The organism is Chrysiogenes arsenatis DSM 11915 (assembly GCF_000469585.1).
Taxonomy (GTDB): Bacteria; Chrysiogenota; Chrysiogenetes; order Chrysiogenales; family Chrysiogenaceae; genus Chrysiogenes; species Chrysiogenes arsenatis.
Genome location: NZ_KI273144.1, coordinates 219766 through 277436 on the forward strand (window position 1 = coordinate 219766; position 57671 = coordinate 277436).

56 protein-coding genes (2 of these 56 only partly in view) are annotated in these 57671 nt (G+C 50.2%); 49 read left to right on the forward strand and 7 right to left on the reverse strand.

Annotation, left to right across the window (positions count from 1 at the left end):
• The 13 genes from gltB to nspC form a co-directional block, all read left to right on the forward strand.
• A protein-coding gene (gene gltB, locus P304_RS0112185; RefSeq protein ID WP_027390757.1) for a glutamate synthase large subunit crosses the window boundary here: on the forward strand, window positions 1-3399 show its 3' portion. Its footprint begins 1029 nt before the window's first position; only the last 3399 of its 4428 coding nucleotides appear in the window; its start codon lies off the left edge, out of view; the stop codon is at window positions 3397-3399.
• Window positions 3400-3411: 12 nt separating this feature from the next.
• Entirely contained in the window at window positions 3412-4806 is a 1395-nt protein-coding gene (locus P304_RS0112190) for a glutamate synthase subunit beta (RefSeq protein ID WP_027390758.1), read from the forward strand.
• Between the two features lie 72 nt (window positions 4807-4878).
• Window positions 4879-6144, forward strand: coding sequence for a GGDEF domain-containing response regulator (locus P304_RS0112195; protein ID WP_027390759.1), 1266 nt, complete (start codon window positions 4879-4881; stop codon window positions 6142-6144).
• Complete coding sequence (locus tag P304_RS0112200; protein ID WP_027390760.1) at window positions 6141-8282, forward strand: PAS domain-containing sensor histidine kinase; 2142 nt, start codon at window positions 6141-6143, stop codon at window positions 8280-8282. The genes P304_RS0112195 and P304_RS0112200 overlap by 4 nt, the downstream gene beginning before the upstream one ends.
• A 58-nt stretch (window positions 8283-8340) precedes the next feature.
• On the forward strand, window positions 8341-8859 hold the full coding sequence (locus P304_RS0112205) for an RNA polymerase sigma factor (RefSeq protein WP_152514548.1): 519 nt from the start codon (window positions 8341-8343) through the stop codon (window positions 8857-8859).
• Window positions 8849-9511 carry a glycogen-binding domain-containing protein gene (locus P304_RS16385; protein WP_051321667.1) on the forward strand — a complete coding sequence of 221 codons (663 nt, stop codon included), beginning with the start codon at window positions 8849-8851 and terminating at the stop codon, window positions 9509-9511. The genes P304_RS0112205 and P304_RS16385 overlap by 11 nt, the downstream gene beginning before the upstream one ends.
• The gene (locus P304_RS0112215) at window positions 9508-9876 is read left to right on the forward strand and encodes a hypothetical protein (RefSeq protein ID WP_027390762.1); all 369 of its coding nucleotides are present in this window, start codon (window positions 9508-9510) and stop codon (window positions 9874-9876) included. The genes P304_RS16385 and P304_RS0112215 overlap by 4 nt, the downstream gene beginning before the upstream one ends.
• Window positions 9873-10655 carry a hypothetical protein gene (locus P304_RS0112220; RefSeq protein WP_027390763.1) on the forward strand — a complete coding sequence of 261 codons (783 nt, stop codon included), beginning with the start codon at window positions 9873-9875 and terminating at the stop codon, window positions 10653-10655. The genes P304_RS0112215 and P304_RS0112220 overlap by 4 nt, the downstream gene beginning before the upstream one ends.
• A gap of 103 nt (window positions 10656-10758) precedes the next feature.
• Window positions 10759-11979, forward strand: coding sequence for a DUF2202 domain-containing protein (locus P304_RS16390; RefSeq protein WP_051321668.1), 1221 nt, complete (start codon window positions 10759-10761; stop codon window positions 11977-11979).
• A gap of 169 nt (window positions 11980-12148) precedes the next feature.
• Window positions 12149-13336, forward strand: a complete 1188-nt coding sequence (locus P304_RS0112230; protein WP_027390764.1) for a saccharopine dehydrogenase family protein — start codon at window positions 12149-12151, stop codon at window positions 13334-13336.
• Window positions 13337-13490: 154 nt separating this feature from the next.
• Window positions 13491-13766, forward strand: a complete 276-nt coding sequence (locus P304_RS0112235; protein ID WP_027390765.1) for a type II toxin-antitoxin system Phd/YefM family antitoxin — start codon at window positions 13491-13493, stop codon at window positions 13764-13766.
• Window positions 13763-14089: a type II toxin-antitoxin system RelE/ParE family toxin gene (locus P304_RS0112240; protein WP_027390766.1), complete on the forward strand. Its 327-nt coding sequence runs from the start codon at window positions 13763-13765 to the stop codon at window positions 14087-14089. Before P304_RS0112235 ends, P304_RS0112240 begins: the two co-directional genes overlap by 4 nt.
• 157 nt (window positions 14090-14246) lie before the next feature.
• Window positions 14247-15383 (forward strand): carboxynorspermidine decarboxylase, encoded by a 1137-nt coding sequence (gene nspC, locus P304_RS0112245; RefSeq protein ID WP_027390767.1) that lies wholly within the window; start codon window positions 14247-14249, stop codon window positions 15381-15383.
• Window positions 15384-15408: 25 nt separating this feature from the next.
• On the opposite strand, the gene P304_RS15550 is transcribed toward nspC, so the two are convergent.
• The 5 genes from P304_RS15550 to nifH all read right to left on the reverse strand — a co-directional run bounded on the left by P304_RS15550 (window position 15409) and on the right by nifH (window position 20490).
• Window positions 15409-16143 (reverse strand): HesA/MoeB/ThiF family protein, encoded by a 735-nt coding sequence (locus P304_RS15550; RefSeq protein WP_051321669.1) that lies wholly within the window; start codon window positions 16141-16143, stop codon window positions 15409-15411.
• Window positions 16144-16224: 81 nt separating this feature from the next.
• Window positions 16225-16437, reverse strand: coding sequence for a putative nitrogen fixation protein NifT (gene nifT, locus P304_RS0112255; RefSeq protein ID WP_027390768.1), 213 nt, complete (start codon window positions 16435-16437; stop codon window positions 16225-16227).
• A 9-nt stretch (window positions 16438-16446) separates the two neighbouring features.
• The gene (gene nifK, locus P304_RS0112260; protein ID WP_027390769.1) at window positions 16447-17961 is read right to left on the reverse strand and encodes a nitrogenase molybdenum-iron protein subunit beta; all 1515 of its coding nucleotides are present in this window, start codon (window positions 17959-17961) and stop codon (window positions 16447-16449) included.
• Window positions 17962-17990: 29 nt separating this feature from the next.
• Entirely contained in the window at window positions 17991-19448 is a 1458-nt protein-coding gene (gene nifD / locus P304_RS0112265) for a nitrogenase molybdenum-iron protein alpha chain (RefSeq protein WP_027390770.1), read from the reverse strand.
• Between the two features lie 166 nt (window positions 19449-19614).
• On the reverse strand, window positions 19615-20490 hold the full coding sequence (gene nifH, locus P304_RS0112270) for a nitrogenase iron protein (protein WP_027390771.1): 876 nt from the start codon (window positions 20488-20490) through the stop codon (window positions 19615-19617).
• A gap of 205 nt (window positions 20491-20695) precedes the next feature.
• On the opposite strand from nifH, the gene P304_RS0112275 reads away from it, so the two are divergent.
• Window positions 20696-21163 (forward strand): acyl-CoA thioesterase, encoded by a 468-nt coding sequence (locus P304_RS0112275; protein ID WP_027390772.1) that lies wholly within the window; start codon window positions 20696-20698, stop codon window positions 21161-21163.
• On the opposite strand, the gene P304_RS15555 is transcribed toward P304_RS0112275, so the two are convergent.
• Window positions 21105-21794 (reverse strand): metal-dependent hydrolase, encoded by a 690-nt coding sequence (locus tag P304_RS15555; protein ID WP_051321670.1) that lies wholly within the window; start codon window positions 21792-21794, stop codon window positions 21105-21107. The two genes, P304_RS0112275 and P304_RS15555, sit on opposite strands and share 59 nt — an antisense overlap.
• A 39-nt stretch (window positions 21795-21833) precedes the next feature.
• Here P304_RS15555 and aat point away from each other — a divergent pair, with 39 nt between their 5' ends.
• Entirely contained in the window at window positions 21834-22589 is a 756-nt protein-coding gene (gene aat, locus P304_RS0112285) for a leucyl/phenylalanyl-tRNA--protein transferase (RefSeq protein WP_027390773.1), read from the forward strand.
• Here the strand turns inward: aat and P304_RS0112290 are convergent.
• Entirely contained in the window at window positions 22578-23732 is a 1155-nt protein-coding gene (locus P304_RS0112290) for a class I SAM-dependent RNA methyltransferase (protein ID WP_027390774.1), read from the reverse strand. The two genes, aat and P304_RS0112290, sit on opposite strands and share 12 nt — an antisense overlap.
• Window positions 23733-23842: 110 nt before the next feature.
• Between P304_RS0112290 and P304_RS0112295 the strand changes: the two genes are divergently transcribed.
• The 34 genes from P304_RS0112295 to groL form a co-directional block, all read left to right on the forward strand.
• Window positions 23843-24877 (forward strand): agmatine deiminase family protein, encoded by a 1035-nt coding sequence (locus tag P304_RS0112295; protein ID WP_027390775.1) that lies wholly within the window; start codon window positions 23843-23845, stop codon window positions 24875-24877.
• Window positions 24874-25758 carry a carbon-nitrogen hydrolase gene (locus P304_RS0112300; RefSeq protein ID WP_027390776.1) on the forward strand — a complete coding sequence of 295 codons (885 nt, stop codon included), beginning with the start codon at window positions 24874-24876 and terminating at the stop codon, window positions 25756-25758. Before P304_RS0112295 ends, P304_RS0112300 begins: the two co-directional genes overlap by 4 nt.
• Before the next feature lie 338 nt (window positions 25759-26096).
• Entirely contained in the window at window positions 26097-26438 is a 342-nt protein-coding gene (locus P304_RS0112305) for a MarR family EPS-associated transcriptional regulator (protein ID WP_027390777.1), read from the forward strand.
• Window positions 26435-27256 carry a DNA ligase gene (locus tag P304_RS0112310; protein WP_027390778.1) on the forward strand — a complete coding sequence of 274 codons (822 nt, stop codon included), beginning with the start codon at window positions 26435-26437 and terminating at the stop codon, window positions 27254-27256. Before P304_RS0112305 ends, P304_RS0112310 begins: the two co-directional genes overlap by 4 nt.
• A 13-nt stretch (window positions 27257-27269) precedes the next feature.
• Window positions 27270-28658, forward strand: a complete 1389-nt coding sequence (locus P304_RS0112315; protein ID WP_027390779.1) for a mannose-1-phosphate guanylyltransferase/mannose-6-phosphate isomerase — start codon at window positions 27270-27272, stop codon at window positions 28656-28658.
• 16 nt (window positions 28659-28674) lie between these two features.
• Window positions 28675-28965, forward strand: coding sequence for a nucleotidyltransferase family protein (locus tag P304_RS0112320; RefSeq protein WP_027390780.1), 291 nt, complete (start codon window positions 28675-28677; stop codon window positions 28963-28965).
• Window positions 28958-30643 carry a HepT-like ribonuclease domain-containing protein gene (locus tag P304_RS0112325; RefSeq protein WP_084417713.1) on the forward strand — a complete coding sequence of 562 codons (1686 nt, stop codon included), beginning with the start codon at window positions 28958-28960 and terminating at the stop codon, window positions 30641-30643. Before P304_RS0112320 ends, P304_RS0112325 begins: the two co-directional genes overlap by 8 nt.
• A 177-nt stretch (window positions 30644-30820) precedes the next feature.
• Window positions 30821-31975: a GDP-mannose 4,6-dehydratase gene (gmd, locus tag P304_RS0112330; RefSeq protein ID WP_027390782.1), complete on the forward strand. Its 1155-nt coding sequence runs from the start codon at window positions 30821-30823 to the stop codon at window positions 31973-31975.
• Between the two features lie 3 nt (window positions 31976-31978).
• Window positions 31979-32272, forward strand: a complete 294-nt coding sequence (gene mntA / locus P304_RS0112335; RefSeq protein WP_027390783.1) for a type VII toxin-antitoxin system MntA family adenylyltransferase antitoxin — start codon at window positions 31979-31981, stop codon at window positions 32270-32272.
• Window positions 32262-32696: a HepT-like ribonuclease domain-containing protein gene (locus P304_RS0112340; protein WP_027390784.1), complete on the forward strand. Its 435-nt coding sequence runs from the start codon at window positions 32262-32264 to the stop codon at window positions 32694-32696. Before mntA ends, P304_RS0112340 begins: the two co-directional genes overlap by 11 nt.
• Window positions 32686-33636, forward strand: coding sequence for a GDP-L-fucose synthase (gene fcl, locus P304_RS0112345; protein WP_027390785.1), 951 nt, complete (start codon window positions 32686-32688; stop codon window positions 33634-33636). The genes P304_RS0112340 and fcl overlap by 11 nt, the downstream gene beginning before the upstream one ends.
• Before the next feature lie 13 nt (window positions 33637-33649).
• Window positions 33650-34807, forward strand: a complete 1158-nt coding sequence (metK, locus tag P304_RS0112350; protein ID WP_027390786.1) for a methionine adenosyltransferase — start codon at window positions 33650-33652, stop codon at window positions 34805-34807.
• 113 nt (window positions 34808-34920) lie between these two features.
• Window positions 34921-36321: an adenosylhomocysteinase gene (gene ahcY, locus P304_RS0112355; protein WP_027390787.1), complete on the forward strand. Its 1401-nt coding sequence runs from the start codon at window positions 34921-34923 to the stop codon at window positions 36319-36321.
• Between the two features lie 10 nt (window positions 36322-36331).
• The gene (gene rfbF, locus P304_RS0112360; RefSeq protein WP_027390788.1) at window positions 36332-37111 is read left to right on the forward strand and encodes a glucose-1-phosphate cytidylyltransferase; all 780 of its coding nucleotides are present in this window, start codon (window positions 36332-36334) and stop codon (window positions 37109-37111) included.
• On the forward strand, window positions 37108-38160 hold the full coding sequence (gene rfbG, locus P304_RS0112365; protein WP_027390789.1) for a CDP-glucose 4,6-dehydratase: 1053 nt from the start codon (window positions 37108-37110) through the stop codon (window positions 38158-38160). Before rfbF ends, rfbG begins: the two co-directional genes overlap by 4 nt.
• On the forward strand, window positions 38157-38720 hold the full coding sequence (locus P304_RS0112370) for a dTDP-4-dehydrorhamnose 3,5-epimerase family protein (RefSeq protein WP_027390790.1): 564 nt from the start codon (window positions 38157-38159) through the stop codon (window positions 38718-38720). Before rfbG ends, P304_RS0112370 begins: the two co-directional genes overlap by 4 nt.
• Window positions 38717-39940, forward strand: coding sequence for a class I SAM-dependent methyltransferase (locus P304_RS0112375; protein WP_027390791.1), 1224 nt, complete (start codon window positions 38717-38719; stop codon window positions 39938-39940). Before P304_RS0112370 ends, P304_RS0112375 begins: the two co-directional genes overlap by 4 nt.
• Entirely contained in the window at window positions 39937-40791 is an 855-nt protein-coding gene (locus P304_RS0112380) for an NAD-dependent epimerase/dehydratase family protein (protein WP_027390792.1), read from the forward strand. The genes P304_RS0112375 and P304_RS0112380 overlap by 4 nt, the downstream gene beginning before the upstream one ends.
• Window positions 40788-41843: a class I SAM-dependent methyltransferase gene (locus P304_RS0112385; protein ID WP_027390793.1), complete on the forward strand. Its 1056-nt coding sequence runs from the start codon at window positions 40788-40790 to the stop codon at window positions 41841-41843. The genes P304_RS0112380 and P304_RS0112385 overlap by 4 nt, the downstream gene beginning before the upstream one ends.
• The gene (locus P304_RS0112390) at window positions 41840-42610 is read left to right on the forward strand and encodes a cephalosporin hydroxylase family protein (RefSeq protein ID WP_027390794.1); all 771 of its coding nucleotides are present in this window, start codon (window positions 41840-41842) and stop codon (window positions 42608-42610) included. Before P304_RS0112385 ends, P304_RS0112390 begins: the two co-directional genes overlap by 4 nt.
• An 8-nt stretch (window positions 42611-42618) precedes the next feature.
• Entirely contained in the window at window positions 42619-44124 is a 1506-nt protein-coding gene (locus P304_RS0112395) for a lipopolysaccharide biosynthesis protein (RefSeq protein ID WP_027390795.1), read from the forward strand.
• A 17-nt stretch (window positions 44125-44141) separates the two neighbouring features.
• On the forward strand, window positions 44142-45005 hold the full coding sequence (locus P304_RS16395; protein ID WP_201766973.1) for a glycosyltransferase family 2 protein: 864 nt from the start codon (window positions 44142-44144) through the stop codon (window positions 45003-45005).
• Window positions 45002-46117, forward strand: coding sequence for a glycosyltransferase family 4 protein (locus P304_RS0112405; RefSeq protein ID WP_027390796.1), 1116 nt, complete (start codon window positions 45002-45004; stop codon window positions 46115-46117). Before P304_RS16395 ends, P304_RS0112405 begins: the two co-directional genes overlap by 4 nt.
• 2 nt (window positions 46118-46119) lie before the next feature.
• Window positions 46120-47085 carry a GDP-mannose 4,6-dehydratase gene (locus P304_RS0112410; RefSeq protein ID WP_034765461.1) on the forward strand — a complete coding sequence of 322 codons (966 nt, stop codon included), beginning with the start codon at window positions 46120-46122 and terminating at the stop codon, window positions 47083-47085.
• 83 nt (window positions 47086-47168) lie between these two features.
• Entirely contained in the window at window positions 47169-47972 is an 804-nt protein-coding gene (locus tag P304_RS16400) for a glycosyltransferase (RefSeq protein ID WP_027390798.1), read from the forward strand.
• 92 nt (window positions 47973-48064) lie between these two features.
• A complete protein-coding gene (locus P304_RS0112420; protein ID WP_027390799.1) occupies window positions 48065-49171 on the forward strand; it encodes a glycosyltransferase family 4 protein in 1107 nt (368 codons plus the stop codon).
• 43 nt (window positions 49172-49214) lie between these two features.
• The gene (galE, locus tag P304_RS0112425) at window positions 49215-50252 is read left to right on the forward strand and encodes a UDP-glucose 4-epimerase GalE (RefSeq protein ID WP_027390800.1); all 1038 of its coding nucleotides are present in this window, start codon (window positions 49215-49217) and stop codon (window positions 50250-50252) included.
• A complete protein-coding gene (locus tag P304_RS0112430) occupies window positions 50249-51397 on the forward strand; it encodes a glycosyltransferase family 4 protein (RefSeq protein ID WP_027390801.1) in 1149 nt (382 codons plus the stop codon). Before galE ends, P304_RS0112430 begins: the two co-directional genes overlap by 4 nt.
• Window positions 51394-52026, forward strand: coding sequence for an acetyltransferase (locus P304_RS0112435; protein WP_027390802.1), 633 nt, complete (start codon window positions 51394-51396; stop codon window positions 52024-52026). The genes P304_RS0112430 and P304_RS0112435 overlap by 4 nt, the downstream gene beginning before the upstream one ends.
• A gap of 3 nt (window positions 52027-52029) precedes the next feature.
• On the forward strand, window positions 52030-53175 hold the full coding sequence (locus P304_RS0112440) for an aminotransferase class I/II-fold pyridoxal phosphate-dependent enzyme (protein ID WP_027390803.1): 1146 nt from the start codon (window positions 52030-52032) through the stop codon (window positions 53173-53175).
• A gap of 2 nt (window positions 53176-53177) precedes the next feature.
• Window positions 53178-53813: a sugar transferase gene (locus P304_RS0112445; protein WP_027390804.1), complete on the forward strand. Its 636-nt coding sequence runs from the start codon at window positions 53178-53180 to the stop codon at window positions 53811-53813.
• Entirely contained in the window at window positions 53797-55800 is a 2004-nt protein-coding gene (locus P304_RS0112450; protein ID WP_027390805.1) for an O-antigen ligase family protein, read from the forward strand. The genes P304_RS0112445 and P304_RS0112450 overlap by 17 nt, the downstream gene beginning before the upstream one ends.
• A 193-nt stretch (window positions 55801-55993) precedes the next feature.
• Window positions 55994-56287, forward strand: coding sequence for a co-chaperone GroES (groES, locus tag P304_RS0112455; protein ID WP_027390806.1), 294 nt, complete (start codon window positions 55994-55996; stop codon window positions 56285-56287).
• 50 nt (window positions 56288-56337) lie between these two features.
• A protein-coding gene (groL, locus tag P304_RS0112460; RefSeq protein ID WP_027390807.1) for a chaperonin GroEL crosses the window boundary here: on the forward strand, window positions 56338-57671 show its 5' portion. The gene runs 319 nt beyond the window's last position; 1334 of the gene's 1653 nt are visible here — the first part of the coding sequence; the start codon lies at window positions 56338-56340; its stop codon lies beyond the right edge, outside the window.

A 57671-nucleotide genomic window follows, 5' to 3' on the forward strand; every position in this document is an offset into this window, starting at 1 on the left:
GTGGGCTGCATCCTTGACCGCAACGGTCTGCGCCCCGCGAAGTATATCGTTACCAATGACGACCGACTCATTATCGCCAGCGAATATGGCGTGCTCGATGTTGACCCGAAAAACGTCCGTGAGCGCGGACGACTGCAAAGCGGCCAGATGATCGCTGCCGACCTCTTGCACGGTAAAATCTTCACCTCCGCCGATATCGACAAATACCTGATGCGCTCACAACCCTACAGCCAGTGGCTGACTGACCACACCTATTTCCTACAAGAGTTTATCGAACGCCAGTTCGAAGATATTTCCGATTACACCTACCCGAACCTGATTGAACTGCAGCGTTACCACAACTACACCAACGAAGTGGTTGACCTCATCATCAACCCCATGTGGAAAGGGGGCAAAGAGGCTACCGGTTCCATGGGTGACGACACGCCGATTGCTGCCTTCAGCGATATCCAGCGCAACTTTACCGACTTTTTCCGGCAGAAGTTCGCTCAGGTGACCAACCCGCCGATCGACCCGATCCGCGAAAAAACCGTTATGTCGACCACCATCGGTTTTGGCGAAGTTGGCAATATCCTGACGGAAACAGCGGAACGAGCCAAACGCCTGAAAACTATCTCGCCGATATTATCGCGCGATATTTTTGACGCCCTGCTTTCCTTTGGCGATACGAACCGTCCACGCTTTGAGCCATGCTACAAGCACGCTATTTTCTCGACCGCGTATCAAGGGAATACGCTGCACGAATCACTCGATGCGCTTGGCCTCAAAGTCATGCGAGCGGTTATCGAACAAGGGGTACGCCTCATCATTCTTGATGACCGCGACCTCGACGCTCACCACAAAATCATTCCGATGGCGATGGCAACCGGGTTCATCCATCAGGCACTCCTGCGCTCGCAAGTGCGTTACCAATGTTCGATTATTGTCACTACTGGCGAAGTCATGGATTCCCATTCCGCTGCTGTTATGCTGGGCTACGGTGCCACCGCGATTTATCCGTACTTACTCTACGCCACCGCGCTCGATATGTGCCAAAGTGCCGGAGGCGGGCGCAAAGAGTTTCGCCAAGCGCTGAAACACACCTTTGACGCCATGAGCAAAGGGATTTTGAAAATCATGTCGAAAATGGGGATTTCCACTGTTTCAAGTTACCGCAACTCAGCGCTGTTCGACATCATTGGACTCAGTCGCAACGTCGTAGAATCATGCTTTCAAGGCTCATCGCTCTTGCTGCCCGGGCTTGACTTTGCCGATATTGATGAACGGATTGAAAAAATTCACCGTCAGGTCTTCCACCAGAATTACCTGAAAAAACTCTATCCGCTCGAAATCGGCGGCTTTTACAAACATAATAACGGTTGGGAATACCACGACTTCGGCCCAAAGGTGATTACGCAAATCCACCGTTTTGCCGAAGTACGCACCCGCGAAGAATATATTAAGTTTCGCGATATGATTGCAGGGCGCGGCCTGAAAATGGTGCGCGACTGCCTTGAGTACCAATCACCCAATGCTCCGATTCCCGTGGATGAAGTGGAATCGATTGCCTCCATCTGCCGCCGCTTCGACTCCGCCGCTATGTCACTTGGCGCCCTTTCCCCCGAAGCGCATGAAGCCCTTGCCGAAGCGATGAACATCATCGGCGGCATGTCAAACTCCGGCGAAGGGGGCGAAGCTACCACCCGCTACGGCACGATAAAAAACAGCAAAATTAAGCAAATTGCCTCCGGTCGATTTGGTGTGACACCGGCTTACTTACGCAGTGCAGAAGAGATTCAGATCAAAGTAGCCCAAGGGGCAAAACCGGGCGAAGGGGGACAACTTCCAGGCGAAAAGGTGACGCCACTGATCGCATCACTCCGTTTCACCATTCCCGGTGTCACCCTCATTTCGCCACCACCACACCACGATATTTATTCGATTGAAGACCTCGCGCAGCTCATTTTTGATATGAAGCAGATCAACCCCGAAGCACGCGTCAGCGTCAAGCTGGTTTCGACCGATGGCGTTGGGACGATTGCAGCAGGCGTTGCCAAAGCCTACGCCGACAAAATTATCATCTCCGGTTCCGACGGCGGCACGGGCGCGGCGCAATTCGCTTCGATTAAATTTGCCGGCAATCCATGGGAATTTGGACTGTCGCAAGCGCATAAAGCGCTGAAAGGGAACCATTTGCGCGGTCTCGTAGAAGTGCAAACCGATGGCGGACTGAAAATCGGCAACGATGTTGTCAAGGCTGCGCTGCTCGGTGCCGAAAGCTACGGCTTTGGCACACCGCTGCTTGCCATCCTCGGCTGTAAACTCCTGCGCGTTTGTCACCTGAACCGCTGCACCGTCGGCATTGCCACGCAGGATGAAAACCTGCGTGCCCACTACGTTGGCACCGTGGAAAAAGTGGTCAGCTATCTCGAAAACGTGGCGCAGGACGTGCGTGAAATCCTTGCCTCGCTCGGTTTCCGCACCCTTGAAGACATTATCGGTCACACAGAATTGTTACGACCAAAAGATGACCCCCTCGCGCAAAAATTTGACTTTTCTGCGCTGCTTACTCCGGTAGCTGGTGTCAACACCCGCCAAGCCGCAAGCAATAAACCATTTGACGACAATGCTTTTGAAAAAGACGTGTTGCGCGAAGCAACGCCCGTCATCCGCAACCCAAAGGAAACCATTGTTATCGAGCGGGAGATTCAAAACGTCCACCGCAGCTTTGGTACTCTTCTCAGCGGAGAAATCGCCCGATACTATGGCGACGAAGGACTTCCCAAAGATGCCATTTCCATCAAACTGCGTGGCGTCGCAGGCCAATCGCTCGGTGCCTTCCTGGTGCAAGGGGTGAGCATTACCCTGAGCGGTATCGGTAACGACTACGTCGGCAAAGGGATGAACGGCGGACGGATCGTGGTAATGCCGCAAATCTACCGCGACAACTACTCCGTTATTGGCAATACCTGCTTGTATGGTGCAACCGGCGGTAAGTTATTTGCTTCGGGAACTGCCGGTGAACGTTTTGCGGTGCGCAACTCCGGCGCATTGGCAGTCGTCGAAGGAACCGGCGACCACGCCTGTGAATACATGACCGGCGGCACCGTGGTTATTCTCGGCCAGACTGGTATTAACTTTGGTGCGGGGATGACGGGTGGGGTCGCCTTTATCTACGATAACAACAAAAGCTTTATCGATCGGATGAACTCTGAGTTGGTGGAAGCTAAACGGATTGACGTCGATGATGATAACGAAGGAAAACTTTACCTGAAAAAAATCCTCATCAGCTACCATAACTACACTCGCAGCCCCAAAGCACGGATGATACTGGATAACTTCCGCGAAGAACTTGCGGCCTTCTGGATGGTGACGCCAAAAGATATGAAAGCGCCACTGAACCCGAAAGACGGGGATTAAAAGGAGCACACCATGCAGTCATTCATCAATATAAACCGTAGCGAGCCAAAGAAAACCGAAGTCAAAGAGCGGGTCAAGCATTTCGACGAAATCTACACCCTCTATAACCGTTCCAAGCTTGCGCAACAGGCTGATCGGTGCGTGCAGTGCGGCGATCCGTTCTGCTCCGCTAACGGCTGTCCCCTGAGTAACGCTATCCCTCAGTGGTTATTAGCGATTGCGGGCAACGATCTGAAAAAGGCGTTCCTGCTTTCCAACGAAACTTCGCCATTCCCCGAAATCCTCGGGCGTGTCTGCCCGCAAGCCAATCTGTGCGAGGGTGCGTGCACGCTGGCTGACGGCTACGGCGCTATCACCATTGGCTCCATTGAAGCCACAATTACCGACTTAGCCTTTCAACAGGGGTTGTCGATTGAATTTCCGCCGCTCCGCCCAAATCTAAAAGTGGCCGTTGTCGGCTCCGGCCCAGCGAGTATGTCGGCGGCACATTTTCTGTTGCGCGCTGGGATTAAGGTGGAAATGTTTGAGCGTGCCGACCGTGCTGGCGGTTTGTTAACCTACGGTATTCCTGGCTTTAAACTGAGCAAGGATATTGTCGACTCGCGGATTGAACTCCTCAAAAAAGCTGGCATGGTGCTACATCTTGGCACGACAATTGGTGTCGATCTGTCACTCAAACATTTGCATGATTCCTTCGACGCCGTCTTTCTCGGTGTTGGCGCGACGGGCGGCAAGCGTTCCGGCCTTACCAACGAAGATCACCCCAGCGTTTTTATCGCGATGGAGTACCTGACGCACATTCAGAAAAAGCTTTTTGGCATGGACTCTGATCCTCGCTTTAGCGTCAAAGGGAAGAAGGTCGTCGTCATCGGCGGTGGTGATACTGCCATGGATTGCCTGCGCACCGCCGTGCGTGAAGGTGCCGAGAGTGTCAAATGTCTCTATCGGCGCGACGAAGTGAACATGCCAGGCAGCCCGAAAGAATATATCAATGCCCGCGAAGAAGGGGTTGGCTTCCTGTTTAACGCTAGCCCGCGGAAAATAGAGCTGGGCAAGCAAGGCGATATTGCAGGGGTAGAACTCGTACGTACCCGACTGGGCAAACCGGGCGAAGATGGTCGCGCCCAAATTGAAGAGATCCCCCGCAGTGAATTCTGTGCCCCTGCCGATGTTGTCATTCTCGCACTCGGCTTTGATATTGAGTCGGTCAGCTATTTGAGCGAAGTTGGTGTCGAAGTCAACCGCTGGGGACAAGTGGTGGTTGACGCGCAGACTGGCAAAACCAGCAATCCAAAAATCTATGCCGGTGGCGATTGTCAGCGTGGCGCCGACTTAGTCGTTACCGCCGCTCGCGATGGACGACAGGCGGCATTGGCCATAACACTCGAACTGCTTGGCAACAACTAAGGTATCCAATAACGCGAGGTGATGGCTCGCCGAAAACCATCAGCGAGACATCAATATAATCAGGGTGAAAGCATGCAGCCAACGCGAATTTTGGTAGTTGAAGATGAAGGTGTTGTGGCACTGGACATTGAAAGAACGTTACGGAGACTGGGGTATGAGGTATGCGGCTCATGCCCCTCTGCCGAAGAAGCACTGGAAAGCATCACCCCTCTTATGCCTGACATTATCCTGATGGATATCATGTTGCGGGGCGAAATGGACGGCATTAATGCCGCCGACATCATCCGCCATCGCCATGGACTCCCTGTTGTTTTTCTCACGTCGCATGCCGACCGCCCAACGCTTGAGCGCGCTAAGGTGACCAAACCATTCGGCTATATCCTGAAACCATTTGATGATCGCGAACTGCATTCCAATATCGAAATGGCACTTCACAGTCACCGTATCGAAAAAAAACTGGAAGAGAGTGCCGAACTCTTTCGCGCCGTATCAGAAAATGCTGTGGCTGCCGTATTTATCATCTGTGAAGATCAGATTATCTATGCCAACGACGCCTTCCTGAAAATTATCGACTACGATGCCGCAGAGCTCGCCACACTCCGTTTTTCGGAACTGTTGCCAGCAGAATCCCGCGACATTGCCGAGCTGATTCAATGTTGCCAACTCGCGCCGAATCGCTACCAAAGAACCATTCAACTGATTGCAAAATCAGGCACTCCCCGTTGGGTAGAACTTGCCACCAATAGCATTATGCTGCAAAATCGATGTTCCGCTATTGCCACCGCGCTTGACGTCAGTCTCCTCAAAGAGCTTCAGGAAAAACTCGAGATTTCTGCCAGCACCGATATGCTTACGGGAAGCTTTAACCGCCGCAAATTAGACGAAAGTTTCGCACAGGAAAAACACCGTTCCTTCCGCTATCAAGTCCCATTCTGTCTGGCCATTTTCGACATCGACCACTTTAAACAGGTCAACGATACCCATGGACACTCAGTTGGCGACGATGTACTCCGCACACTCGCAGCGCTTGTTGCTAAATCACTGCGTCCCAATGATTCCCTTTTCCGCTGGGGCGGCGAAGAGTTTGCGATTCTGACATCCGGCATTGAAGGGGATTCGGCGTATCACATGGCAGAACGGCTCCGGCAGATCATCGCCAACTTTACATTTGAGAGTATTGGCCGCCTGACTGTCAGTTTTGGCATTGCTGAGTCGTGCGAAGCAGATACCCTTGATTCACTCTTCTTGCGGGCGGACGCGGCGCTGTATCAGTCAAAAGTTCAAGGACGCAATCGGGTTACCTTGGCGCCAAAACCCACGCCGCATGAACCGTCATGAGAAAAGTTCCGGTTCCGATCGACTCGCTCCCCGATATTGTTTTCTGTAAAGATCGTGAAGGCCTGTATGTTGAGTGCAACAAAGCGTTTGAAGCGCTTTTCGGGCGCACACGCGAAGAAATTCTTGGTTTACGTGATAACGACTTTATCCCACAAACGCATGCCGATCTCTTCTACACCGAAGATCAATCCATCATTCATGAAGGCTGTACCATCCGCTCGGATTCATGGATAAAAACTCCCGACGGAAATTTTGTACTCTTCGATGTGGTCAAGATCCCGCTGCGTGATGCTTCCGGTGCGATTATCGGCGTATTTGGTACAGGGCGGGACATTACCGACCGCGAATCACTGCGGATAAAACTGGAACAAAGCGAACAACGACTGCGCCAGGCGCACGCCCTTGCAGGGATGGGACACTGGGAGTGGAATCTTGTCACAAACACCTGTTATTGGTCAGAAGAGTATTATGAAGTCATCGGGCATGATACCAACAAACTTGTGGCCAGTTGCCACTCAATGACCGACATTACCCACCCTGATGACCGAAAAATTTTAGATGATTTCATGTCAGCGGTTTTTTCCGCAAACCCCGATCCAATCTTCCGGCTTGAATACCGCATTATCACTGCCACCGGCGCGGTACGAACGATTAGCACTCAAGGAGAAGTGATTTTTGATTCCTATGGCACCCCCAGTAAAATCTGCGGCGTCACGCGTGATATCAGCCAAGTGAAAGCTTCGCGCAAAACCATCGAGCAGTTAAAATCAGCGCTCGATAACAGTTCGGAAGCCGTATTAATCCACACCGGCAGAGGAAAATTTTTGTACGTCAACCAAGCGGTGGCAGATATTTACAGGTACAGCGTTCAGGATTTCCTGCACCGTGTCCGGCTCTGGGATCTTGATCCAGCTATCACCGCCGAGAATATTGATCGCGTCATGCAAACCGTTCGCGAACAAAAAGCCGTACATCTTGAGCTCAACAATCGTCGCAGTAATGGCGAAGTATTCCCCGCCCATATCCGCGTCGAACAACACTTTCATGATGGCGAAGAGTTCTTTCTGGTGATTGTCCGTGACCTGACCGAAGAACGGCAGAAGCAACGGGCATGGGAAGCATTGATCGCCAAAAATACCGTATTAGAGAATATGAATGATGCCATTTTTATCCACGAAGTTGATGGACGTCTTTTAGAAGTCAACCAGAAAACACTTGAAATGTACCGCATTGAGTTCGGCGACGAAAGCTATCAGCGTGCAATTACCTACGATATCGCCAAAGATCTTTCAGGACCCGACAACGACCTTGCTGGGCTGACTGCGCTCTGGCAACGGGTAATCAATGGCGAAATCGCCCGCTTTGAGTGGCAGGCACGGCGTCCACTTGATGGATCGCTGTTCTATGTCGAAGTCATTCTGCGGAAAATATCGCTCTATAACCGCGAAGTTATCCTTGCCAACGTACGCGATATCACCGAACAAAGAGAATTACGCGAGCAGATCATTTCATCATTACGCGAAAAAGAGCTGATGCTGAAAGAGATCCACCACCGCGTCAAAAATAACATGCAAGTCGTCTCCAGCCTGCTGAATCTGCAATCCTACCATGCACGCGACAACCATGAAATCGTTACTATTCTGGCCGAGTGCCAAGAGCGTGTTCGTTCCATGTCGCTGATTCACGAACGACTATACCGCTCGGAAAACCTCTCGCATATCGATTTTTCCGAATACATTCAGTCACTCGCGCACGGATTATTCCGTAGCTATGTCGCTGCGCCACGACAAATACACTTTCATACCGACGTTGACGCCGTGCCGCTGGATATCAACACCGCAATACCGCTCGGACTCATCCTGAATGAGCTTATTTCCAATGCGTTAAAGCATGCCTTTACCTTACACCAGACCGGTAATTTGACCGTGACACTAAGAAGTAGCGCCGAGCAGATGGCGTTATGCGTCATTGACGATGGTGTCGGATTACCCGAAGGGTTCGATGCCACCTCCGGCGGCAGTCTCGGTCTGGAACTGGTACGCACACTTGCATTACAGTTAAGCGGCACATTCAGCTTGACACACCATGCCGGTGGCGGCTCATGCGCAATGGTAGAGTTTCCTTTTCGGAAGGGGTAGGTGAGCATCATCCCAAAAATATTTTGTAACCTTGGGCAACCATTTCCGTTCCCCTTGTATGCAATCAACCTTCGCTGAATTTTATCATCGCTACCAGCGTGAGCTGTATTACTACCTACTGAAAGTTACCGGATGCGTGGATGATGCGGCGGAGCTTATGCAGGAAAGTTTTGCCCGCTATTTCGAACACTATCACCACGAACAACCTTCGCGCTCACTCCTGTATACGGTTGCCAGAAACGCATCCATTGATCGCTTTCGACAACATCATGAACATGTTGCGTTTGATCCAGAATGCCATGCGCAAAGTAGCGAGTCACTTGAAACAGAGGCCTGCCAACGCGAACAATTTAAGAACGTGTTGTGTGCGATGCAGCATCTACCGCTCGATGAGCGTGAAGTATTGGCGCTGGCAACCATAGAGGATCTTTCCTACCGAGAAATTGCGAGCATCCTCGGCTGGAGCGAAGGAAATGTAAAAGTTCGCGTGCACCGCGCACGGCAAGCACTTCGTCAAGTTTTGTCACATTCGCGAAAGCAAGCGCGTGTTTCAACGGGAGGACACCATGAAGAATGAAGAGCTTATTAGTCTCTATATCGATGATGAACTATCGCTGACTCAAAAAAAAGCATTTGTGGGGTGCGTACACGAAAATCCATCGTATGTGGCTGAAGTGCATGAATTTATCGACCAGGAACTCATGCTTCATGCAGGCGATACACTCCCGCTTCCGAAAAACTTCGAAGTGCCGCAGCAGACGCACTCAATACCTTCTGTGGCGTCCGTACAGAAAAAGAAACTACTCGATCATCCTTTTGTGCGGTACGGAAGTGGTTGGGTAGCGGCAGCGGGAATCTTCCTCTTTCTGTTTGCCCACTACCGACCAATGCCACTACAAACCACGCCAACACTCGCATCAGATATTGCAACAATACGCTATCAGCCAGATGCGCCAGCACCCCTACGGGAATACCGTTTTCTGCTGTATGAACCACAGGCGCAAGAGGTTTCTGTCGTCGGTAGTTTTAATAATTGGCAGCCAATTCCGTTAAGCGCGTTGGGCACATCAGGCTACTGGGAACTGCACTTACCACTTCCTGCAGGGGAGTACGCCTATACTTTTCAAATTGATGGCGTTCTGTCGTTGCCAGATCCCACTGTCCCCTATGTACAGCCCGATGGCTTTGGGGGTGTCAACTCAATTTTAGTGGTGGGGGACATGCTGTGAGCCGTTTAAAACAGTTCTTTGTAGCGTTTATCCCCGTAACGATGCTCTCCGCAAGTGGATGCGCTACGCATACAATAAAACAAAATGGGCCGATGCTTGAGTTCGTCATGCAGATACCAGAAGCAAAATCTGTAGTGTTAGCAACATCATACGACGACTTTGTCCATCACCCCGTACAACGCAACAAGGATAATATATGGAGCATCACCCTGCATATGCCACTGGCAACTCAACCCATTCGATACTTTACTGTGATTGATGGCATTCCCATATTGCCAGAATGCCCTTTGCGAGAACCTGATGGCTTTGGTGGCTATAATTGCCTGTATGAATTGAAATATACCATAGCGGAGAACGGCTCATGAAAACGCACCCTTTCCTTTGGCTGTTGAAGGCCATTTGTTTTATTCTTCTCCTCGCACTTGCGGTACATGCAGAGGAAGCTTTCTACCAAGCATTGGAGAACTCGGGATGGAATGAGACAGAAAAAAACCAGCTGACAATGATAGTGCAACAAGCCGAGCAGGATGGGCTTCCCACCTCTCCCTTGCATGCCAAAGTGTACGAGGGAATGGCAAAAAATATCCCTGCAGAAAGAATTATTCGTGCGGTATCACTGGCGAATGAGCAGCATAAAGCTGCCCGAACTCTGAGCACAAAACTTTCGCAAGCGCCCCTTGAACAGAACGCTCTCTTCGAGCATGCCGTCGAAGCAATGACGGCTGGTATTCCAGCACAATCCATTATGGCAGTCATGTCGCACCAGCATTTTTCTCACCCAGGGGTTGCGCAAGAAACTTTAGCTCTCATGCGCGATCTTGCGCGTCGAGGCTCTTCAGCAGAAGAAGTAGAAAATCTCGCACAAACTATCGCCAAATCACGCCTGAGCAAACGAGAAATTGGAGAGTTGCGCACAGAAATTACTCGGCACGGCAGATGGGGAAAATCAGACACATTTACGCGTGATATTACGCGCCGTGTTTCTCGTGGCGAGCGCGGATCTGCCGCCGTTCGCGGAAGCTCTTCCGGGGGGAGTAGTAGCCAAAAGAGCACAAACAGCAGCAATCCATCGCGTAAAGGGAGCGGTTCTTCCGGTGGAAGTCACGGCTCATCCAAAGGTGGTGGGTCTGGAAGCGGGAGATAAAAAAACTTTGTAACCTTTTGGGCATTACACCGTTTACTCATACAGATGGGCAACAACGCCATCCACAATATTTCCGGCCTAGCCGGATAAAGAGGTGATACGTATGAGAACACGAACCGTAGTAATTTCTCTGGCAATTGGTGCGCTCTTGCTTCATGGATGCGGGAGCAGTAGCAGCGATAGTGCACCAGCACCTCAAGCAATTTTTACTGACATTACTGTTGAGCGAGGCCCCGTACTCGGTGCTGTTGTAACAGACAGCATGGGAAATCGTGCTCGTCAACTTGAAGTCGGAAAATCCGTCTACCGCTTTGATGGCCAAATCCACTATCCCATCGCCGCTCAAGGTGGGTATATTGACGTCAATCGCAACGGAAACATTGACACGAATGACGCTCCCCTTTTGGGTTCCCTTCGATCATCTCAGGGCAATGTTGTTACCGTATTGACCACTGTACTACAAAATAACCCTGAGCTTTTGGAAACTGTAGTCAATACGTTTGGCTTGGATCCCGACGAGCTGTATGGACAAACTCCAGGCAAGAACAGCCGCATTGCTGCACTCTCCGATGGCATTTATGAACAATGCTTATTGAGCAATATTCCCGTTGACAGTTTGGATGCCACGGATGTGAATGCGCTTGTAGGTGCCCTGCAAATGCGGATAGATTCGTACGAATCACTGGAAGCGACCGAAGGGATGAATGCGGTTCAAATGCGCGAAGCGCATATCGTAAACCAATGGGTAGCGGCTCTTACAGGAAACCAATTACTTGATGCCATAGACGCCGAAGAGGAATCGATGGCGATGAAAAGTTATCGCATGATGTCGCATACCCCCGAATCTTTGGTCACTACATTCCCCTTAGCAACCCTAAACGATTCTCAAGAAAACTTTCTGGCCACCCTCTGGGAAGAAGAAAAATTGGCGCGCGACGTATATCTTGCTCTGTATCAACAACATAACCTGAGACTTCTGAGAAATATTGCCGCCTCGGAGCAAGAACATATGGACGCTACCGCTGCGCTGCTGACACGGTACAGCATTGAATACCCACTAACGCTGGCCAGCGGCACGTTTGCGAATGAAACATTTCAAACCCTGTATAACACGTTGGTAGCACAAGGAAGCGCTTCGCTAGGAGCGGCACTGCAAGTCGGCGCCTCTATTGAACAGCTTGATATTGATGACATTGATCACGGCTTAACGCTCAATATGCCCACCGACGTACGCACAATTCTCCAAAACCTCCGCCAAGGAAGTGTGAATCATCTTTCGTCGTTTCACCGCCTTGCCGAGCGCGTTGCAATACTCCCAAATTAACGTACCCGAACATTCAGAACAAAAAAACAATCGCCATGTTGCATCGATTGCAGCATGGCGATTGTTTTATGATCGCACTACCATTTCACACCTTTTTTACTTTTCAGTCAGATGAGTGTGATATATATTCCACGGCTTTGAACGACATGCTTTACCGAAAGGATTGCCCATGAGTACGGTACTGATTATCGGCGCTGGCGGCGTAGGCCGCGTGGTCGCACATAAGTGCGCGATGAATTCTGACGTGTTTACCCGCATAGTTCTTGCGAGCCGCACCCTGTCGAAATGCGAGCAAATCCGCGACGAAATCACCGCTGCGAAGCTAGAAGTCGCTGCTGTCGACGCTGATAATGTCCCAGAACTGGTCGCGCTGATCCGTAACGTTCAACCGAAACTCGTCATCAACGTGGCACTTCCCTATCAGGATCTCACCATCATGGATGCCTGCCTAGAAACCGGCGTGGACTACCTTGACACCGCCAACTACGAGCCCATCGACGAAGCCAAGTTCGAATACAAGTGGCAATGGGACTATCAGGATCGCTTCAAAGAAAAAGGACTGATGGCGCTGCTCGGCTCCGGTTTTGACCCCGGCGTGACCAACGTTTTCTGCGCCTACGCCCAGCAATACCTATTCGACGAAATTCACTACGTCGACATTCTGGATGCTAACGGCGGCGACCACGGCTACCCATTCGCCACAAACTTCAACCCTGAAATCAACATCCGCGAAGTGACCGCCAAAGGGCGCTATTGGGAAGAAGGGGAATGGAAAGAAACCGAACCCCTTTCCGAACATTTCGAATTCAACTTTCAACAAATCGGCCCGAAAGAGTGCTACCTGATGTACCACGAAGAGCTAGAATCGCTCGCCAAAAACATCAAAGGACTCAAGCGGATCCGCTTCTATATGACGTTCTCGCAAAACTACCTCACCCACCTGCGCGTACTGGAAAACGTCGGCATGACTCGCATTGACCCCGTGCTCTACAACGGCGTGGAAATCGTGCCGCTACAATTCCTGAAAGCCGTATTGCCCAATCCCGGCGACCTCGGCATCCGCACCAAAGGGAAAACCAACATCGGCTGCATCATCACCGGCATTGGCAAAGACGGCAAACCAAAGAAAATCCACATCTACAACGTCTGCGACCACGAAGAGTGCTACCGCGAAGTGATGTCACAGGCCATTTCGTACACCACCGGCGTTCCCGCTATGATCGGCGCAATGTGCATCCTGAAAAAAGAGTGGCACCGCCCCGGCGTGTGGAATATGGAAGAGTTCGACGCCATGCCGTTTATGAACTACCTCAATCAACACGGCCTGCCGTGGCAGGTGGAAGAGCTGGAAGTATAGGCTCAATAAAATTTTGCGTATCTGAAACCGAACGTTCGTAACAGAGCGTTCGGTTTTTTACGTATAGAGTCTTCAGCAATAACAGTTCACATCTCAGTTTCCAATCTTGACATCCAGTCCGTATTTGGTACCTTTTGGCAACTGGGGGTGAAATATGAATATAACAAACGACATAAAGCCGGTGAGCTATTTTAAGTCCCACACCGCCGATATGCTAAAACAGATCAATGAGACACATCGCCCAGTAATTATTACACAAAACGGTGAAGTAAAGGGCGTTCTCCAAGATCCCAGAAGCTACGAAAATATGAAAAACGCTTTCGGAATCATTAAGTTAATCTCTATGGGAGAAGAAGATATAAGAAAAGGAGATACCATCCCACAGGATGAAATTTTTGATACTCTTGAAAAAATGTTATCAAATAAATGAACAATCAATACCAAGTAGAGTGGACGCGCACCGCAAACAATGACTTAATTCGTATCATTGAATTTATTGCGACGGATAGTCCTACCAACGCAAGACGGGTTCTGAAAAAAATTAAATCAGAAGTGGCGTCCTTGCACCAGACACCGAAAAGAGGAAGAGTTATTCCCGAGCTAAAAGAGCAAGGTATAACGCAGTACAATGAAATTGTCATAGCGCCATGGAGATTGATGTATAGGGTTTCAGAAAAAACAGTTTATGTCGTTTCCGTTATAGACTCCAGAAGAAATGTCGAGGATATCTTGCTGGAAAGGTTCACGATGTAAAGCTCATCGTGGATGAAAAGCATGACTCACGCCGAGGTGCGGAGGCCACGGAGGGAACGATGAGAAGTTATATCTCTGTGTTCTCTGCGGCTCAGCGTGAATACAAATGCAAGACGTGACTCACGTAATAGTAATTGATTAACACAGAGGAATTCCCATGCCCCTTAATATTTCTAGCATCCCCACCCCCTGCTACGTTTTGGAAGAGTCCAAACTGCAACACAATCTCGATATTCTGGACGATGTCCAGCGCCGTTCCGGTGGCAAAATTCTGCTTGCGCTCAAAGGGTTTGCCATGTGGAGCACGTTTGATATGGTCGGCAAGGTTTTGCACGGCACCGCCGCCAGCGGCCTGCACGAAGCGCGGCTCGGGCACGAAAAAATGGGCAAAGAGGTGCACACTTTTTCGCCCGCCTTTACCGAAGAGAGCCTGCGCGAAATCCTCCGCTATTCCGATCATCTCGTATTTAACTCCTTTAGTCAGTGGGAGCGACTGCGTCCCCTGGTTCAGGCGTGGCCAACGCCGGTATCGTGCGGCATCCGCATCAATCCTGAATATTCCGAAGTGCATCCACCGATTTACAATCCCTGCATCCCTTTTTCGCGCTTCGGCGTCACCCGTTCGCAATTCCGCGAAGATCTGCTGGACGGCATCGACGGTATCCATTTTCACACCCACTGCGAACAAGATTCCGACGCGCTAGAGCGGACACTGGAAGTGGTTGAAGCAAAATTCGGCACATTCCTGCACCGCATGAAATGGATCAACTTTGGCGGCGGTCACCACATCACCCGCAGGGATTATGATATTGAACGGCTGATCCGCCTCATTCGCCATGTGCGCGAAACATATAACGTCGATGTGTATCTGGAGCCGGGCGAAGCGGTCGGCTGGCAGACTGGCCCGCTGGTCGCCAGCGTGGTTGACATTCTGCACAACGGCATGGATATCGCCATTCTCGATACTTCGGTGGCCTGCCACATGCCTGACTGTCTGGAAATGCCGTACCGCCCCGCCATTCGCTTTTCTGGCGAAGCGGGCGAACTGGCGCACACCTACCGCTTGGGTGGCAACACGTGCCTGGCGGGTGACGTGATTGGCGACTATTCCTTTGCCGAGCCGCTAAAGCCGGGGGATAAACTGATTTTTGAAGATATGATTCACTACACGATTGTCAAAAACAACACGTTTAACGGCGTACCGCTTCCATCCATCGCCATCTGGACGAAGGATGATCAACTGAAAATGGTGAAAACATTCGGCTACGAGGATTACCGCGACCGGCTGTCATGAACTTGGCATGGCAACGATGGATGTGCTAGTGAGCACCGCACACCACACACTCCGGATTGCGCCGCAACGCCGGAGTGATAGTCCGCATCCGCAAAAAGTCGATGTGCATCATTTTCCCATCGAGTGTTTCACCATGCCCCGTGATCTGTTTGATCGCTTCGACAGCGGCCAGACACCCGATGGTGTTTGACACCGCCCCCAGCACCCCAAATCCCATTTCATCCCAATCGTCATGCTGTGGCGGCACCATGCAGCCAAGGCATGCGGTGATACGTGGCTGCACGGTAAAGAGGTAGCCGCTCATATCGTCCATGGCCGCTTCCACCATCGGGATGCCAAGTGCAAGGCAGGCGTTATTGAGCGCCATCCGCTCGGGGAAATTGGGTCGCGACGAAATCGCTATGTTCGCACCGCACACCATCTCCACGGTGTTCTGGTCGTTCAAGCGGACGTTATGCGTTACGACTTCCAGATCGGGACTGAGCTGCCGCAGGCGATCGACGGCAATCTCAACGCGTGGTTGACCGATGCGGCCATATTCCATCAGGGTCTGGCGATTCATGTTGGTTTCGGTCAGGTTGCCATAGTGCGCCAGAATCAGTTTACCAATCCCCGCGACGGCTAAACACTGCGCGGCGGCACCACCCAGTCCACCAATGCCGCCAAGAAAAACGGTCGCTTCGCGGAGTTTTTGCTGCTTTTCACGGGTGAAGTCCGGCATCATCATCTGGCGCGCGTAACGCTCGAAGTAGGTGTCCATCGGCGACCTCCGCTAAAAAAATGCCCCTGACAGGCGCATGCCCATCAGGGGAAAGTATATACGAGATGAGCTGTTAAGGCGTTACAATTTCCCTACTACCATCGTTTTCGGCAGGTCGGGCTCGCTTTCATGGTGCGGGATTTCCAGTTTCCACCCGTTATCAAGGTGAAACACGCCACCCCACCCTTCTGCAAGGGGATCAAACGCTTCGACAATCGCTTCCAAATCCTTTTTTGGGACGTAGATGCGGTAGCCGCCTGCGGCGTTGGCATCTTTGCTGACCGTCACTTTCATGACTCCCCCTTATCTGACCATATCAAAGTTCGGGCTGTCCTTGGTTTGGCGGTCGATCTCTTCAAGCAGCGTGTTCACAATGGTGGTAAGCACGTTAATGCCACCAGTATAGCCAATGATGGAAGTGCGGTGCAGGTGGTGACGGTCGAAAATCGGGAAGCCGATCCGTACCAGCGGAATGCCAGTTTCGCGCCACAAGAGCTTCGAATACGTGCTACCGATCATCATATCTACTGGCTTGCTAAAGAGGAGCGAGCGGTAGTGCCACATGTCTTTGCCAGGATACACTTCCCCTTCAGCGCCCAGCGGAGTACTTTCCAGCAGCTTTTTGGTAGCTTTGCCCCATTTTTTGGTCGCATTGGTAACCAGTACATGCTTGGGTTCGCCGCCCATTTCCATGATAAAGCGAGTCATGCCGTACGCCAGATCAGGATCGCCATTGATGGCAAATGACTTGCCGAAAACCCAGTAATATGAGTCGGCAATGGCATCTACGAGACGGCCACGCTCAGACTTGATGCTTGCAGGAACTGGCTTGCCGCTCAGCTCAGCAATCGCCATAATCAGTTCGTCGGTGCCGGCAAGGCCGATAGGGTTGACAACCCGTACTTCCTGCTCCCAGCTTTTTGCGACCAGATCTTGTGTTTTGGTCGTGGCATAATCCTGCAGGAATATGGTGGCTTTTGAGTTGGGCGCGTCACGCAGCAAGTCCAGCGGTGTGCCCCCCTGATACATCTGATATTCACCGGTTGTCGGTGAATCGAGCATCTCCGTCGGATCGCTCAGCAGCAGGCATTCGACACCGAACTCGGCAAAGATCCGCTTGATTTCGCGATAGTTCCCGATATAAGTGTCAAAACCCATAATGACGTTAATACGATCTTTTTTCGGCGCATCGCTTTTTACCCCCACTTCGCCGAGGATGGCCAGCATCATAGCGTCGTAACCGGTAATGTGCGAACCGACAAATGATGGCGTGTGCGCGGCTGGCACCGGCATATCGGCAGGGACAATCCCCTGTTCCTTGGCGTTTTTCACAAAAGATGCCAAGTCGTCGCCGATGACTTCCGCCATGCAGGTGGTGCAGACGGCGATCATCTCCGGCTTATACAGAGCGATGGTGTTTTCCAGCCCGGCGTACATGTTGTTGTGGCCACCGAAAACGGCCGCATCTTCTGTCATGGAGTCAGAAACCGCTGGCACTGGCTCTTTAAAGTGACGCGCAAGGTGCGAACGGAAATACGCCGCACACCCTTGCGAACCGTGCACATAAGACATGGTTTTTTCGAATCCCAGAGCGGCCAACATCGAACCAAGCGGCTGGCAGGCTTTCAGGGGATTGATAACGAGCGCTTCGCGAGCGAAGTTCTTTTCTTTGTATTCCTCAGTTTTCGTATACGCGAGTATTTCGGCAACTTTGTCGTCGGGATGGGCGTTCTCATACATGCTCCGCTTGGCGCTGAGCATTTCGGTGTACACCTCATCTTTAAACATGGAGAGGTGGTCTTTTATCTGGCAGGACATGGTGTGACTCCTTGTTGAAATAATGGCGTTTACTCGCTGGCAGCTTTTTCCCACGGTGGTGTCAGCATCTTCCAGATGGGTCCGTTGACCGCCATGTCAATATCACGCGCGAAGATGGCGTAACCTTCAATGCCGTGATACGGGCCGGAATAATCCCAGGAGTGCATCTGGCGGAATGGTATGCCGGATTTCTGACACTGGTATTTTTCCTTGATCCCGGAACCGACGAGGTCAGGGCGGAGTTTTTCGATCAGTCTTTCCATTTCGTACTCGTTCAGGTCATCAACCAGTACGGTGGTGTTTTTGACGTACTCCAGTGTCCGCTGATAGTCGTCGCCATGAGCAAACTCGTATCCGGTAATGGTTGCCGGCATGCCAAGGTCTTCAAAAACCGGCATCACGTGGCGTGGGCGCAGTCCACCGACGTAGAGCATAACGCTTTTGCCTTCCACACGGGGGCGGAAGCGGGCGGTGATTTCGTCAAAGTATGGCTGATACTTTTCGGCAATCAGTTTTTCGGTGCGCTTCTGTACTTTCTTGTCGAAGTGAGCCGCGATGGCGCGCATGCTTTTGATAATCTGCGTCGGTCCAAAGAAGTTAAACTCCATCCACGGCACTTTGTAGATTTCTTCCAGGTAGCGAGCGATGTAGTTCATCGAACGGTAGCAGTGGAGCAGTACGAGCTTGGAACGTGAAACGTTTTTCAGCTCGGCCACGGTGGAATCGCCCGTCCCTTGCGAAATAACTTTCAGACCCATTTCTTCCAGAATCTTACGCGAGCCCCACGCGTCGCCACCGATGTTGTAGTCACCAATCAGCGCAATGTTGTAAGGGCTGTCTTCAACTTCGGGCGTGCCGAGTTGTTTTTCGTAGATCCAGTCCCGCAGCGCATCGTTGGCGATGTGGTGACCCAGCGACTGACTGACGCCACGGAACCCTTCGCAACGTACCGGAACAACTGGCTTGCCGGTTTCTTCTGACTTCGTGCGCGCTACGGCTTCGATATCTTCACCGATGAGTCCAATCGGGCATTCTGACTGAATCGAAACGCCACGATTGAGTGGGAACATGGTTTCGATTTCGTCAATCATAGTGCTCAATTTTTTGTCCGCACCAAACACGATATCCTTTTCCTGATAATCTGAAGTGATCTGGAACACGGTGAAGTTATCGACCCCCAGCGTGCCCGTCGCGTAGTTACGGCGCGTTCCCCACGAATACTGACCGCATCCGACGGGGCCGTGGCTGATATGCAGCATGTCTTTCACCGGCCCCCAGACAACCCCTTTTGATCCTGCATAGGCACAGCCGCGAATAGTCATAACACCGGGACGGCTTTTGCGGTTGGAGGTGATATTGCATGATTCGGTATCGCTTCCCACTACTTTAAAGTGCTTTTTGCGATCTTTCTGAGTCTTTTCGGGCATCCCCTCAATGATCTCTTCGATAACCTTTTCGGCGTAGTTTTTTTCTATTGTTCCAGCCATAAGTGGCCTCCATGTAAGTTTATGTTCCTTCTCCACAATGCTTAACAGTTATCGCTGGGTGGCGTACTGTTCCAAGAGCGAGCCCGGATGGCGAGCGGCAGGCATTCGAGAGCAGGATTGCGGAGCATGCCTGCGAGGGACAGTACGCAAACAAGCCTTTCACCAATCAAGCGTGAACGGCTGATTTGCCAATCGCTTCGACATCCTCTTCTTTCAGGATCCCGAATTCCATCAACAACTCTTCCAGCTCTTCCATAGTAAGTGGTGTCGGGATAGCAAACATTTTGTTATCAACAATTTTACGCGCCAACGTACGGTATTCATCGGCTTGCTTGCAGGTTGGATCATACTCGACAACCGTCATGCGGCGTAGTTCGGCGTGTTGCACAACGTTATCGCGTGGCACAAAGTGAATCATTTGGCTCGAAAGGCGTGTCGCAAGTGCCGATATCAGTTCCGCTTCGCAATCGGTTTTCCGCTCGTTACAAATGATGCCGGCAAGACGGACGCCACCAGAGTTGGCATATTTCAAAATCCCGCGTGAAATGTTGTTGGCCGCATACATCGCCATCATTTCACCGGAAGCAACAATGTAGATTTCTTGTGCTTTCCCTTCGCGAATCGGCATCGCGAAACCACCGCAAACAACGTCACCCAGAACGTCGTACGAAACAAAGTCGAGCTCTTCGCTGTAGGCGCCTTCTTCTTCAAGGAAGTTGATAGCGGTGATAACACCGCGACCGGCACAACCAACACCGGGCTCTGGGCCACCCGCTTCGACACACTTGATGCCAAGATAGCCCGCCTTTAACACTTCATCGAGTTCGAGATCTTCAACCGATCCGGCCTCCGCCGCGAGTTCCATAATGGTTGCTTGTGCCTTCGCATGGAGTATCAAACGGGTAGAATCAGCCTTCGGGTCACAGCCGACGATAAGGACTTTTTTGCCCATTTCCGCCAGAGCAGAAATAGTGTTTTGCGAAGTGGTTGATTTCCCAATGCCGCCTTTACCGTAAAATGCGATTTGACGTAATCTAGCCATGATAGTGCTCCTATGTAAAAAGTGTTGACCGGTTCCCTGTTCGCTTCGCCGGTTGACACGATGTAGAGCAAATGATATGCCATTATGGTAAATTACTCTTAAATCGATAGTTGCACGGAATTTCAAAGAAACTGCCAGTGACACTGTCAGCATAACAAACGAGCGATTGTTTGCAATATGACAAAAGATGACAATGGAGGACGAGATGCCCCTTGACCGAATGCGCGCCGAGAGTATCGACTTTATTTTTCCCGAAGATCTGAACCATCATGGCACACTGTTCGGCGGTAAAATCGCCAAACAGATGGCAAAAACCGCGTCAATTGTCGCTACCAAATACGCGCGCAATAAGATACTGCTGATCTCCATCAACAATTTCAAATTCACCGCGCCAGTGTTGCTGGGCGATACCTTCCGCATTGTGGCGAACGTTGTAGGAACTGGCCGGACGAGCATTGAAATTAAAGCGCAGGGGATGACGCAAAACCCGCTGACCGGCGAAGAAAAACTCGCCTGCTTTGCCTATTTTACGTTTGTTAAACTCTCAGAAGAAAACACGCCTCTGCCCGTCGACCCGTTTCCGGAAACCGAACAAAGTGCCCGCGAAATGGAAATTATCCGCCGCTCCAAGGAAGTGGGAAAGGCATTTGAAGCGCTGCAAATGGAGCCGTAAACACATCGGGAATCGGCGGTAAAAACAACCACAATCCGACCAGCAGCGCGTAACAGAGCAGTGTTCCCTGCCACTCGGCTCCCCAGAGTTTTAACGCAGAGCCGAAGGAGCGCTTGAACCGCAACCCCGCATAATTCACCGCCGAAATCTCGTCGAGCAGCAAATGGGTCAGATATCCCAGCCCCAGAAAGATGCCAGACCACCACGCGAAAAGGCGATCACTGCCTGGAAGTGCCAGCGCAAACCACACTGCCGTGCCCGCCAAAGCGACAGCCGCCGGGATACTGTGCCAAATCCCACGGTGCACCGTAGTCTTGCGAAACGCAAACTCAATCCCTTTGCGGACACCAAAAAAGAGCAGCAAGAAGAGTGGTGGCAGCGCCCACGCCGGAATTGTTGTGACAAAGGAGAGGGCGAGGATGTACCCAACAGCCAAGGCCAGGCAGGTGATAATGCCACGGGCGGGGAGCGAACTGTCGGAATCGATATCAGGCAAGACGCCGCCAAATGTCCCGATTGTCAGCAGGAGGCCACCCTGCAACGGAGAAACCATGCCGTGAGCCGCTAAGAATGCCGCGCCGCTTCCAGCAATAGTTGCGGCAACGCTCAGGTGTGTAGTAAATAACGCCATAGATTCCCCTCTTACGAAAACTTTGTATACGGAAGGCTCATGATCCTTGTCCACCAGCAACCACCAATTTATCTGCTTGCGAAAGATTCGCTGAGCTTTCCCGACCCGCGGCACGCTGGCGACATGGCACCGCTCTGCGTGGGGGGCGATCTTGGCGCGAGTCGGCTGCTGGAAGCCTATCGCCACGGTATTTTTCCGTGGTTTATCGAAGATGGCCTGGTGCACTGGTATTCGCCCAACCCCCGTGGAGTTGTCTGGTTGACAGGATACCGCCCGCCCCGCTCGGTGCTCAAGCTTTTACGTCGCTCGGCGTGGGAAATATCATTTGATCGTAATTTCGATGCCGCCATTTTGCAATGCGCGCTGGTAAAGCGCGAGCACGAGCACGGAACGTGGATCGCGCCGGAATTCCGTGCGGCATATGGCTGGCTGCACCGCTTGGGCTATGCGCACAGTGTCGAAGTCTACGAAAACGGTGTGTGCCTTGGTGGTTTATATGGCGTGGCCATTGGGAAATGCTTTTTTGGCGAATCCATGTTCAGCTTACAGCCCAATGCTTCCAAAGTCGCTTTTGCGGCACTGGCCAGTCTGGTGCAGCGATGGGGTTTTTCCTGTATTGATTGTCAAGTACTGACTCCCCACTTACAGATGCTCGGAGCAGAAGCAGTGGAGCGAGATACCTTCCTTGACCATGTCGCCACAAGCGTCACCGGCCCGATGCAACGCGGCCGATGGGATCTGACACTCACAGCGCCAGACGTCGCCGCGTATTTTTCCCTTCCCTCACCGCGTTAAGCGTGCCAGCACTTCGACATGTGTCGTGTGGGGATACATATCGTACCCACATACCGACGCCACGCGGAACCCTCTTTTCCCCTCACCCAAGTTGTGTAAATCACGCGCCAAGGTAGCGGGATTACAACTGACATAGCAGAGTTGTGTCGCACGCGAAGCGAGGATCTGTTCCGTCACCCGACGCGCAAGGCCAGTTCGCGGCGGATCGACGACAATCACATCGACGTTGCCTTCCCACGGACTCCGCTCGAGGTTGGTCGCGCAAAAACTGGCGTGCGGAAACTGACTGGTGTTCCGGCGCGCCAGCGCCAGTGCGGATTCGCTTAACTCATAGCCATAGAATCGTTGTGCCCGAGAAAGAATTGCCTGCGAAAATGTACCGGAGCCGCAATAGAGTTCCGTTACGTTGGCCGCCAATGGTATGGCCTGCGCCACATCGTGAGCCATGCGGCGTACCACCACCGGATTGCATTGCGCAAAGCCATCGGCACGCAACACACATCGCCCATACCCATAGTCTTCGGTAATTTCTGCGGCAAATCCGTTGAGCGGACGCGGTTTTCCACCGTCAGGGATACGGCACCCGGCCACCACGCTATCGGAGAGTGATTGGAGAAATTGCACCGCCGTTGCTTGCTGCGCCTGCTGGGCATACCTCGTTGCCGCATCTTTAATGCCATCGCTGACCACCAGACAATGTGGTGTTGCCACCACATCATGCGAGCCACGACGACGAAAGCCCCACGCGCTCTTTTCCATGCGAATGTGAGCGCGGTGACGATACCCCGTGACCTGCGGCGAAGGCTCAAGCGGCAGGAACGCATCGACCACCACTTTCTGGCCAGCGCATACTTCGCGCAGCATGGCGTCTTTCAGCGCCAGTTGGTCGGGATATGCGAGATGCAAAAGTGTGCAGCCACCACATTCACGGGCATGCTGGCACGGCTCGGAGCGTCGCTGCGCTCCCGCCTCTTGTAGTTCGACCATTTCGGCCTGCGCGTAGCGCTTTTTTCCCAGCGTAATGCGTGCTAGAATCCGGTCTCCGGGACAGGTTCCGGGGACGAAAACCGCACGACCATCGTGGTATCCCATACCGTGACCCGGTGGTGCATATTTGATGATTTCCAGAGCGATAGTGGACATGCTTCCTCCTGTGGTGCCGCGCGCATCGTAAACGGCGGAAGCGTTGACGTCAAACGCGAAGATAACGTTCCCCTTTGCCGAATACAAGAATGCACTTTAAAGGAGATTTCATGCCGAATTCACGTCGTTTCCCCGCCGAATGGGAGCCTCAGGATGGCGTTCTGCTGGCGTGGCCACATGCCGATTCGGACTGGGCGTCCATGCTCGATGAGGTTGAGTCGGTCTTTTTTGCACTGGCAAAACACATCAGCGCACAAGAAATCGTCCTGATTCTTTGCCCCGATCCGGAAGCTCTACGCCCCCGTTTGTTGGCCGCAGGCATTGATGCTGAGCGACTGCGCCTTGTTGGCTTGCCAACCAACGATACCTGGACACGTGACTACGGCCCACTCACGGTCATGGAAAAAGGGGTTCCCAAACTGCTCGATTTCACCTTTAACGGCTGGGGGATGAAATTTGCCGCCTGCTACGATAATCTGGCGACCCGTCGATTGCACCAACAGCGTGCGTTTGGCCATACGCCACTGGAAACAGTCGGCATGGTCTTCGAAGGGGGAAGTGTCGAAAGTGACGGGCGCGGCACATTGCTGGTGACTGCCAACTGTCTCCTGGAGGAAAACCGCAATCCGCACCTGAGCCGTCGTGATATTGATATTGCCCTGCGCGAACTGCTCGGCGCTCACACCGTGTTATGGCTGCATCACGGGTATCTGGAAGGGGATGACACTGACGCGCATGTCGACACTCTCGCGCGCTTGTGTCCAAACAACACCATCGCGTACGTGCAGTGCAGCGATCCATTTGATCCCCATTTTCAGGCACTCGGTGCTATGGAAAAGGAACTGCACACGCTCCTGAGTGCGGACGGCACACCCTATCAACTCGTGCCACTCCCGTGGCCCAAAGCACAGTTTGACGAAGACGGCGCGCGACTTCCTGCCACGTATGCCAATTATTTAGTCATCAATCAGGCCGTCCTTGTGCCAACCTATAGCGACCCTGCAAATGACCGTCAGGCTTTAGAAGCCATTGGGAGCATTTTTCCCGATCGTACCGTCATCGGCATTGACTGTCGCCCACTTATCAAACAACACGGGTCGCTTCACTGCGTCACCATGCAAATCCCCTCAGGAGTTCTGGCATGACTCTCCTTCGCACTGCCCTGATTCAACAAAGCTGTTCCGCTGATCGCACGGCTACTCTCGAAAAAACCACGCAGCTGATACGACAGGCCGCCGCTCAGGGAGCCAAGCTGGTGCTTTTGCAAGAGCTGCACACCTCGCTCTATTTCTGCCAGCAAGAAGATGCCAACCAGTTTGATCTGGCCGAGCCAATTCCCGGCCCTTCGACCGATTACTTTGGCGCACTGGCAAAAGAACTAAACGTTGTCATTGTCACGTCGCTTTTTGAACGACGTGCCGCTGGGCTCTATCATAATACGGCTGTCGTGCTGGAAAGTGACGGCACGATTGCCGGAAAGTACCGCAAAATGCACATTCCTGACGACCCCGGCTTTTACGAAAAATTCTACTTTACGCCGGGGGATCTCGGCTTCACCCCGATTCGCACTTCGGTTGGTACGCTGGGCGTATTGGTCTGTTGGGATCAGTGGTATCCCGAAGCGGCGCGTCTGATGGCACTTGCTGGAGCTGACCTGTTAATCTACCCCACTGCCATCGGCTGGGATCCCGCCGACACTCCCGACGAGCAAAAACGGCAATGCGACGCGTGGATTACCGCTCAGCGCGCGCATGCCATTGCCAATGGGATTCCCGTACTCAGCATCAACCGCATTGGCTTTGAAAGCGACCCCGCCAATCCCTGTGGTGGCATTCAGTTCTGGGGCAATAGCTTCGCCTGCGGACCGCAAGGGGAATTCCTGTGGCATGGCGATGACCAGAGCGAAGGGGCGTTTGTCGTCGATATCGATATGGCTCGCTGCGAAAAAGTGCGCCGCATCTGGCCTTTTCTGCGCGACCGACGCATTGACGCATTTGGCGACCTGACGCGCCGCTATCGCGACTAAAACTTTTTTGTGGCATTTTTTTTGCTTGACGTCATCAATCTAAATTGAATACAAACCGTTCAGCGCATGAACGGTTTTTGTTTCGCCCCACGCCAAACAAAAAGGCGGAAGCGTGCCTACTGAGGATATGTGTCCGCGAAATTGCCCTGTCCACGAAAAGCCATGAGTCATTGCAGTATCCACCCGTCATCTCGAACGCAGTGAGAGATCTCAGATTTCTCCTCGCTGCGCTCGTTCGAAATGACGTTCAATAACAGGCATTGGTTATCAGATTTTTCTCCACTTCGTTTGCTTCGATGAAAAAAATAGCATCGCCTTTTCTAAAGGATCCCACACACATGAACAGCGACCTTCATAATGAATATCAAATTCTACGCCAGCTCGAACTTCAGCAAGGGGAACTGAGCCAGCGCCGCCTTGCGAAGGCAATGGACTGCAGCCTTGGCAAAGTGAATTACGTCATGAAAGCTCTAGTAGAAAAAGGGTTTGTCGAACTGCGCAACTTCTGTGAGAATGACGACAAGCGTGTCTACAAATATCTTCTAACCCCCGAAGGGCTCAAAGCGAAATACCGCATGGGAAAACTCTATCTGCAAATGAAAATCGACGAATACGAACGGCTCCAGCAGGAAATTGAACTGCTGCGCCGCGAAGTTTCCCCTGAGCGTGACGACACATGAGAATCTTTACGGCACTGCTGCTTGTTTTGCTTTGTATCTCCACCCTCTATGCCGCCCCCCGCGAGCTAATGCTTGCTAAAGCTTGGCAGCCCAACATCAACCCTACCGGCTGGTGGATGAGCGAAAAATTCGACGGAGTGCGTGGCTATTGGGATGGGGAGCGGATGTGGAGCCGTCAAGGCAACCGTATCAATATTCCCGACACACTGCGTCGGCAACTCCCACCCTTTGCGACGGATGGCGAACTGTGGGCCGGTCGCAACGCCTTTGAACAGACGAACCAGATTGTCCGACGCGATAGCTCCGATGAAAGCTGGCAAAAGATTTCGTACCTGATTTTTGACGCTCCCAATATCGATGCACCGTTCGAAGAGCGCATAGCTGCACTGCAAGCGTGGTACCGCGTGCCGCAACCGTCGCAGGTGCGCATTGTAGAACACACTCTCTGCACCAGCGCCACCCACCTGCGCCAGACATTGCGGATTTTTGAAGCGAAAGGTGCCGAAGGGCTGATGCTCCGCGCCCCGCGCTCAGCGTATCATGCAGGACGCAGTGACGCGCTCTTAAAAGTCAAATCATATTCCGATGCCGAAGGGGTAGTGATTGGCTATCGCCCCGGCAAAGGGAAATACATAGGCATGACCGGAGCACTGGTTGTCCGACTTGCCGACGGCAACGAGCTCGCCCTTGGTTCGGGCCTAACCGACGCAGAGCGGAAAAACCCGCCAGCAATTGGCACGCTGGTGACATTCAAATATCGTGGCTATACCAATACCGGAAAACCCCGTTTTGCGACGTTCTGGCGTGTGCGGGAATAAGGAAGGCTTTTTTATGATTAATCTCATTCTCTGCGGCGGCTCTGGCACACGTTTATGGCCACTCAGCCGCACCATGCTCCCCAAACAATTCGTAAAAATCTTCGGCGGTCAATCGCTCTTTCAGCAAACGGTTCTGCGCAATCAAGCTGTCTGCGATGATTTCTTTGTTATTTCCAATATTGATCAATACTTTTTGGCCGTTGACCAGATACTCGAAACTGGTTCCACAAAAGCAAGATTCCTGCTCGAACCAATTGGCCGCAACACCGCCCCCGCCATTGCACTCGCCTGTTTGGCGCTGGCACCGGAAACTATCGTCCTTGTCACCCCCTCAGATCACTGCATTAAAGACGAAGTGGCCTACACAAAAGCAGTGAAACAGGCAACCCGGCTGGCGCAAACTGGTAAGCTGGTTACTTTTGGCATTCAGCCCACCTACCCCGAAACTGGCTTTGGCTACATCGAAGCAGATGGCGAGCGGGTACTTTCATTCAAAGAAAAACCTGATCTGGCTACCGCCACGCAATACCTCGAGCAAGGGAATTTTTACTGGAACAGTGGCATGTTCTGCTTTCAGGCTGGAGTGTTTCTGACAGAGCTCGAAAAACACGCTCCGGAAATTTATCACGCTTCGCTTGCAGCGTATGGTGCCGCTCAGACAGATCACAACGAAACCCGCATACCGCTCGATGCCATGCAAAATATCCCGTCACAAAGCATCGACTATGCCGTGATGGAACAATCCATCGAAGTTGCCGTCGTTCCATGCTCCATAGGCTGGTCTGACCTTGGGAGCTTTGACGCCCTCTATGAAGAGACAAAAAAGCCAAACAATGCCAACGCCGTGCTCGCCGGTGAGTGCCACGCGCCGCAACCACTCTGCATTGGATCGCAAAATAATCTTGTGGTGACGGGAAACCGTCAGGTGGCTTTGATTGATGTTGAAGATCTTTTAGTCGTTGATACCAGCGACGCCCTACTGATCGCCCGTAAGGGGAGTTCGCAGGAAGTGAAGCAGGTGGTCAATGCCCTGAAAGAACAGCACCCAGAGCTCACCGAAATCCATCGCTTGGCGCATCGTCCGTGGGGAACGTATGAAGTGCTGGTTGCTTCGGAACAATATAAGGTGAAGCGGATTGTGGTGAAACCGGGAGCAAAACTTTCTTTGCAGAAACATTTTCACCGTAATGAACACTGGATCATTGTCAGCGGCACGGCCACCGTAACTGTCGGCGAGCGAACCTTTCTGGTGCGCCCGAACGAATCAACCTACATCCAGATGGGCGAAGTGCACCGCCTTGAAAACCAAGGGAAAATTGACCTTGTCATGGTTGAAGTGCAGGTCGGGGAATATACGGGCGAAGATGATATTGTGAGAATAGTGGATGAATATAAGCGGTAAACAAGGAGTTGTTTTTATGAAACGGCAAGAAGTTATTAATTTCCTTGTACAGCAGAAAAGCCATTTAAAAAACACTTTTGGTGTGAATAAAATCGGTCTCTTTGGGAGTTTTGCCAGAGAGGAGCAGGGCGATACCAGTGACATTGATATCGTTGTCGAGATACAAAGCAAAAACAAATTCCGAAGTTTCTTTTCACTCAAGTATTACTTAGAGGAACAGCTTGGACGCTCCGTTGATCTTGGTATTGAGGGGTCACTCAAGCCAATGGTAAAAAAGTCTATCGAAAAAGAAGTAATTTATGTCTAAGCGAAGCCTAGAACTCTACCGACAGGATATTCTAGAGTCGACTAAAGCGATACAGGAGTTTGTTCATGGCATGACACTGCAAAGTTTTGAGACAGACCGCAAAACATACAGCGCCACACTCCGTGAATATACTGTTATTGGCGAAGCTATCTCCAAGCTCATATCTCAGCTGGAGGCACAAGCGCCTAACTACCCCTGGCGCATGGTAAAGGACTTTCGCAATATGATAGTTCATGAGTACTTTGGTGTTGATCCCGAAATCGTCTGGGATTTAACAAACTTGGAACTCCCAGAGCTGAAAAACCAAATAGAAAAAATCATCCTCACCTCGCCTCTCTCCTGCTTCAAAGCCTATGACATTCGCGGCAAAGTACCCGATGAACTGAATACCGACCTTGCCTATGCCATTGGTCGCGCCGTTGTGGCTGAACTCGGTGCGAAGCGTGTCGTTGTCGGCTATGACATCCGGCTCGAAAGCCCAGCGCTGGCGCAAAGCCTCACCGCCGGACTGACCGATAGTGGCGCAGATGTAATCGATATTGGCCTGTGCGGCACCGAAGAGGTCTACTTCGCCACCACGCACTACCAGGTCGATGGTGGCATTATGATTACCGCCAGCCATAACCCCAAAGGGTACAACGGCATGAAGCTTGTCGCCGCCGGATCGCGTCCGATTTCCAACGATAGCGGACTGCTGGCCATTAAGGCGCGAGTACAGGCGGGTGATTTCCTCCCAGTAATCGCCAAAGGTGCAGCACATCTCAAAACCGATAAATCGGCCTACATTGCTCACCTTTTGACCTACGTCGACCGCTCCAAACTCAAACCACTACGCATTGTGATGAACCCCGGCAACGGCTCCGCAGGGGCTCTGATCCATCAACTCGCCACCCATTTGCCATTTACCATCATTCCCATTCACGATACACCCGACGGCAACTTCCCTCACGGCGTACCCAACCCGCTACTCCCCGAAAACCGTGCCGCCACCGCCGAAGCAGTTGTAACCCATAACGCCGACTTTGGCATAGCATGGGATGGCGATTTTGACCGCTGCTTCTTGTTCGACGAAACCGGAGCGTTTATCGAAGGATACTACCTCGTTGGCCTGCTAGCCGAAACACTCCTCGCATCACACCCCGGAGCCAAAATCATCCACGATCCACGCCTGACATGGAATACGATTGAGCAAGTGGCACAAGCTGGTGGCGTTCCAGTGCAAAGCAAAACCGGACACGCTTTCATCAAAGAACGAATGCGGCTCGAAGACGCCGTGTATGGCGGCGAAATGTCGGCTCATCATTACTTTAAAACCTTTGCCTACTGCGATTCGGGAATGATACCGTGGCTTTTAATCACCCAACTTATGAGCGATAAAGACAAGCGGCTTTCCCAACTCGTCGCCACGCGGATGGCCGCATATCCCTGCAGCGGTGAAATCAACTACACCGTGCAGGATATCCCCACCGTACTGGAGCGAATTCTTGCTCATTTCAGCAGCCAGAACCCAACCATCAACCGTACCGATGGCATTAGCCTAGAGTTTGCAAACTGGCGTATGAATCTACGTGCCTCCAACACCGAGCCACTTTTGCGATTGAATGTGGAGAGTCGTGGCAATCAGGCGTTAGTGTGGGACAAGGTGCGGGAAATTGAGGCGCTGATTAAAACGGAGTAAGTCCAGGTTAGCTGAGTCCATGCCATTACCCGCAGATTTCTCGCTTCGCTCGAAACAACAAACGACACGACTAAGCACACTTCCTGTCATCTCGAACGCAGTGAGAGATCTCAGCCTCTTTCGGCCTTTCTTCCGTGGTTTTTTGCCTTTCATTCAAAATTAACAAAGGATCCCCACATGACCCAACAAAAAGTCGCCCTCATCACCGGAATCACCGGCCAAGACGGATCATACCTCGCCGAATTCCTCCTCAAAAAAGGATACATCGTCCACGGCATCAAACGCCGCACATCGCTTTTTAACACCGACCGCATCGACCACCTCTACCAAGACCCACACGTGGAAAACCGCAACTTCATCCTCCACTACGGCGACATGACCGACTCCATGAATCTCACGCGGATCATCCAAGAAACCCAGCCCGACGAAATCTACAACCTCGCCGCCATGAGCCACGTTCACGTCAGCTTCGAAACCCCCGAATACGTCGCCAACGCGGACGGCACTGGCACCCTACGGATCCTGGAAGCCGTCAAACTCCTCGGCCTCACCCAAAAAACCAAAATCTACCAAGCCTCAACCTCCGAACTCTACGGCAAAGTCCAAGAAACCCCACAAAGCGAAACCACCCCATTCTACCCCCGCTCCCCCTACGCCGTCGCCAAAATGTACGCCTACTGGATCACCGTCAACTACCGCGAAGCATATAACATGTTTGCCTGCAACGGCATCCTCTTTAACCACGAAAGCCCCGTGCGCGGCGAAACCTTTGTTACCCGCAAAATTACCCGCGCCGCATCGAAAATAGCCCTCGGATTACAAGATAAGCTCTACCTTGGCAACCTCGACGCGAAACGGGACTGGGGACACGCCAAAGACTACGTCAAAATGATGTGGATGATCCTGCAACACCACACCGCCGAAGACTGGGTTATCGCTACCGGGCAGACAACCACCGTAAGAGATTTTGTAAAAATGAGTTTTGCTTATGCTGGTATCACACTTCGATTTGAAGGCACAGGGGTAAATGAAAAAGGAATCATCGCCAGCATTGACGAAAATCGATACCGCTCCCTCATTCAAAATTCACCATTAAATATTCAAAATTGCATCGGTTCGACAGTAGTCGAAGTAGATGCTAAATACTTCCGCCCCACCGAAGTCGACCTCCTGCTCGGCGACCCCACCAAAGCTGAACAAAAACTCGGCTGGAAACGGGAATTCAACCTGCAAAACCTCGTTGACGACATGATGCAAAGCGACCTAAAACTCATGACCAAAGACGTCTATCTCAAGGAAGGCGGCTACAAAACTATGAGTTATTACGAGTAATCAATGACACAACAACAACTATTACAAACACTACGACACGCTCAAAAAGAACTTCAAGCGAACTTCGGCATCGAAAAAATCGCTCTCTTCGGTAGCTATGCACGTAATCAAGCACAGGAAGACAGTGATATAGATATCGCCATCCTTCAAACACAAAAGAAAGACTACTTTTCCCGCTTAAAAGCCATCCATTATCTTGAAAAGCTGTTGAATAAAAAAGTAGATATGGGGTATCTCGACACCATGCGAACCGTTATCCGCCAACAAGTAGAAAAAGAGATGATACATGTCGAGTAGAAATGCCGACCTATTTCTATTTGACGTATACATCGCAATCGTAAAAATTCAGCACTATGTCAGCGATTTTGCAGATGCAGAGAGTTTAAAAAATGACTGCAAAACATGGGACGCTACCATCAGAGAATTCGAAATAATCGGCGAAAGCACGAAAAACCTTATCAAACTGGGCATACTCGACGAAACACATCGCGATATAGTAGACTTTCGCAACGTACTCATTCATGCTTACTTTGCAATAGACGAACATGAAGTATGGGGAATAATCCAAACCTTTTTAGAAGGATTTAAACAAGAAATATCCACGATAATACACCACTATGAACCGCTGCAAAAAAAGCAACTTATTCATCTCCTCATACTAGAAAATCAACATATCGGTTTCCTGGTGCAAAGCCTACAGGAACTACAAAATGGAAAATAAAACCATCTACATTGCCGGACACCAAGGGATGGTCGGCAGTGCGCTCGAACGGCAACTCCGCCAAAACCCCAGCAACCACATTATAACCACCACCAAAAGCCAGCTTGACCTTACCGACCAAGCCGCCGTCAACCAGTTTTTTCAACAACACCGCATCGACCAAGTCTACCTCGCCGCCGCTAAAGTCGGTGGCATCCATGCAAATAACACTTACCCTGCCGAATTCATCTACCAAAACCTGATGATACAAACCAACATCATCCACGCCGCCCACCAAAACGGCGTACAAAAACTCCTCTTCCTCGGCTCAAGCTGCATTTACCCCAAACACGCCCCACAGCCGATGCAAGAAGAACACCTTCTTACCGGCCACCTCGAAGCTACCAACGAACCCTACGCCATCGCCAAAATCGCTGGCATTAAACTCTGCGAAAGCTACAACCGCCAATACGGACGCGACTACCGCTCCGTTATGCCCACCAACCTCTACGGCCCCGGCGACAACTATCATCCAGAAAACAGCCACGTCATCCCCGCCCTCATTCGCCGTTTTCATGAAGCAAAAATCAACAACACCCCAGCCATCCAAGCATGGGGCACCGGCACACCAAAACGCGAATTCCTCTACGCCGACGACATGGCCGAAGCCTCCATCCACGTCATGAACCTAGACCCTGAAATATACGCCCAGCACACCCAGCCCATGTGCTCACACATCAACGTAGGCAGCGGCACCGACATCACCATCAAAGAACTCACCCACACCATCGCCGCAGTCATCGGATACCACGGCACCATAGAATGGGACACCGCCAAACCAGACGGCACCCCCCGCAAACTCATGAACGTAAGCCGACTTGCTAAACTTGGCTGGCAAGCCACCACGCCGCTTGAAGAAGGAATCAAAAAAGCATACCAAGCATATTTAGAGAAAAATTAACAAAGGAGCCTTAATGACTCGCCTTACCACCTTCACATCCGAATCCGTATCCGAAGGCCACCCAGACAAAATGGCCGACCAAATCTCCGACGCCATCCTTGATGCCATCCTCGCCGAAGACCCCAAAGCTCGCGTCGCCTGCGAAACCCTCGTCAAAACCGGCCTCGTCATGCTCGCCGGCGAAATCACCACCAGCGCATGGATCGACGCCGAAGCCATCGTCCGCGACGTCGTCACAAAAATTGGCTACGACAACAGCAACCTCGGTTTCGACGGCCACACTTGCAGCGTACTGACCGCCATCGGCAAACAATCCCCCGACATTGCTATGGGCGTCAACGAAGCCGAAAACCACGAACAAGGCGCTGGCGACCAAGGACTCATGTTCGGCTACGCCACCAACGAAACCGACGTCCTCATGCCCGCCCCCATCACACTCGCACACCGCCTTGTCAAGCGCCAAAGCGACATGCGCAAAAAGAAAATCCTCCCTTGGCTCCGCCCCGACGCCAAAAGCCAAGTCACCCTACGCTACGAAAACGACCGCCCCATTGCCATAGACGCCATCGTCCTCTCCACCCAACACGACCCCCATATCGCCACTCAAGACCTGTGGGAAGCCGTAATGGAAGAAATCATCAAACCCGTACTCCCCACCGAATGGCTCCATAAAGGAACCAAATACCACATCAACCCCACCGGCAACTTCGTCATCGGCGGCCCCGTAGGCGACTGCGGCCTCACCGGACGTAAAATCATCGTCGACACCTACGGTGGATACGCCCGCCACGGCGGAGGAGCCTTCTCCGGCAAAGACGCATCAAAAGTCGACCGCTCAGCCGCCTACGCCGGACGCTACGTCGCCAAAAACATCGTCGCCGCCGGACTCGCCGAAAAATGCGAAATCCAAATCTCCTACGCCATCGGCGTCGCCGAACCCACCAACATCGCCGTCAACACCTTCGGCACCGGCACCATCAGCGACGACAAAATCGAAGCCTTGATCGCCAGACACTTCGACCTCCGCCCTAAAGGACTCATCAACATGCTCGGCCTCCTCAAACCCATCTACCAACAAACCGCCGCTTACGGCCACTTCGGCCGTAACGACATCGATCTACCATGGGAAAAAACCGACAAAGCAGAAATGCTAAAAAACGACGCGAAGTAGTCAAACACACAAGCTCCCGTCATCTCGAACACGCACTACCCGTCATCTCGAACGTAGTGAGAGATCTTGACCCCTTTCAGCAATTTGACATTCAAAATTATCAAAGGACTCACATGACAACACTCATCCAAGATTACAAAGTATCCGACATCACCCTCGCAGCCTACGGCCGCCGCGAAATCCGCATCGCCGAAACCGAAATGCCAGCCCTCATGACCATCCGCGAAAAATACCGCGCCGCACAACCCCTCAAAGGTGCCCACATTATCGGCTGCATCCACATGACCATCCAAACCGCCGTGCTCATCGAAACCCTCATCGCCCTCGGCGCTACCGTCCGCTGGAGCTCGTGTAACATCTTCTCTACCCAAGACCACGCCGCCGCCGCCATCGCCGAAGCTGGCATCCCTGTGTTCGCCTGGAAAGGGGAAACCGAAGAAGAATACTGGTGGTGCATTGAACAAACCATCAACACCCCCAACAACAACTGGCAGCCCAATATGCTTCTTGACGACGGCGGCGACCTAACTGCCCTGATGCATGACAAATACCCACATCTGCTCGCCAACATCCACGGCGTGTCCGAAGAAACCACCACCGGTGTCCACCGCCTACTCGAAATGCTTCAACAAGGAACCCTGAAAATCCCCGCCATCAACGTGAACGACAGCGTAACCAAAAGCAAAAATGACAACAAATACGGCTGCCGCCACAGCCTAAACGATGCCATAAAACGAGCCACCGACCACCTCCTCTCCGGCAAGCAAGCCCTTGTAATAGGCTACGGAGACGTCGGCAAAGGCTCAGCCGCCAGCCTACGCCAAGAAGGGATGATCGTAAAAGTCACCGAAATCGACCCCATCTGCGCCATGCAAGCCTGCATGGACGGATACGAAGTCGTATCCCCCTACAAAAACGGCATCAACACCGGCACCGCAGCCAGCATCGACGCCAATCTCCTCTCCAAAGTCGACCTTGTCGTCACCACCACCGGCAACCTGAACGTCTGCGACGCCCATATGCTTAACCAACTCAAAAACGGCGCCGTCGTCTGCAACATCGGCCATTTCGACAACGAAATCGACACCGCCTACATGCGCCAAAACTGGGCATGGGAAGAAGTCAAACCGCAAGTCCACAAAGTCTACCGCGACACTCCCGCAGGACAAACCCCAAATCCCGCCAGCACCAACTACCTCCTCCTCCTCTCCGAAGGAAGACTCGTAAATCTAGGCAACGCCACCGGCCACCCCAGCCGCATTATGGACGGATCATTCGCCAACCAAGTACTCGCACAAATCCACCTGTACCAAACACAATTTGCCACACTCGCACCAGAACAAAAACCACACGCCATCACCCTGCAAGTACTCCCAAAACAACTTGACGAAGAAGTCGCCCGCTATATGGTAGAAGGCTTTGGCGGTGTCATCACCCAAATGACCCCCAACCAGGCCAAATACCTAGGCGTAGCCATCGAAGGGCCGTTTAAACCAGAATCGTACCGATATTAATGAGGTACACATGAAAGCACTTATCCTTGCCGGTGGATTTGGCACACGCTTGAGCGAAGAAACCGATATCCGCCCTAAACCCATGATTCAAATTGGTGGCCAGCCCATATTATGGCATATCATGAAAATCTACTCACATCATGGCATAAACGACTTTGTTATTCTGCTCGGGTATAAAGGCTACTATATTAAGGAATACTTTGCTCACTACTTCTTGCACCGTTCTGATATCACGATTGATTTCCGAAATGGCAACGAGCGCGTTATCCATAAGCATAGCGCCGAACCGTGGCGCATTACGCTTGTCGACACCGGAGCAGAAACCATGACCGGTGGCCGTGTAAAACGGGCACAGGAATACGTCGGCAATGAGCCATTCTTACTCACGTACGGCGATGGCGTATCCGACATCAATATACAAGCACTTATTGATTTTCACAAAAAGCAACAAACCTACGCAACCCTTACCGCTGTGCAACCCAGTGGCCGCTTCGGCGCGTTAGCACTTTCAGAAGAGGATAAAGTTCAAGCATTCCAGGAGAAACCCAGAGGAGATGGATCTTGGATAAACGGCGGATTTTTTGTCTGCCAACCAGAAGTATTCCAATACATCACCAAAGGCGACCAAACTATTTTTGAACGCGACCCGCTTGAAAATCTTGCCAAAGAGGGACAATTGAGTGCCTACAAACACGATGGTTTCTGGCAGCCAATGGACACTCTGCGCGATAAAGTGCAACTGGAGGAAATGTGGCAAAGCGGCAATGCTCCGTGGAAGGTATGGGGATGAATCCAAACTTCTGGCAGAACCGAACCGTATTTCTTACTGGACACACTGGCTTTAAAGGTGGCTGGATAGCACTCTGGCTTTCCCATATGGGCGCTAAAGTTCATGGCTATGCACTGGCACCCCCGACCACGCCTAGCTTTTTCACCGAAACGCGCCTAGAAGAGCGACTTCACTGCTCAATAATCAATGACATACGTGATTTATCAAGCATAACGGAAGCAATGAAAACCGCAAAACCTTCGGTAGTCATCCATATGGCAGCACAGCCACTGGTAAGGGAATCCTACAACATACCCATTGAAACCTTCGCAACAAATGTTATGGGGACAGCAAACCTGCTTGAAGCAGTTCGTCAAACCAGCAGCGTGGAAGCAATTGTAAACATTACAACCGACAAGTGCTACGAAAATCAGGAGTGGGATTGGCCGTATCGAGAAAATGATCGATTAGGTGGGCACGACCCGTATTCATCAAGTAAAGCCTGTGCCGAACTTGTAGCAGCAGCGTATCGAAAATCATTTCTTGCTCATGCCAATATACATATTGCAAGCGTTCGTGCTGGCAATGTTATAGGTGGCGGCGATTGGGCCAAAGATCGCCTTATCCCTGATTTTCTGCGTGCACTGGATGCAGGCGTCACATTGCGCATTCGTTCGCCCCATGCGATTCGTCCTTGGCAGCACGTATTAGAGCCACTATCAGGATACCTTTCCCTAGCAGAAAAATTAGTCGCAAAAGGCTCTGAATTTGCTGATTCATGGAATTTCGGCCCCGAAGAATCAGATGCCAAACCAGTCGCCTGGATTGTTGAACAACTCTGTGAGAAAATTCCAAATGCGAAGTGGGAAATTGAAGGCTTGCCACAACCCCATGAAGCGGGGTTGCTCAAGCTTGACAGCGCAAAAGCAAAAGCTCGACTTGGATGGAAACCGCGCTGGTCATTAGAAACTGCTCTCTGGAATACCCTAGACTGGCATCAAGCATGGAAACGCGGCGAGCAAATGGCGGAATTTTCTATTCAACAAATCGAAGAGTATGTTACTGCATGAGTCGCCTTACCGTTCACCACACTACCATTGAAGGGCTCCATATTGTTGAGCGAAAACCACTTGGCGACGACCGTGGCTTTTTAGAGCGACTCTATTGCCAAGAAACGCTTGGCGAACCTTTGAAGCATAAAGGCATTCGTCAGATCAATCATACATTAACCCGAAAAACGGGCACTGTGCGCGGCTTACACTTCCAGTATCCGCCCCATGCAGAAACCAAAATAGTCACTTGTGTTAAAGGAAAAGTATGGGATGTAGCGGTTGATTTACGAAAGCATTCACCAACTTTTCTGCAATACCATGCGGTGACATTGTCAGAAGATAACTTTCAGAGCCTGCTTATACCCGAAGGGTTTGCACATGGATTTCAGACCCTTGCCCCTGATTGCGAATTACTTTATTTTCACACAGCGGATTATTGTTCCAGTGCAGAAGGGGCACTCAATGCAATAGACCCTTACCTAGCAATACCATGGCCACTGCCTATAGTAGAACGCTCAGAACGGGACAGTAACCACACCATGTTAACCGATACATTCTTGGGGGTTGAAATATTATGAACTGTCGCCACTGCGGAACACCGCTTATTCAGACCTTTCTTGATCTTGGTTTTGCGCCACCATCGAATGCATACCTAACGAAAAGTGATTTGAACCGACCAGAAACCTACTACCCACTTAAAGTAAAAGTTTGCGAGCAATGCTGGTTGGTACAAACGGAAGATTATGCAAAAGCAGATGTGCTTTTCACTTCAGAATATGCCTACTTTTCAAGCACCTCATCAAGCTGGTTGGCACACGCTAAGCAATATGCTGACGCAATTACCAAAGACTTAAAGCTTAACAGCGAAAGCCACGTTATCGAAATCGCATCAAACGACGGCTACTTGCTCCGCAATTTTCTTGTAGCAGGCATCCCCTGCCTTGGAATTGAGCCAACCGACAGCACCGCCGATGCGGCAGAGCAACACGGTATACCCGTTTTGCGCGAATTTTTTAGCGAATCTCTTGGTAAAGATTTAACCACTCAAGGCAAACAAGCCGATCTTATTGCCGCAAACAACGTTTACGCCCACGTGCCAGATATTAATGACTTTACACGAGGCCTCAAAGCCGCCCTTAAACCCAATGGAACAATTACATTGGAATTCCCCCACCTCATGCGCCTTCTTGAATACACCCAGTTCGACACCATCTATCACGAGCACTTTTCCTACCTCTCCCTCTACACCGTTCACCGTATCTTCACATTCGCAGGACTACGAATCTGGAAAGTCGAAGAATTAACTACACACGGTGGTAGTCTGCGGGTATATGGCTGCCACATCAATGACCCTCGGGCAGACCAACCTTCGGTTGCTGAATTACTCCAAAGAGAAAAAGATCACGGCCTTCAACGCCTACAAACCTATGCAGAGTTTCAACCACGTGCCGATAGAATTAAGAATGATTTATTAAGCTTTCTATTGGAACAGAAGCTTAAGGGGAAAAAGGTTATTGCCTACGGTGCCGCAGCTAAGGGTAACACACTACTAAACTATGCTGGCGTTAAGCCGGACTTGTTACCTTTAGTTTGCGATGCTGCGCCCGCTAAGCAAGGGAAATTCATGCCAGGTAGCCACATACCAATCCTTCCCCCAGACAAACTTTATTCCGCTAACCCAGACTATGTTCTTATATTGCCATGGAACATAGCGGAAGAGATTTTACAACAAAATTCAACGCTGAAAAAGCAAGGCGTACGATTCGTGACCGCTATTCCTCAGTTGGCGATTCTATGACACGGGTACTGGTTACAGGTGCCACTGGCTTTGTGGGGCGACAGATAATGCGTGCCCTTAGTGAACTTGATGTTACTCTAGTACCTGTTGTGCGCACTGGAAAAGAAAACCTAGTTAAAAATTTTCCAAAAGTAGAAAAAATCGTAATTTCTCAAGACATTTTTAGTGAGGATCGCTCTTGGTGGGTCAGACAATGCCAGGGTGTTGACGTCATTATTCATGCAGCGTGGTATGTTGAGCCAGGAGAGTATCTGCATTCGACACAAAACGTAACTTGCCTTGCTGGCTCTCTGAATCTTGCCCTTGGTGCTGCTGAGGTGGGCGTTAGACGCCTAGCAGGTATTGGGACATGCTTTGAGTATGATCTCTCCGGTGGGGTCTTGTCTGTAGAAACTCCTCTCAAGCCGTTAACACCTTATGCTGCATCAAAAGCGGCGCTCTTTCTCAGTTTATCCCAATGGTCGCTAACCCAACCGATAGATTTCATTTGGTGTCGCCTTTTTTACCTCTACGGTGAAGGTGAAAACGAGCGTAGGCTTGTACCGTACTTGCATAAACAATTCCAAAATAAAGAACCGGCAAAGCTGACCAGTGGTAAACAAATTCGTGATTTTCTTGATGTAACTGAAGCAGGAAAAAAAATAACTCACGCTGTGTTTAGCGATCAAATTGGTCCTGTTAATATCTGCTCTGGTGTTCCAATTACGGTCAGGCAACTTGCGGAGCAGATAGCCGATAAGTATGGGTTAAAACATTTACTTCATTTTGGCACACGGCCAGATAATCAGTTTGATCCGCCATGCGTGCTTGGAGTGCCACCTACACACTTGCCTGGAGAAAGCAATTTATGAGCAGAGTACTATATCAACAATACCATTTTCCAGTTTTGCAGAACCGCGTTTATGATTCTGCAGCTCAAGCTCAGGATTGCCCCAAAGGCGACATTGAAATTATCGAAAACCAACAGACGGGATTGATTTATAACACCTTATTTAAACCAGAATTGATCACCTATGATTCAAATTACAATAACGAACAAGGGGTGAGTCAGCGCTTCCGCGATCATTTGAATCAAGTGGCTGAGCTTATCGAAACGTTTCTGGGAAAGGAGAACCTCATAGAAGTAGGATGTGGCAAAGGCTTTTTTCTTGAAATGCTACTTCAAAGGGGTGCCGATATTATCGGGTTCGATACCACGTACGATGGCTCTAACCCACGTGTGGTAAAAAAATATTTTGAACCTGAAACCACTAAAACCCCTGCAAAGGGTTTAGTGTTGCGGCATGTCTTAGAACACATCCCTAACCCCATCGAATTTCTTTTTCAGCTGCGGCAGGCCAATAGAGAGCAAGGTTTGATTTATATAGAAGTGCCTTGCTTTGACTGGATATGTAAAAAACGGGCATGGTTCGATATCTTTTATGAGCATGTTAACTATTTTCGCCTGGCAGATTTTGACAGATTTTTCGAAAAAATAATCGATAGTGGCCGATTGTTCGGCGAGCAATATATTTATGTAATTGCAGACCTATCAACATTGCGTGCCCCAGTATTTGAGCCATCTAATGCGGTTGATTTTCCGCTCGATTTTCTTTCTCATCTATTTCCGAAAGAGCAAGATAAAAAAAATTATCCAACCTGCATTTGGGGCGGTGCATCAAAAGGCGTCATATTCTCGCTCTTACGGGAGCGCATAGGCGAACCTGTAGATTGTGTTATCGACGTCAACCCTGCAAAACAGGGAATGTTTTTACCTGGAACAGGACTTTTAGTTCAGTCCCCTGAAAGAGCGCTAAGAAATTTGCCTATAGGAACACCGATTTATGTCATGAACTCGAACTACCTTGAGGAAATTAAGACTATGTCAAATCATAAATTCAAATATTTAGGAGTGGATCAATGAACGAATTTAACCAAGAGACAAAAGTCCGTATAAGGGCCAATGCAAGCAACCAAAAGCTCATAGAGGCTGCCCAGCAGTTTGTGTATGAATCGCTTATCCCAAAGTATTCCTATAATTTCTCATCACTTGGCCGCCCAATTATTCAGTACCCACAAGATATGGTCGCTATGCAAGAACTTATCTGGGAAATTAAACCCGATCTCATTATAGAAACCGGTATTGCTCACGGTGGCTCGCTGGTTATGAGTGCATCTATGCTTGCTTTGCTCGATATGTGTGATGCGATTGAGTCTGGTGCAATGATTGATGCAAGAATATCCCAACGGAAAGTGCTTGGGATTGATATTGATATCCGTGCTCACAACCGCGCCGCCATTGAAGCCCACCCCATGGCTTCGCGCATTCAGATGATTCAAGGTTCAAGCATTGCGCCTGATATCGTCGAACAGGTGCATCAAGTAGCTAAAGATTATAGTCGCATAATGGTTTGCCTCGATTCTAATCATACCCACGAACACGTGCTGGCAGAGCTAAAAGCCTACGCCCCACTTACCAGTGTTGGTAGTTACTGTGTGATATTTGATACCATCGTTGAGGATATGCCAGCAGACATGTTCCCTGACCGACCTTGGGGACCAGGCGATAACCCTAAAACTGCGGTGTGGGAATATTTAAAAACCCATTCTGAATTTGAAATCGACAAAAGTATTCAACATAAACTGCTTATTACTGTTGCGCCTGATGGGTTTTTGCGGCGGGTGAATTAGGCAACTTTATGGCGCTCAAGCGCAATCTAATCGCAAATTACCTTGGCCAAGGCTGGACAGCCTTGATGAGTATCGCGTTTGTCCCATTGTACATAAATTACCTCGGGATTGAGGCTTATGGTCTGATCGGCTTTTTTGCGATGATACAAGCGTGGTTGAGTTTACTTGATATGGGTATGACTCCAACCTTGAATCGTGAAATGGCTCGATTTACGGGGGGGAACCACAGCAACGAGTCTATACGCGACTTGCTGCGCAGTATCGAAATTATCGCAGTCGGTGTTGCAGCGTTGATTACTGGTGGCATCGCACTAGGCGCCGAATGGATGGCTAACAGTTGGCTGCGTGCCGAAACTCTCCCTGACGAAGTCGTTGCCCAAGCATTTATCATAATGGGGTTAGTCACGGCATTGCGCTTTGTTGAAGGGGTTTACCGCAGTACGATCATTGGCTTACAAAGACAAGTATTGTTTAATGTTGTGATCAGCATCATGGCCACACTGCGTGGACTAGGTGCTGTTGGCATTCTAATGTGGGCATCTCCCACTATCGAAGCGTTTTTTCTTTGGCAGGGTGCTGTTTCCATTGCAACTTTAGCAGTTTTGGGCATCACCACCTATCGTTGCATGCCTATGGGAGTGCGTGGAGGACGATTTTCGCTAGACGCACTCCGTAACGTGTGGCGCTTTGCAGGGGGAATGATGGGAATAACACTGCTATCACTGTTGCTCATGCAAGTTGACAAGCTCTTGCTTTCAAAACTGCTAATCTTGAGCGAGTTTGGTTATTACACACTGGCAACATCGGTTGCCGCTGTGTTATACATGCTTATAAACCCCATCACGCAAGCATTTTTCCCAAAATTCTGCGAACTCCATACACTTGGCAATAAAGAGCACCTAATAGACAGCTATCATAAAGGGGCACAACTTATAACTGTTATTGCTGGGAGTGCCGCTTTAGTGATTATTTTTTTTTCCGAAACACTCATGCAACTCTGGACACAGGATTACGAGCTCGCGACCCGCACGGCTACCCTGATTAGGGTATTAATGCTTGGGAATCTGCTTAACGGTTTAATGTGGATACCTTATCAAACACAGTTAGCACACGGTTGGACAAGTTATGCTATTTGGGTCAATATTGTTTCCGTTGCTATAATTCTTCCAGCCATTTTATGGGTAACGCCAATCTATGGCGCCCTTGGTGCCGCCTGGATTTGGGTTGGTTTGAACGCTGGGTATATCTTGATTGGCATTCACTTTATGTACCGTAAAATTCTAACTACAGAGAAATGGCGCTGGTACATTGAAGACTTAGCGATTCCACTTGGTGCGGGTTTATTAACAGTTAGTGTGCTACGCTACTTGCTCCCTGATGCCAAGGATAATCTAATGCAACTTTTTGAACTAGTGATTGCTAGTGTACTCACACTAGCGGTTATGGCACTAGCGAGTATTGAGGTACGCAAGATAGCGATAAATTTTTGGATTAATTTAGCACCAAAGAAGTAAAATAAATGCGAGGTAGAGTGGCTGCACAAAAAAAAGCACCAAAAATTAGTATCGGCATGCCTGTTTATAATGGCGAAAATTCTATAAAAAAAGCAATTGAAAGCATTATTCAGCAGACATTTACGGATTTTGAACTTATTATTTCTGATAATGCTTCAATAGATGGTACTGAATCGATATGTATTGAATACGCTGCAAAAGATAAGCGTATTCGTTATGTCCGACAACGCATGAACTTAGGAGCTATTGCTAATTTTCAGTTTGTACTAGATGAGGCCGTAGGAGAATATTTCATGTGGGCAGCAGCGGATGATATTCGATCTTTGGATTTCTTAGAACTCAATTTAACGTTTCTTGAGAAGAATAAAGACTTTGTTGCATCAACATCCCCAGTAAGGTTTGAGAATAATTCTTTTAATGCAATAAGTATGGGTTGTTTTAGTCTTGACATGGATGATTTCCCTGAGAGAGCTGTTAAATTTTTTACTGGCTGGCATGCTAATGGCCGCTACTATTCTCTAATAAGACGTAATTCCCTATTAGGTTTTTGTCTCACAGACTGCGATATCCTGGGTGGCGATTGGTATCTTGTGTTGTTCTTAGCGAAAAAAGGTAAATTAGCTTGTGTTTCCAAAGGTGAATTGATTTTGGGCGCTGCAGGCGTTAGTAATTCAACAAATATATTTGCTCGATATAATACGAATCTACTAAATTTTATTATCCCCTTTAATCGTTTATTTATAAAAACAGAAAAATTAATTGCAAGAATGCCCCTCTCTCTTAGATTGTTAATGTATTTCAGCTGGATTAAGCTAAGCTATAGTGCTTTGAAACTTAATTTATTATGGAAACTCTTTCCGAGGAAAAGAAAAGATAAATGAAAATCGCTTTTAACTACCCAATTTTCACGTATCAACAGTACGGCGGGATATCCCGATACTACAAAATCTTAGCAGAGCAACTCTCTGAAATGGGGAATGATGTATCAATCATTTCAGGTATACACCAAAATAGCTATTTAGCCAGTATGAGCAATAGAAACATCGTAAAAGGGTGGCATGTCAAGAAGTATCCTCCAAGAACTACACGCATTTTCAAAAGCCTGAATGCCGCCTATACATCGATGAAGTTATTACAAATCGTTCCCGATGTAGTTCACGAAACATACTACACACCTAGCTCGCTTATGAAGGCGAAACAACCCCGTACAACAACAGTTTACGATATGATACATGAACTTTTTCCTGATCAATTTTCCTGTAAAGACAAGACAACCATTTATAAGCAGGAAACGTTTAGACGGGTGCAGCATATTTTGAGCATCTCACACAGTACAAAAAGGGACTTAATTAACTGTTTTGGGATTGATGAAAATAATATTTCAGTCGTTCACCTTGGAGTGGACGCGGCATACCTACAATACGCAGCACGACAAGAGTCGAACAATATATTACTTCCACAGCCCTACCTTCTTTACGTGGGTGGCCGCACTGGCTATAAAAATTTCTTCAACTTTTTAAAGGCTGTTTCTCTCTCATCGCGCTTAATAACCGATTTCAATATCGTAGCTTTTGGTGGGGGAGCTTTTACAAGGCAAGAATTGATCGATATAAAGAATCTCGGATTGTCTGAGCAGCAAATTACGTGCGTAAGTGGCTCTGATGCTCTCCTTGCACAGTACTATGCGAATGCTGTGGCGTTCATTTATCCTTCATTGTATGAGGGTTTTGGATTACCTCCTCTAGAAGCAATGGCCTGCAACTGCCCGGTGATCTCAAGCAACTCAAGCTCTATGCCGGAGGTTATTGGCAATGCGGGTGAATTTTTTGACCCAAATAGTCTTGAAGAGATGATGCACGCTATGGAATCTGTGCTCTATGATTCGACAAGACGGAGCGCACTACTCCAACTTGGAACAGAGCGAGTCAAGCAGTTTACTTGGGAGAAGTGTGCCTATGAAACGCTTAAAATTTATCAAAATATTACGAGGTAATTGTGTCGGATAAAGTTGCTTTAATTTGTGGCGTGAGCGGGCAGGATGGGAGTTACTTGTCTCGTCTTTTACTACAAAAAGGTTATAAGGTTTGGGGAACCTCGAGAGATGCACAAGGATCCTCGTTTGCCAATTTAGTAAAGCTACAGATAAAGAACGACATAACAACCATATCCATGGTTCCCGAAGACTTTCGGAGTGTTTTTGTCGCATTAAAAACCAGTCAACCCGACGAAGTATACTACTTAGCAGGGCAGTCATCTGTTGGCTTATCATTTGAGCAACCTGCCGAAACCATCCAAAGTATAACGCTGGGAACTCTCAACATCCTAGAGGCATCCAGAATGATTAACAAGCAGGTAAAAATATATCATGCTGGATCAAGTGAGTGTTTTGGGGATACATTTGGGCTACCGGCTGACGAAACGACTCCATTGCATCCACGTAGCCCCTACGCGGTTGCAAAATCATCTGCCTACTGGCTGGTAAATAACTACCGCGAAGCCTACAGCCTGTACGCTTGCACAGGCATATTGTTTAATCACGAGTCTCCATTGCGCCCGACACGATTTGTGACACAGAAAATTATTTCTACTGCTCTCAGAATAGCCGATGGCTCCAAAGAAAAACTGCAACTTGGAAGGCTTGACATCGCTCGTGACTGGGGGTGGTCGCCAGAATATGTTGAAGCGATGTGGCTCATGCTCCAGCAACCCACAGCAGAGGATTTCGTTATTGCAACAGGAGAAACGAATACTTTGGAGAGCTTTGTCTCAACAACTTTTTCGTGCTTAGGGCTAGATTGGCAAGAGCATGTTGAGTTAGTGAGCGGACTTATTCGGCCAACAGAATTGCTCATCAGCAGAGCAAATCCATCGAAAGCGCATAAGAAACTTGGCTGGCAAGCCAATCGTAAAATGCGGCAGGTAGTAGAGGGAATGTTGAGCAGGAAAGATTTCAACTATTAAAAATGACTGTAACGCTATAATTTTGCATTGCGAAACAACTCACTATCTATCGGTAATTTTCCAAAAACTTATGAAAGGTTTTAATGCCATCACAACAACAATCGATCACATCCAATTGCGTTGAACATAGCGAGACACGATTTGAGTCTAATGAGACTCCTTTTGATTCTCCGAAACTCTCCATTCTTACCGCTACTTACAATGCAGCTCACTTTTTGCCAGAATTAGTTGCGAGTTTACGCCAGCAAACGGATAAACGATTTGAGTGGATTATTGCGGACGGTGCATCTACAGATGGCACTGTGGAAATTTTGGAAAACTTTAGCGACTTGCATATCACGCTGAGCTCATGTCCTGACTTTGGTATTTACGATGCACTGAATCGAGCTATTGGGTTATCAACAACAGAATATTATGTCGTGCTCGGAGCAGATGACACGCTATACCCTGATGCCGTAGCCAATTATATTAATGCCATTGAATGCTCTAACGCGGACATAATTAGCGCTCAAATAGCTATGCCGAGTGGACAAATAAGTGCTGGGCGAAGGAAGTGGCCTTGGTTGTATAGCCAATTCGCCTACGTAAGCTGTCACTCTGTTGGGGTGGCTATTCGCAAATCATTACATAATGAGTTTGGGTTATATAATCGTAAGCTCCCAATTGCCGCCGATCAGTTATTTCTCAAGTCTGCGGGTGATGGTCGGGTATATATTTTTTATGCAAATTTCGTTGCTGGAATTTATAGCAACTGTGGCCTTAGTTCCGTGGATGTTATCGGATCACTGTGCGAGTTTTATAGGGTGCAACTAATGACTGGTGAAAACAAATTTATTCAGACAGTAATTTTCATCTCACGACTACTTAAGCATTTGCGTAGGCTTTAGATGTGCTGCGCTACTTGCTGTCTAGGAAAGCTCTTTTTTGGGGCGCTAAATCAGCGCGAAACGGTCAAACTGCCATCTAGTAGGCAATCTCGATGAATGTGCTACTTGTGTACTGGGGGCGAAAAGGTGGTGGCGCGAAATATGCGTTTGAAATGGCTCAAGCGCTACAAGACCTTGTTTTTCTTCACATTTCCATTTCTAAACAGTCTGAGTTATTTGAAAATTTTCACTCTATGGCCTTGCCTGAAATTAATATTAAAACATTTAATGGCAAGTATAGTTTCTTGTTTCGTACCTTTCTTTTGCCGATTATGCTTTATCGGATAGCGGCCTACTGCAAGCAAAATAATATAGACCTTGTCTATTGCCCTATGGCTCATGTATGGGGCACAGCCTTAGCCCTTACGCTAAAGGTTTTTAGAATTCCATACATTCTCACTGTTCACGACGCAGAATTACACCCCGGAGACGGTGGTAAAGCTTTGCAGATGGTGCTTGACTGGGAGATTAAGCTTGCGACCGCCACGGTGACTCTTACCCGTAACGTTCAAAATCTACTCTCCTCACGCTATTTAGTGAAACAGAACACCATTATACCTCATGGAATATTTCCGTACTTTCAGGCAAAGACTCCCAAGGTTTTCCCCGAAAGGAAATTCCGAGCTCTTTTCTACGGTCGAATTGTCGCGTATAAAGGGCTTGATCTCTTGCTCGATGCGTGGCGAACAATTGAAAAGCGATTCCCGCAGAGTATCCTAGAAATCCGGGGGAGTGGTGACATAACTCCGTACCAAGAGGCATTATCGAAATGCAATAATGTGTCAGTCTATAACCGATGGATAAACGAGGCGGAAAATGAAAATATTTTCCGTTCTTGCCACCTTTGTGTCCTCCCATACCGTGAGGCAAGCCAGTCAGGTGTGATCGCTATCGCTTTCGCAGCTGCTATGCCTGTAATAGCAACCCCGCATGATGGACTCATCGAACAACTAGAAAATGGTGGTGGATTGGTGTGCACTGAACCAAGTGTAGATGGATTGGTATCCGCATTAACTCAAGTTATGTCTACCCCTGCTCTGTATGAACGACTGTCATCAGAATCGCTTACGCAATCGCAGCAACTTCAATGGCCGGTTCTCGCAAAAAAACTCACCACGTATTTCGAGCATATTACAGACCAAAAACGATCCAATACCTGAGATATTTCAGCGTACGACACTCGCTACGCATCGGAGCACTTCCATGACCAACCCAGCTGAACACACCATCCTCATCACCGGCGGTGCCGGTTACATCGCCACACATACACTGGTGACTTTGATTGAAGCGGGCTTTCACCCCTTCGTTATCGACAATTTTTCCAACAGTTCCCCAGTCGCCCTTGAGCGTGTTGCCCAAATTACTGGCCGTCAGATCCCCAACGCCAAAGTCGATATTCGCGACGAAGCGGGGTTACGCAACCTATTCACACACCATACTATCCGTGCTGTTATCCACTTTGCCGGCCTTAAAGCCGTAGGTGAATCTGTCGCCAATCCACTCGCATATTACGACAACAACGTTGCCGGAACCATAACACTCTGCCGCGTTATGGCGGAGTTTGGTTGCAAAACACTCGTCTTTAGCTCCTCGGCTACAGTATATGGCGACCCCGCATCAGTCCCTATTTGCGAAGATTTCCCTTTATCGGCTACCAACCCGTATGGCCGCACAAAACTCATGATAGAAGATATTCTGCGTGACCTCACCCATACAGACACCCAATGGCGCATCGCACTGTTGCGCTATTTTAATCCTATTGGTGCCCATCCCTCTGGGCTGATTGGCGAAGATCCGCATGGCATTCCGAATAATCTGCTCCCTTTTATCGCCCAGGTCGCGGTTGGCAAACGAAGTCAACTCGCCGTCTTTGGTAGCGACTACCCAACTCCAGATGGCACTGGTGTCCGAGATTATATTCACGTGCTTGATCTGGCTAAAGGGCATGTCTGTGCCCTGCAAGCCCTCACCAATCCACCAACACCCATGCCTTTGACTGTCAATCTGGGCACCGGACGTGGTTACTCCGTGCTCGAAGTCATTCGTGCCTTTGAAAAAGCCTCTGGACGCCAGATCCCTTTTGAAATCGCCCCACGTCGTGCTGGCGACGTCGCCCAGTGCTACGCCGATCCAACACTTGCGGCCAAACTTCTCGGCTGGCGTGCCGAATATGAGATTGAACAGATGTGTGCCGATGGCTGGCGCTGGCAGTCGATGAACCCCGATGGGTATGCTTTATGACATTTGCCTTTCTGTCACACCTTGACATGAACTTATACCTCTTTCGCCTCCCAATTATGCGCGCGCTTGTCGCAAAGGGACATACCGTGTATGCCGTTTGCCCGGAAGGTGAGTACTTCCACCGCTTTGCCGCTGATGGCATTTTGACGTGCCCATACGAGATCGACCGCAAAAGCCTCAACCCATTCAAAGAACTTGTGGCGCTTCGCAACATAGTGCGCGCGCTCAAAACTATTCAACCAGACATTCTCCACACCTTTACTGCCAAACCAAATATCTACGGCTCGCTCGCAGGGAAAATTGCCCGCGTTCCAACTATCTACAACCTCGTCGAAGGACTTGGCTCTTTTTACGTGGAAAACACCTTCCGCAATCGCATCATGCAGGGAATCATGGAACAGCTGTATCGCATTGCGGGGCACATCTCGCAAAAGACCGTTTTTGTAAACAACGACGATCCGGCGTATTTTGTGGAACACAACATTCTCGCTCCACAAAAAGTTCATATCATCCGCAGCGTCGGCGTTGATACCAACGAATTTCACCCAGCGAACTTTGACCAAGAACGCTTACGTCAGGACTACGCCGACCTATTGCAGGATAACCACGGCTCAGTGGTGTTAATGGTGGCACGAGCCATCTGGCATAAAGGATTGCGCGAATATTTGGACGCGGCCAAAATCCTGCGGGAACAATTCCCCACGGCAACTTTCCTGCTCGCCGGCGATATCGACGAAGGCAACCCCTCTTCCGCTACCCGCGAATTTCTGCAAACACAAACACACGTTCGTTGGCTTGGCCATCGTGATGATATTGCCGCACTCACCGCACTGTGCGATCTCTATGTACTGCCAAGCTACCGCGAGGGAGTTCCCCGAACACTCCTTGAGGCCGCTTCGATGGGCAAACCCATCGTAACCACCGATACCGTCGGTTGCCGCGAAGTGGTACGGCACGGCGAAAATGGTTTTTTAGTACCCGTGCGCAACGCAAACGCACTGGCCGATGCCATTCGCCAGCTTTTGGAAGACAAAGAACTTTGCCTAACGATGGGGCGCGCCAGTCGTACCATTGCCACCAGCGAGTTTGCTGTCGAACATGTTGTCGAACAATACCTCACCCTCTACGGAGTTGACCAAGCATGACATCCACCAAACAGTGTGCCATCTACGGTGCCAGCGGCCATGGAAAAGTCATTGCCGATATCGCGCACCTGAGCGGGTGGCACGTCCTGTGCTTCATTGACGACGACACCAGCAAGCACCTGCTGGCGAACATACCGGTCTACACCTTCGCAACATTTCTCACCCTCCACCCAGCACTGCCAATAGTGCTCGGCGTTGGGCACAACCACGTGCGCCAACAGATTGCTCAGGCGCTGGCAACGAAATTTCTGACCGTTGCGCCACCACTTATCCACCCTTCTGCCATCATTGCGGCCAGTGCCGCTATCGGTGTTGGCAGCGTGGTGATGGCTGGTGCCATCGTGAACCCCGATGCCGTGCTGGGGATAGGCACCATTATCAACAGTGGTGCAATTATTGAACACGATTGCCAGATTGGTGACTTTGCCCACATCAGTCCCGGTGCGGCTTTGGCGGGAAATGTGACCGTCGAAACCGGTGCTCATATCGGGATTGGGAGTACCATCATCCAAGGGATTACCATTGGAGCATGGGCAACTGTGGGCGCTGGCGCGGCAGTCGTACGCGATGTCCCTGCAGGCGCCACCGTAGTCGGCGTTCCCGCGCGTATTCTGAAAATAAAGGAATAACCTATGCCTCACACTTCCGGTTTACCACGCCTTTTCCTTTCGCCACCGCATATGGGCGGGAACGAGCAACACTATATTCAGGCGGCTTTTGACGCCAACTATATTGCCCCACTCGGTGCGAATGTAACCGATTTTGAAAAACGTGTTGCCTGCTATACCCAGTCGCCCCATGCCGTGGCTCTCTCCTGTGGCACCGCCGCCATCCATTTAGCACTTATTTTGCTTGGTGTGAAAGCTGGCGATCCGGTTCTCGCTTCAAGTTTTACCTTTATCGGCTCCGTCTCTCCGATTATCCACCTCGGTGCCGAACCAATCTTTATTGATGCCGATACGAATTCATGGAATCTTGACCCAGCTCTACTGGAAGAAGCGCTGCACGACCGCCAGCAACGCGCATTACCCATGCCTCGGGTACTCATTCTAACCCACCTTTACGGCCAGCCAGCCAACGTTGATGCTCTTGCAGCCGTTTGCCAACGCTATGGCGTGACGATCATCGAAGACGCTGCCGAATCGCTCGGTGCCACATGGCGTGGGCGCCACACCGGAACCCTGGGCACGTTCGGCATACTGTCGTTTAACGGGAATAAAATCATCACTACCAGCGGCGGCGGAATGCTGCTCACGCCCTCAGCAGAGTATGCCAAGCAAGCACTGTACCTCGCCACGCAAGCGCGGCAAAATACGCCTCACTATGAACATACTGACGTGGGATATAATTACCGTATGAGCAATATTGTCGCCGGTATTGGCTGCGGCCAGATGGAAGTTCTCGCCGAGCGGGTCGCACGCAAGCGGGACATATTTACCCTTTACCAAACACTGCTCGCCGATATCGAATGCGTTCACTTTATGCCGGAACTGCCTCACGCCTGTGGCAATCGCTGGTTAACCACCATCACGGTAGATCATCCAGCTATCACCCCAGAAACCTTACGGTTATATCTGGAAGCGCAAAACATTGAATCGCGCCCTTTATGGAAACCGATGCACCTGCAACCGGTGTTTCGTGGCGCCCAAGCGTACACGCAGGGCGTATCAGAAAAACTTTTTGCGACCGGCTTATGCCTCCCCAGTGGAACCGCCATGAGTGATAGCGACATTGAACGGGTCGCAACACTCGTCCGCCATTGCATCGAGCGGGTGTAAGCGTGTACAAACATTTCATAAAGCCTGTGGCCGATCGGATTTTAGCGCTTTGCCTTTTACTTCTTTTTGCGCCCGTTATGCTTCTCACGGCGCTCATGGTCAGAATCAAACTTGGCAAGCCTCTCCTGTTTTCTCAGGAGCGCCCAGGGCTGCATGGGAACGTTTTCCGTGTGTATAAATTCCGCTCCATGAGCGATGCACGTGATGCAACGGGCGAACTACTCCCTGACGACATTCGACTTGGCCACTTCGGAAAATTGCTCCGCAGCACATCACTCGACGAACTGCCACAACTCTGGAATGTGCTCAAGGGCGATATGAGTTTTATTGGACCTCGTCCTTTGCTGGTGGAATATCTCCCTTTATATAACGCATTCCAGCGCCGTCGCCACGAAGTGCGCCCTGGCATCACAGGCTGGGCTCAGGTCAATGGACGCAATGCGATTACGTGGGATGAGCGCTTTGCACTTGATGTGTGGTATGTCGATCATGTTTCACTCTGGACAGATATCAGAATAGTCGTTATGACCATCTATAAAATATTTCGACGTGACGGAGTATCCCAAGGAGGACATGTGACAATGCCGCGTTTTATGGGAAATGAAAACAAGGGAGCAAGTAATGACACAATCGCGTGATGTTCGATTTTGGCTGATGACGTTACTCGGCCTGATGAGTGCCGTCGTCGTACTGTATTACAGCCGTACCATGATTCACGGCTTTGTCTTGCCACGGCAAGCATTGCTGGAAGGAATCGGATGGGCATTCTTACTCATTGTCGCCCTACTTGGACTCAAAAAAGCGGATATCGAAATACAACTTTCGTGGCTGCATATTTTCTATGGAGCCTATGCCTTGATTGGTTTTGCGGGTGCGTCAATAGCGCTCGCGCCAGAAGAAGCCATGATTGGCGCCTTACGCTATGCTGCCGCCTTTGCGCTCATGGTGGGCGTTAGCTCGCTGTTTATCCAGCCAAACGGCACCGTACGGAATAACTCACTCACCGAATCCGAACGCATCATCCAACGCAAGAAACCTCAGACACCCCCGACGTCGCCAGTCGAGCGGATGATGCTTTTCGTCCTGATTATTTCCGCTGCCATTTCGCTCTGCGCCCTTCTGACCATTTCGCAGTACTATGGCGTTGACGGCTGGTGGCAAGTAGCCTCCAATGGTGTTGGTGGTTCTATCTTTGGTAATAAAAACATGGCTTCTGACGCCTACTCTATTACGTTCCTTATGCCGCTAATCCTCTTCTGGTCACGCCAAAGCTGGATGCGCTACGCCGGTATTGCCATGTTCCTGATCATGTCCTACGGCCTGTTGCTCACGACTTCCAAAGGGGCATTTTTCGGGATGATGCTGGGACTCGCCTTTATGGTTGTCTTGATTGGGTATCGCAAATGGCCGGAATTTTCTCCAAAAATCCGTCTGGTCTACATTGCCATCCCAGTCGCTCTCACACTAGCGGCAACACTGTATATGCAGCAAAGTGGTCGCTTTGAAGGGATGCTGTCCGGCGAAAACGATTCGCTTAGAATCCGCCTTGTCTACTGGCAAAACAGCGTCGCCGCCATCAAAGAACACGCCCTACTTGGGGTTGGTGTGGATAACTATCCCCTCTGGCATAACAAGTATTCCAATGCCATTGCGCATACGTGGACGTTACAGGAAAACTTCCGCGTCACTCATCTGCACAACGACTACTTGCAAGCCTTTGCTGATCAAGGAATCCCCGGTGGTATCACTTATACCCTTTTCTGGGCGATGATCGTCTGGCTCGGCTTTATCGCCGCCCGTTCGCCGCACGGCGCATGGCCGATTGTGGTGGCAGGTGCATTGATGGCCTCATTTGGGAACTCATTATTCAATTTCACCTATCACCGTCCCACACCCGTACTGTTCCTTGGCATTCTGGCCGGTTTACTTGTAGCAGCCGCCGCGAATACCCGACCGATGAAGCTCTTTTCTCTCCGCCCCACGATTATGGTACCGTTTTCCATGGCCATGCTCGCTATCGGTTTATTGTACAACATCCCATACCTCAAGGCGGATACCAACGCTGCCCAAGGAATGGCGTATATGTCCGTGAATCCAGCAACCGGCGCACAACATCTCGAGCAAGCGCTCAAACTCCGTCCATCGCACCAGACACCAATCAACCCGCTGATTGGATATTATGCCGGAAAACAGGATTTTGATAGCTTGCTCCGCATCCTTGATGAACACGCCCTGAAGTACGACCCATACAATCCCTATACCTTGCGTGTCGCTGCTGAAGTACAGCTCGCTGGCGGCAACCATGCCAGCGCGTGGGAATACCTCAATCGCATTCGTGCCTTTATGCCGCTCTACCAAGCATGGTACGACACCGCCTTTCGTCTAGCCTATGCCAGCAATGATCACGCAAAAACCATTACCCTTGCGTTAGAAGCGACTGAAGCCAATATGCTGAGCGACCAAGCCCTGTTAATGTCCATCAATAGCGCCTTAAATGTGCAAGACATGGCGCGCTATCAACAGTTTTTCGCTCTGGGATACGAACGAAAAATCCCGCAGATCGTTCAGCTCGTCGAAAAGGCCGCTGAAAACGCCGTGCAACAACAAGCCGATACGCCACAATAACGTCGAAACAACTCACCCGACCAACGCGCCGTGCCGTGAACGACAGGGCGCGTTGGACAGTTCCCTTTCGCTTCTGTCAGAAAAATTTCCCTTGCATCACGCTTTTTTTTTGACTATATATCTGCTGGCACTCACAGCAAGCGAGTGACAACGAAAATTCCGAATCACGGAAACCACATACACGCAGGAGGTCATGATGAAAGTACGTCCACTTCAGGATCGCATTATTGTTCAACGGATCGAGGCTCTACAAAAGACTGAAAGCGGCATCTACATCCCCGATACCGCCAAAGAAAAGCCACAAGAAGGCAAAGTCATCTCAGTTGGCCCCGGCAAACTCAACGAAAACGGCTCAAAAATAGCCCCTGATGTAAAAGCTGGCGACCGCGTTCTGTTCAGCAAATATGCCGGTACCGAAGTAAAAATCGACGGTGAAGAGTTGTTGATCATGCGCGAAGACGACATTCTTGGTGTCCTTGAAAACTAAGCCTTCATTGTTTCGTTCTCAAAAAAACATTTTTTTAAAGAGGTATATTCATGGCTAAGCAGATTATCTTCGGCGAAGACGCCCGTAAAAAAATCCTTTCTGGTGTTGATCAACTCGCAAATACGGTAAAAGTAACCCTCGGCCCAAAAGGTCGCAACGTTGTTATCGACAAAAAATTCGGTTCACCACTGGTAACCAAGGATGGCGTAACGGTCGCTAAAGAAATCGAACTTGAAGACGCTTTCGAAAACATGGGCGCCCAACTCGTCAAAGAAGTTTCTTCAAAAACTTCTGACCTCGCTGGCGACGGTACAACGACTGCCACGATCCTCGCCCAAGCTATTTACCGCGAAGGGATCAAAAACGTTATCGGCGGCGCCAACCCAATGGAACTCAAAAAAGGGATCGAAATGGCCGTTGAAGCGGTTGTAAAGAACCTAAAGCAAATCAGCTGCCCCGTGAGCGGTCGCAAAGAAATCGCTCAAGTTGGCTCTATTTCTGCCAATAACGACGAAACCATCGGCGACATCCTGGCCGAAGCCATGGAAAAAGTCGGCAAAGACGGCGTTATCACCGTTGAAGAAGCCAAATCAATGGAAACCTCACTCGAAACCGTTGAAGGGATGCAGTTCGACCGTGGCTACCTTTCACCATACTTCGTAACCGATTCTGAAAAGATGGTTGCCCAACTCAGCGACGCCTATATTCTTCTCTTTGAAAAGAAAGTTTCCAACATGCGCGAACTGCTTCCCGTTCTGGAGCAAATCGCAAAAACTGGTAAGCCGCTCGTCATTATCGCCGAAGATGTTGACGGCGAAGCCCTTGCTACCTTGGTAGTCAACAAACTGCGTGGCGTGCTGAACGTTTGTGCCGTGAAAGCTCCTGGCTTTGGCGACCGTCGCAAAGAAATGTTGAAAGACATTGCCGTACTTACCGGTGGCGAAGTGATCTCCGACGAACTCGGCCACAAGCTTGAAGACGTTACTCTGCAAATGCTTGGTCGCGCGAAAAGCATCAAAATTGACAAAGAGAACACTACTATTGTTGACGGCGCAGGCCAAACAGATGCCATCACTGGCCGTATTAGCACCCTCAAAAAACAAATCGAAGAAACCACTTCTGATTATGATCGTGAAAAGCTCCAAGAGCGTTTGGCCAAACTTTCTGGCGGCGTAGCGGTTATCAAAGTTGGCGCTGCCACTGAAACCGAAATGAAAGAAAAGAAAGCTCGCGTAGAAGATGCGCTAAACGCAACTCGCGCAGCGGTTGAAGAAGGGATCGTTCCTGGTGGCGGCGTCGCCTTGCTTCGCTCTATCAAGTTCGCCTTTGAAGCGGCTGACAAACTCGAAGGCGATGAGAAAGTCGGCGCGAAGCTGATTGCCAA

Excerpts from the sequence above, each read along its gene's own strand:
- P304_RS0112325 (WP_084417713.1), top strand. The coding sequence starts at position 28,958 with ATGTCTAAGCGAAGCCTAGAACTCTACCGACAGGATATTCTAGAGTCG.
- P304_RS0112450 (WP_027390805.1), top strand. The coding sequence starts at position 53,797 with ATGACACAATCGCGTGATGTTCGATTTTGGCTGATGACGTTACTCGGC.
- P304_RS0112190 (WP_027390758.1), top strand. The coding sequence starts at position 3,412 with ATGCAGTCATTCATCAATATAAACCGTAGCGAGCCAAAGAAAACCGAA.
- P304_RS0112220 (WP_027390763.1), top strand. The coding sequence starts at position 9,873 with ATGAAAACGCACCCTTTCCTTTGGCTGTTGAAGGCCATTTGTTTTATT.
- P304_RS0112320 (WP_027390780.1), top strand. The coding sequence starts at position 28,675 with ATGAAACGGCAAGAAGTTATTAATTTCCTTGTACAGCAGAAAAGCCAT.
- P304_RS0112230 (WP_027390764.1), top strand. The coding sequence starts at position 12,149 with ATGAGTACGGTACTGATTATCGGCGCTGGCGGCGTAGGCCGCGTGGTC.
- P304_RS0112295 (WP_027390775.1), top strand. The coding sequence starts at position 23,843 with ATGCCGAATTCACGTCGTTTCCCCGCCGAATGGGAGCCTCAGGATGGC.
- P304_RS0112305 (WP_027390777.1), top strand. The coding sequence starts at position 26,097 with ATGAACAGCGACCTTCATAATGAATATCAAATTCTACGCCAGCTCGAA.
- mntA (WP_027390783.1), top strand. The coding sequence starts at position 31,979 with ATGACACAACAACAACTATTACAAACACTACGACACGCTCAAAAAGAA.
- P304_RS0112405 (WP_027390796.1), top strand. The coding sequence starts at position 45,002 with ATGAAAATCGCTTTTAACTACCCAATTTTCACGTATCAACAGTACGGC.
- P304_RS0112440 (WP_027390803.1), top strand. The coding sequence starts at position 52,030 with ATGCCTCACACTTCCGGTTTACCACGCCTTTTCCTTTCGCCACCGCAT.
- gmd (WP_027390782.1), top strand. The coding sequence starts at position 30,821 with ATGACCCAACAAAAAGTCGCCCTCATCACCGGAATCACCGGCCAAGAC.
- P304_RS0112315 (WP_027390779.1), top strand. The coding sequence starts at position 27,270 with ATGATTAATCTCATTCTCTGCGGCGGCTCTGGCACACGTTTATGGCCA.
- P304_RS0112430 (WP_027390801.1), top strand. The coding sequence starts at position 50,249 with ATGACATTTGCCTTTCTGTCACACCTTGACATGAACTTATACCTCTTT.
- ahcY (WP_027390787.1), top strand. The coding sequence starts at position 34,921 with ATGACAACACTCATCCAAGATTACAAAGTATCCGACATCACCCTCGCA.
- nifK (WP_027390769.1), bottom strand. The coding sequence starts at position 17,961 with ATGTCCTGCCAGATAAAAGACCACCTCTCCATGTTTAAAGATGAGGTG.
- P304_RS0112300 (WP_027390776.1), top strand. The coding sequence starts at position 24,874 with ATGACTCTCCTTCGCACTGCCCTGATTCAACAAAGCTGTTCCGCTGAT.
- nifT (WP_027390768.1), bottom strand. The coding sequence starts at position 16,437 with ATGAAAGTGACGGTCAGCAAAGATGCCAACGCCGCAGGCGGCTACCGC.
- nifD (WP_027390770.1), bottom strand. The coding sequence starts at position 19,448 with ATGGCTGGAACAATAGAAAAAAACTACGCCGAAAAGGTTATCGAAGAG.
- P304_RS15550 (WP_051321669.1), bottom strand. The coding sequence starts at position 16,143 with ATGGACACCTACTTCGAGCGTTACGCGCGCCAGATGATGATGCCGGAC.
- P304_RS16400 (WP_027390798.1), top strand. The coding sequence starts at position 47,169 with ATGCCATCACAACAACAATCGATCACATCCAATTGCGTTGAACATAGC.
- P304_RS0112375 (WP_027390791.1), top strand. The coding sequence starts at position 38,717 with ATGAACTGTCGCCACTGCGGAACACCGCTTATTCAGACCTTTCTTGAT.
- P304_RS0112420 (WP_027390799.1), top strand. The coding sequence starts at position 48,065 with ATGAATGTGCTACTTGTGTACTGGGGGCGAAAAGGTGGTGGCGCGAAA.
- P304_RS0112275 (WP_027390772.1), top strand. The coding sequence starts at position 20,696 with ATGCCCCTTGACCGAATGCGCGCCGAGAGTATCGACTTTATTTTTCCC.
- fcl (WP_027390785.1), top strand. The coding sequence starts at position 32,686 with ATGGAAAATAAAACCATCTACATTGCCGGACACCAAGGGATGGTCGGC.
- P304_RS15555 (WP_051321670.1), bottom strand. The coding sequence starts at position 21,794 with ATGGCGTTATTTACTACACACCTGAGCGTTGCCGCAACTATTGCTGGA.
- P304_RS0112200 (WP_027390760.1), top strand. The coding sequence starts at position 6,141 with ATGAGAAAAGTTCCGGTTCCGATCGACTCGCTCCCCGATATTGTTTTC.
- nspC (WP_027390767.1), top strand. The coding sequence starts at position 14,247 with ATGCCCCTTAATATTTCTAGCATCCCCACCCCCTGCTACGTTTTGGAA.
- groES (WP_027390806.1), top strand. The coding sequence starts at position 55,994 with ATGATGAAAGTACGTCCACTTCAGGATCGCATTATTGTTCAACGGATC.
- P304_RS0112205 (WP_152514548.1), top strand. The coding sequence starts at position 8,341 with ATGCAATCAACCTTCGCTGAATTTTATCATCGCTACCAGCGTGAGCTG.
- P304_RS16385 (WP_051321667.1), top strand. The coding sequence starts at position 8,849 with ATGAAGAATGAAGAGCTTATTAGTCTCTATATCGATGATGAACTATCG.
- P304_RS0112385 (WP_027390793.1), top strand. The coding sequence starts at position 40,788 with ATGAGCAGAGTACTATATCAACAATACCATTTTCCAGTTTTGCAGAAC.
- P304_RS0112310 (WP_027390778.1), top strand. The coding sequence starts at position 26,435 with ATGAGAATCTTTACGGCACTGCTGCTTGTTTTGCTTTGTATCTCCACC.
- rfbF (WP_027390788.1), top strand. The coding sequence starts at position 36,332 with ATGAAAGCACTTATCCTTGCCGGTGGATTTGGCACACGCTTGAGCGAA.
- P304_RS0112340 (WP_027390784.1), top strand. The coding sequence starts at position 32,262 with ATGTCGAGTAGAAATGCCGACCTATTTCTATTTGACGTATACATCGCA.
- P304_RS0112435 (WP_027390802.1), top strand. The coding sequence starts at position 51,394 with ATGACATCCACCAAACAGTGTGCCATCTACGGTGCCAGCGGCCATGGA.
- rfbG (WP_027390789.1), top strand. The coding sequence starts at position 37,108 with ATGAATCCAAACTTCTGGCAGAACCGAACCGTATTTCTTACTGGACAC.
- P304_RS0112195 (WP_027390759.1), top strand. The coding sequence starts at position 4,879 with ATGCAGCCAACGCGAATTTTGGTAGTTGAAGATGAAGGTGTTGTGGCA.
- P304_RS0112235 (WP_027390765.1), top strand. The coding sequence starts at position 13,491 with ATGAATATAACAAACGACATAAAGCCGGTGAGCTATTTTAAGTCCCAC.
- nifH (WP_027390771.1), bottom strand. The coding sequence starts at position 20,490 with ATGGCTAGATTACGTCAAATCGCATTTTACGGTAAAGGCGGCATTGGG.
- metK (WP_027390786.1), top strand. The coding sequence starts at position 33,650 with ATGACTCGCCTTACCACCTTCACATCCGAATCCGTATCCGAAGGCCAC.
- P304_RS0112240 (WP_027390766.1), top strand. The coding sequence starts at position 13,763 with ATGAACAATCAATACCAAGTAGAGTGGACGCGCACCGCAAACAATGAC.
- P304_RS0112390 (WP_027390794.1), top strand. The coding sequence starts at position 41,840 with ATGAACGAATTTAACCAAGAGACAAAAGTCCGTATAAGGGCCAATGCA.
- P304_RS0112395 (WP_027390795.1), top strand. The coding sequence starts at position 42,619 with ATGGCGCTCAAGCGCAATCTAATCGCAAATTACCTTGGCCAAGGCTGG.
- P304_RS0112290 (WP_027390774.1), bottom strand. The coding sequence starts at position 23,732 with ATGTCCACTATCGCTCTGGAAATCATCAAATATGCACCACCGGGTCAC.
- P304_RS0112380 (WP_027390792.1), top strand. The coding sequence starts at position 39,937 with ATGACACGGGTACTGGTTACAGGTGCCACTGGCTTTGTGGGGCGACAG.
- P304_RS16390 (WP_051321668.1), top strand. The coding sequence starts at position 10,759 with ATGAGAACACGAACCGTAGTAATTTCTCTGGCAATTGGTGCGCTCTTG.
- aat (WP_027390773.1), top strand. The coding sequence starts at position 21,834 with ATGATCCTTGTCCACCAGCAACCACCAATTTATCTGCTTGCGAAAGAT.
- P304_RS0112370 (WP_027390790.1), top strand. The coding sequence starts at position 38,157 with ATGAGTCGCCTTACCGTTCACCACACTACCATTGAAGGGCTCCATATT.
- galE (WP_027390800.1), top strand. The coding sequence starts at position 49,215 with ATGACCAACCCAGCTGAACACACCATCCTCATCACCGGCGGTGCCGGT.